55 protein-coding genes and 2 pseudogenes (1 of these 57 running past the window's edge) are annotated in these 56,720 nt (G+C 63.0%); 32 read left to right on the plus strand and 25 right to left on the minus strand.

The features are described from left to right. The 17 genes and pseudogenes from G3N58_RS01595 to G3N58_RS01675 form a co-directional block, all read left to right on the plus strand. A pseudogene (locus G3N58_RS01595) lies at positions 1-344 on the plus strand (MFS transporter); the annotation flags it as partial. Positions 345-437: 93 nt separating this feature from the next. Beyond that, the gene (locus G3N58_RS01600; RefSeq protein ID WP_167037119.1) at positions 438-1,313 is read left to right on the plus strand and encodes a glyoxalase/bleomycin resistance/dioxygenase family protein; all 876 of its coding nucleotides are present in this window, start codon (positions 438-440) and stop codon (positions 1,311-1,313) included. A gap of 466 nt (positions 1,314-1,779) precedes the next feature. Beyond that, the gene (locus tag G3N58_RS01605) at positions 1,780-2,898 is read left to right on the plus strand and encodes an iron-containing alcohol dehydrogenase (RefSeq protein WP_205998329.1); all 1,119 of its coding nucleotides are present in this window, start codon (positions 1,780-1,782) and stop codon (positions 2,896-2,898) included. Between the two features lie 109 nt (positions 2,899-3,007). Continuing rightward, positions 3,008-3,781 carry an aldolase/citrate lyase family protein gene (locus tag G3N58_RS01610; protein ID WP_167037124.1) on the plus strand — a complete coding sequence of 258 codons (774 nt, stop codon included), beginning with the start codon at positions 3,008-3,010 and terminating at the stop codon, positions 3,779-3,781. Then, the gene (gene leuC / locus G3N58_RS01615) at positions 3,778-5,229 is read left to right on the plus strand and encodes a 3-isopropylmalate dehydratase large subunit (RefSeq protein WP_167037127.1); all 1,452 of its coding nucleotides are present in this window, start codon (positions 3,778-3,780) and stop codon (positions 5,227-5,229) included. Before G3N58_RS01610 ends, leuC begins: the two co-directional genes overlap by 4 nt. After that, positions 5,226-5,849, plus strand: coding sequence for a 3-isopropylmalate dehydratase small subunit (gene leuD, locus G3N58_RS01620; RefSeq protein ID WP_167037130.1), 624 nt, complete (start codon positions 5,226-5,228; stop codon positions 5,847-5,849). Before leuC ends, leuD begins: the two co-directional genes overlap by 4 nt. A gap of 137 nt (positions 5,850-5,986) precedes the next feature. Continuing rightward, positions 5,987-6,778, plus strand: a complete 792-nt coding sequence (locus tag G3N58_RS01625) for an ABC transporter ATP-binding protein (protein ID WP_345889813.1) — start codon at positions 5,987-5,989, stop codon at positions 6,776-6,778. Further along, a complete protein-coding gene (locus tag G3N58_RS01630; RefSeq protein WP_205192499.1) occupies positions 6,775-7,524 on the plus strand; it encodes an ABC transporter permease in 750 nt (249 codons plus the stop codon). The genes G3N58_RS01625 and G3N58_RS01630 overlap by 4 nt, the downstream gene beginning before the upstream one ends. After that, entirely contained in the window at positions 7,521-8,318 is a 798-nt protein-coding gene (locus G3N58_RS01635) for an ABC transporter permease subunit (RefSeq protein WP_167037133.1), read from the plus strand. The genes G3N58_RS01630 and G3N58_RS01635 overlap by 4 nt, the downstream gene beginning before the upstream one ends. Before the next feature lie 32 nt (positions 8,319-8,350). Then, positions 8,351-9,361, plus strand: coding sequence for an ABC transporter substrate-binding protein (locus G3N58_RS01640; RefSeq protein ID WP_167037136.1), 1,011 nt, complete (start codon positions 8,351-8,353; stop codon positions 9,359-9,361). A gap of 102 nt (positions 9,362-9,463) precedes the next feature. After that, on the plus strand, positions 9,464-10,468 hold the full coding sequence (locus G3N58_RS01645; RefSeq protein ID WP_205998330.1) for a LysR family transcriptional regulator: 1,005 nt from the start codon (positions 9,464-9,466) through the stop codon (positions 10,466-10,468). 536 nt (positions 10,469-11,004) lie between these two features. Next, positions 11,005-13,341 carry a 4-hydroxythreonine-4-phosphate dehydrogenase PdxA gene (gene pdxA / locus G3N58_RS01650; protein ID WP_205998331.1) on the plus strand — a complete coding sequence of 779 codons (2,337 nt, stop codon included), beginning with the start codon at positions 11,005-11,007 and terminating at the stop codon, positions 13,339-13,341. Positions 13,342-13,621: 280 nt separating this feature from the next. After that, entirely contained in the window at positions 13,622-14,848 is a 1,227-nt protein-coding gene (locus tag G3N58_RS01655) for a porin (protein ID WP_205998332.1), read from the plus strand. Positions 14,849-15,050: 202 nt separating this feature from the next. Then, positions 15,051-15,839 carry a DeoR/GlpR family DNA-binding transcription regulator gene (locus G3N58_RS01660; protein ID WP_167037148.1) on the plus strand — a complete coding sequence of 263 codons (789 nt, stop codon included), beginning with the start codon at positions 15,051-15,053 and terminating at the stop codon, positions 15,837-15,839. Next, the gene (locus tag G3N58_RS01665) at positions 15,835-16,290 is read left to right on the plus strand and encodes an IS4 family transposase (protein ID WP_346778232.1); all 456 of its coding nucleotides are present in this window, start codon (positions 15,835-15,837) and stop codon (positions 16,288-16,290) included. Before G3N58_RS01660 ends, G3N58_RS01665 begins: the two co-directional genes overlap by 5 nt. 181 nt (positions 16,291-16,471) lie before the next feature. Then, a pseudogene (locus G3N58_RS01670) lies at positions 16,472-16,932 on the plus strand (DUF2778 domain-containing protein). Beyond that, positions 16,913-17,170 carry a hypothetical protein gene (locus G3N58_RS01675; RefSeq protein ID WP_205998333.1) on the plus strand — a complete coding sequence of 86 codons (258 nt, stop codon included), beginning with the start codon at positions 16,913-16,915 and terminating at the stop codon, positions 17,168-17,170. The pseudogene G3N58_RS01670 and the gene G3N58_RS01675 overlap by 20 nt, the downstream one beginning before the upstream one ends. Positions 17,171-17,246: 76 nt before the next feature. Here G3N58_RS01675 and G3N58_RS01680 read toward each other — a convergent pair whose 3' ends face one another. After that, positions 17,247-17,570: a hypothetical protein gene (locus tag G3N58_RS01680; RefSeq protein WP_167281265.1), complete on the minus strand. Its 324-nt coding sequence runs from the start codon at positions 17,568-17,570 to the stop codon at positions 17,247-17,249. 227 nt (positions 17,571-17,797) lie between these two features. On the opposite strand from G3N58_RS01680, the gene G3N58_RS01685 reads away from it, so the two are divergent. Next, positions 17,798-18,595 carry a hypothetical protein gene (locus tag G3N58_RS01685; RefSeq protein WP_205998334.1) on the plus strand — a complete coding sequence of 266 codons (798 nt, stop codon included), beginning with the start codon at positions 17,798-17,800 and terminating at the stop codon, positions 18,593-18,595. On the opposite strand, the gene G3N58_RS01690 is transcribed toward G3N58_RS01685, so the two are convergent. Beyond that, entirely contained in the window at positions 18,507-19,547 is a 1,041-nt protein-coding gene (locus G3N58_RS01690; protein WP_205998335.1) for an AraC family transcriptional regulator, read from the minus strand. The genes G3N58_RS01685 and G3N58_RS01690 overlap by 89 nt on opposite strands. Positions 19,548-19,942: 395 nt before the next feature. On the opposite strand from G3N58_RS01690, the gene G3N58_RS01695 reads away from it, so the two are divergent. Both G3N58_RS01695 and G3N58_RS34575 read left to right on the plus strand, forming a co-directional pair. After that, positions 19,943-20,209, plus strand: a complete 267-nt coding sequence (locus G3N58_RS01695; RefSeq protein WP_205998336.1) for a hypothetical protein — start codon at positions 19,943-19,945, stop codon at positions 20,207-20,209. A gap of 111 nt (positions 20,210-20,320) precedes the next feature. Next, on the plus strand, positions 20,321-20,470 hold the full coding sequence (locus tag G3N58_RS34575) for a hypothetical protein (protein WP_346778228.1): 150 nt from the start codon (positions 20,321-20,323) through the stop codon (positions 20,468-20,470). A 135-nt stretch (positions 20,471-20,605) separates the two neighbouring features. Here the strand turns inward: G3N58_RS34575 and G3N58_RS01705 are convergent, their stop codons facing one another. The 7 genes from G3N58_RS01705 to G3N58_RS01735 form a co-directional block, all read right to left on the minus strand. Then, complete coding sequence (locus tag G3N58_RS01705) at positions 20,606-21,403, minus strand: 3-ketoacyl-ACP reductase (RefSeq protein WP_205998338.1); 798 nt, start codon at positions 21,401-21,403, stop codon at positions 20,606-20,608. A 36-nt stretch (positions 21,404-21,439) separates the two neighbouring features. Continuing rightward, positions 21,440-22,411, minus strand: coding sequence for a D-erythronate dehydrogenase (gene denD / locus G3N58_RS01710; RefSeq protein WP_205988133.1), 972 nt, complete (start codon positions 22,409-22,411; stop codon positions 21,440-21,442). A gap of 135 nt (positions 22,412-22,546) precedes the next feature. Further along, positions 22,547-23,827, minus strand: coding sequence for a 3-oxo-tetronate kinase (gene otnK / locus G3N58_RS01715; RefSeq protein WP_205998339.1), 1,281 nt, complete (start codon positions 23,825-23,827; stop codon positions 22,547-22,549). Between the two features lie 184 nt (positions 23,828-24,011). Next, complete coding sequence (locus tag G3N58_RS01720; RefSeq protein ID WP_205998340.1) at positions 24,012-24,863, minus strand: fumarylacetoacetate hydrolase family protein; 852 nt, start codon at positions 24,861-24,863, stop codon at positions 24,012-24,014. Between the two features lie 33 nt (positions 24,864-24,896). Beyond that, positions 24,897-25,577 carry a DUF4286 family protein gene (locus G3N58_RS01725; protein ID WP_167037180.1) on the minus strand — a complete coding sequence of 227 codons (681 nt, stop codon included), beginning with the start codon at positions 25,575-25,577 and terminating at the stop codon, positions 24,897-24,899. A gap of 30 nt (positions 25,578-25,607) precedes the next feature. Next, positions 25,608-26,417 (minus strand): ThiF family adenylyltransferase, encoded by an 810-nt coding sequence (locus G3N58_RS01730; RefSeq protein ID WP_205998341.1) that lies wholly within the window; start codon positions 26,415-26,417, stop codon positions 25,608-25,610. Next, entirely contained in the window at positions 26,414-28,021 is a 1,608-nt protein-coding gene (locus tag G3N58_RS01735; protein WP_167037186.1) for a CoA-transferase, read from the minus strand. The genes G3N58_RS01730 and G3N58_RS01735 overlap by 4 nt, the downstream gene beginning before the upstream one ends. A gap of 284 nt (positions 28,022-28,305) precedes the next feature. Here G3N58_RS01735 and G3N58_RS01740 point away from each other — a divergent pair, with 284 nt between their 5' ends. Both G3N58_RS01740 and G3N58_RS01745 read left to right on the plus strand, forming a co-directional pair. Then, a complete protein-coding gene (locus tag G3N58_RS01740) occupies positions 28,306-28,761 on the plus strand; it encodes a MaoC/PaaZ C-terminal domain-containing protein (RefSeq protein WP_167037189.1) in 456 nt (151 codons plus the stop codon). Positions 28,762-28,851: 90 nt separating this feature from the next. Beyond that, positions 28,852-29,910: a LacI family DNA-binding transcriptional regulator gene (locus G3N58_RS01745; RefSeq protein ID WP_240158669.1), complete on the plus strand. Its 1,059-nt coding sequence runs from the start codon at positions 28,852-28,854 to the stop codon at positions 29,908-29,910. Between the two features lie 4 nt (positions 29,911-29,914). Here the strand turns inward: G3N58_RS01745 and G3N58_RS01750 are convergent, their stop codons facing one another. After that, on the minus strand, positions 29,915-30,871 hold the full coding sequence (locus G3N58_RS01750) for an aldo/keto reductase (RefSeq protein ID WP_346778229.1): 957 nt from the start codon (positions 30,869-30,871) through the stop codon (positions 29,915-29,917). Between the two features lie 163 nt (positions 30,872-31,034). Here G3N58_RS01750 and G3N58_RS01755 point away from each other — a divergent pair, with 163 nt between their 5' ends. Both G3N58_RS01755 and G3N58_RS01760 read left to right on the plus strand, forming a co-directional pair. Continuing rightward, a complete protein-coding gene (locus G3N58_RS01755; protein ID WP_167037198.1) occupies positions 31,035-32,309 on the plus strand; it encodes an MFS transporter in 1,275 nt (424 codons plus the stop codon). Between the two features lie 74 nt (positions 32,310-32,383). After that, positions 32,384-33,304 (plus strand): DMT family transporter, encoded by a 921-nt coding sequence (locus G3N58_RS01760; protein ID WP_205998343.1) that lies wholly within the window; start codon positions 32,384-32,386, stop codon positions 33,302-33,304. A 68-nt stretch (positions 33,305-33,372) separates the two neighbouring features. On the opposite strand, the gene G3N58_RS01765 is transcribed toward G3N58_RS01760, so the two are convergent. From G3N58_RS01765 to G3N58_RS01800, 8 genes are all read right to left on the minus strand, one after another. After that, positions 33,373-34,188: an IclR family transcriptional regulator gene (locus G3N58_RS01765; protein ID WP_205998344.1), complete on the minus strand. Its 816-nt coding sequence runs from the start codon at positions 34,186-34,188 to the stop codon at positions 33,373-33,375. Between the two features lie 167 nt (positions 34,189-34,355). Then, positions 34,356-35,096, minus strand: a complete 741-nt coding sequence (locus G3N58_RS01770; RefSeq protein ID WP_205988127.1) for a hypothetical protein — start codon at positions 35,094-35,096, stop codon at positions 34,356-34,358. Between the two features lie 38 nt (positions 35,097-35,134). After that, the gene (locus G3N58_RS01775; RefSeq protein WP_205988126.1) at positions 35,135-35,929 is read right to left on the minus strand and encodes an enoyl-CoA hydratase-related protein; all 795 of its coding nucleotides are present in this window, start codon (positions 35,927-35,929) and stop codon (positions 35,135-35,137) included. 51 nt (positions 35,930-35,980) lie between these two features. Next, positions 35,981-36,832 (minus strand): ABC transporter ATP-binding protein, encoded by an 852-nt coding sequence (locus G3N58_RS01780; RefSeq protein WP_205192501.1) that lies wholly within the window; start codon positions 36,830-36,832, stop codon positions 35,981-35,983. Continuing rightward, positions 36,832-37,353: a MaoC/PaaZ C-terminal domain-containing protein gene (locus tag G3N58_RS01785; RefSeq protein WP_240158674.1), complete on the minus strand. Its 522-nt coding sequence runs from the start codon at positions 37,351-37,353 to the stop codon at positions 36,832-36,834. The genes G3N58_RS01780 and G3N58_RS01785 overlap by 1 nt, the downstream gene beginning before the upstream one ends. Positions 37,354-37,366: 13 nt before the next feature. Beyond that, positions 37,367-38,374 (minus strand): ABC transporter substrate-binding protein, encoded by a 1,008-nt coding sequence (locus tag G3N58_RS01790; RefSeq protein ID WP_167037214.1) that lies wholly within the window; start codon positions 38,372-38,374, stop codon positions 37,367-37,369. A 95-nt stretch (positions 38,375-38,469) separates the two neighbouring features. Further along, positions 38,470-39,336: an ABC transporter permease gene (locus G3N58_RS01795; RefSeq protein ID WP_205988125.1), complete on the minus strand. Its 867-nt coding sequence runs from the start codon at positions 39,334-39,336 to the stop codon at positions 38,470-38,472. Positions 39,337-40,061: 725 nt separating this feature from the next. Beyond that, entirely contained in the window at positions 40,062-40,841 is a 780-nt protein-coding gene (locus G3N58_RS01800; protein WP_205998345.1) for a YkgJ family cysteine cluster protein, read from the minus strand. A 537-nt stretch (positions 40,842-41,378) separates the two neighbouring features. On the opposite strand from G3N58_RS01800, the gene G3N58_RS01805 reads away from it, so the two are divergent. The 4 genes from G3N58_RS01805 (at position 41,379) to G3N58_RS01825 (ending at position 43,048) form a co-directional block, all read left to right on the plus strand. Further along, the gene (locus G3N58_RS01805) at positions 41,379-41,903 is read left to right on the plus strand and encodes a DUF2778 domain-containing protein (RefSeq protein WP_205998346.1); all 525 of its coding nucleotides are present in this window, start codon (positions 41,379-41,381) and stop codon (positions 41,901-41,903) included. Next, positions 41,884-42,144: a hypothetical protein gene (locus G3N58_RS01810; protein WP_205998347.1), complete on the plus strand. Its 261-nt coding sequence runs from the start codon at positions 41,884-41,886 to the stop codon at positions 42,142-42,144. The genes G3N58_RS01805 and G3N58_RS01810 overlap by 20 nt, the downstream gene beginning before the upstream one ends. Positions 42,145-42,235: 91 nt before the next feature. Further along, a complete protein-coding gene (locus G3N58_RS01815) occupies positions 42,236-42,496 on the plus strand; it encodes a hypothetical protein (RefSeq protein ID WP_205998348.1) in 261 nt (86 codons plus the stop codon). Between the two features lie 243 nt (positions 42,497-42,739). After that, complete coding sequence (locus G3N58_RS01825; RefSeq protein WP_241016957.1) at positions 42,740-43,048, plus strand: hypothetical protein; 309 nt, start codon at positions 42,740-42,742, stop codon at positions 43,046-43,048. Here G3N58_RS01825 and G3N58_RS01830 read toward each other — a convergent pair. Further along, positions 43,038-45,044 (minus strand): gamma-glutamyltransferase family protein, encoded by a 2,007-nt coding sequence (locus tag G3N58_RS01830; RefSeq protein WP_205998349.1) that lies wholly within the window; start codon positions 45,042-45,044, stop codon positions 43,038-43,040. The two genes, G3N58_RS01825 and G3N58_RS01830, sit on opposite strands and share 11 nt — an antisense overlap. 413 nt (positions 45,045-45,457) lie before the next feature. On the opposite strand from G3N58_RS01830, the gene G3N58_RS01835 reads away from it, so the two are divergent. After that, on the plus strand, positions 45,458-46,519 hold the full coding sequence (locus G3N58_RS01835) for a porin (protein WP_205998350.1): 1,062 nt from the start codon (positions 45,458-45,460) through the stop codon (positions 46,517-46,519). A gap of 46 nt (positions 46,520-46,565) precedes the next feature. Then, positions 46,566-46,940, plus strand: coding sequence for a BON domain-containing protein (locus G3N58_RS01840; protein WP_240158677.1), 375 nt, complete (start codon positions 46,566-46,568; stop codon positions 46,938-46,940). 40 nt (positions 46,941-46,980) lie between these two features. Here the strand turns inward: G3N58_RS01840 and G3N58_RS01845 are convergent, their stop codons facing one another. The 4 genes from G3N58_RS01845 to G3N58_RS01860 all read right to left on the minus strand — a co-directional run bounded on the left by G3N58_RS01845 (position 46,981) and on the right by G3N58_RS01860 (position 53,117). Then, complete coding sequence (locus tag G3N58_RS01845; protein WP_241016958.1) at positions 46,981-48,912, minus strand: alkyl sulfatase dimerization domain-containing protein; 1,932 nt, start codon at positions 48,910-48,912, stop codon at positions 46,981-46,983. 73 nt (positions 48,913-48,985) lie between these two features. Then, a complete protein-coding gene (locus tag G3N58_RS01850; RefSeq protein WP_205998351.1) occupies positions 48,986-50,287 on the minus strand; it encodes an MFS transporter in 1,302 nt (433 codons plus the stop codon). Positions 50,288-50,369: 82 nt separating this feature from the next. Beyond that, positions 50,370-51,554 (minus strand): acyl-CoA dehydrogenase family protein, encoded by a 1,185-nt coding sequence (locus tag G3N58_RS01855; RefSeq protein ID WP_205998379.1) that lies wholly within the window; start codon positions 51,552-51,554, stop codon positions 50,370-50,372. A gap of 12 nt (positions 51,555-51,566) precedes the next feature. Beyond that, complete coding sequence (locus tag G3N58_RS01860) at positions 51,567-53,117, minus strand: AMP-binding protein (protein WP_205998352.1); 1,551 nt, start codon at positions 53,115-53,117, stop codon at positions 51,567-51,569. A gap of 93 nt (positions 53,118-53,210) precedes the next feature. On the opposite strand from G3N58_RS01860, the gene G3N58_RS01865 reads away from it, so the two are divergent. Beyond that, complete coding sequence (locus G3N58_RS01865; RefSeq protein WP_167037246.1) at positions 53,211-54,128, plus strand: LysR family transcriptional regulator; 918 nt, start codon at positions 53,211-53,213, stop codon at positions 54,126-54,128. 125 nt (positions 54,129-54,253) lie between these two features. Here the strand turns inward: G3N58_RS01865 and G3N58_RS01870 are convergent, their stop codons facing one another. Continuing rightward, the gene (locus G3N58_RS01870; RefSeq protein WP_205998353.1) at positions 54,254-55,660 is read right to left on the minus strand and encodes a sensor histidine kinase; all 1,407 of its coding nucleotides are present in this window, start codon (positions 55,658-55,660) and stop codon (positions 54,254-54,256) included. Further along, a complete protein-coding gene (locus G3N58_RS01875) occupies positions 55,647-56,312 on the minus strand; it encodes a response regulator transcription factor (protein ID WP_205998354.1) in 666 nt (221 codons plus the stop codon). Before G3N58_RS01875 ends, G3N58_RS01870 begins: the two co-directional genes overlap by 14 nt. A 242-nt stretch (positions 56,313-56,554) precedes the next feature. Between G3N58_RS01875 and G3N58_RS01880 the strand changes: the two genes are divergently transcribed. After that, a protein-coding gene (locus G3N58_RS01880; RefSeq protein WP_167281296.1) for an ABC transporter substrate-binding protein crosses the window boundary here: on the plus strand, positions 56,555-56,720 show its 5' end (the start). The gene runs 848 nt beyond the window's last position; 166 of the gene's 1,014 nt are visible here — the first part of the coding sequence; its start codon is at positions 56,555-56,557; its stop codon lies off the right edge, out of view.

A 56,720-nucleotide genomic window follows, 5' to 3' on the forward strand; every position in this document is an offset into this window, starting at 1 on the left:
TCGCGCTCTATGTGCAGAGCGATACCGCCGTGATCGCGGTGCTGTCGCTCGCGTTTTTCGGTCAGGGCATGGGCGGGCTCGGCTGGTCGATCATTCCCGATATCGCACCGAAGCGCCTGATGGGACTTACCGGCGGCATTTTCAATTTCACTGCGAACATCGCCGGCATCGTTACGCCGATCGTGATTGGCGCGATCGTCTCACTGACCGGTTCGTTCTACTGGGGGCTGATGTTTATCGGCGCGGTGGCGATACTGGGCGCGGCGTCGTACATCTTCATTCTCGGCGATATCAAGCGGATCGAATTGCCGGACGACCATAACGTAGCAAGAAAGGCAGCATGAGTCATGGATGCGTCGAACGTCGAGACGCATCCTGATTGAATGCATTCGTATTCCGCTTGTTACTTATCGTTCCCATCTTCCGAGGGCCATGCAATGAATCGCTTTGATTACGCGCGTGAGGACACCGGCAATCTCGTGCTGCTGGAGCATCTCAACCTCACGATACCGGACCAGCGCGCCGCGACCGCGTTCTATGTCAGCGGACTTGGACTGACGCGCGATCCCTATCTGATGACCGGCGTCACCAATATGTGGATCAACGTCGGCCGCTCGCAGATTCATCTGCCGCACGGCGACGCGCAGCGTCTGCGCGGGCATGTCGGACTGATCGTGGGCGAACGCCAATCGCTCGTCGAACGCCTGAGAGCCGTGCAACCCCTGCTCGACGGCACGGCGTTCGGATGGACCGAGCGGGACGACCGCGTAGAGGTGAATTGTCCGTGGGGAAACCGCTATGACTGCCTCGACCCGGAGACGTATCGGCAGAACGCCGCCGGGCCGGCCATCGATCTCGGCATGGCCTATGTGCAACTCGATGTACCGGCGGGTTGCGCGCGCCCGATTGCAGCTTTTTATCGCGAGATGTTCAACACCCCTGTCGAGCTTCTCGATGGCGGCGGGTTGCAGCAGGCGGTCATCGCGATCGGCACGCATCAGCAACTCATCTATGCCGAAACGCTCGAGGCCAACCCCGAATACGACGGTCATCATATCCAGGTCTATGTGAGCAACTTCTCCGGGCCGTACGCACGACTTGCCGAACGCGGGCTGGTCTATGGCGAGGAACCGCATCAGTATCGCTTCGCGACGCTGATCGATCCCGAGAGCGGTGCGGACTGCTTCAAGCTCGAACATGAAGTGCGTAGCCTGCATCATCCGCTTTATGCAAGACCGCTTGTGAACCGCAATCCGGATCAAGGCAACCGGAATTATCGAAAAGGCGGCGACCGGCGCAACGGCGTGTTTTAGTAAGCGCCGCTGCCGCAGTGACCAACTGCTCTTCGCAACCGTGACCGTATCCGGCACGATCGACGCAAGTTCATCCAATACCACCGGCTCGGCTCAAACAGGCTCATCCTGCACGACATGCCGTGGCTGTCGTGCAAACCCACGGCGCCGCAAGAACGCCCTCATCGGCGCCGGCGTGTCGCCATCCTCCCCACCCTCTCGACTCCTCCCTCACCCAGCTTGGCGCCGATTCGCCGGCGCTTCAGGCGCAGACCGCCGCCACTCGCCGAAATCACGAATTCCTCTTACAAAACATCAGCTTAAATTCGCCCCGACGAAATTTCACGGATCCCCGACACCCGTCAAAAAGTCTTCTTGCGCGAAAACTTATATTTAGTATAATCGTTTTCAAGGGATGAGAAGCGCGCCGCTGGCGCGACGAAGTGCGGGTCTGCCTATCCCTATCTACATGAGGGAATGAGCGTCCATGCCGATATCGTCGTCATCCATCACCCTGGTTCGTCCGCCGGTCATCGAGTTCGGGCCGGGCTCCGTCTCGAAGGTCGGGACATGGAACGGTAGCCGTTTCAAGCGCATCCTCGTCGTCGCCGACGCCTTCAATGCCCAGCGCGTCGACGTGCTCGGTCTGAGCGGCGCGGTCACGGTTTTTGCGGATGTCCGCCCCGAGCCCGATGTCGTCAATCTGGAAGCGCTGCTGGCCGTCGCGGAAGAGGTGCGGCCGGACCTGGTGGTCGGCTTCGGCGGCGGCAGCGCCATGGACCTCGCCAAGCTCGCCGCGGTTTTGCCGGGCAGCGGTCAAGGCATCGCCGACGTAGTGGGTGTCGAGCGGGTTCCGGGCAAGCGCGCCGCGCTCGTTCAGGTGCCGACCACCGCCGGGACCGGTAGCGAGACGGGAACGCGTTCGCTGGTGACGGACCCGCTCACGCAGAACAAGCTGGCCGTGCAAAGCAACCACATGCTGGCCGACCTCGCGGTCATCGATCCCGCCTTGACCCTGACCCTTCCCCCGCAAGTGACGGCAGTGACCGGCGTCGACGCCATGGCGCATTGCGTCGAGGCATTCACGAGCCGGCGCGCGCACGTCACCATCGACATGTGTGCGCTCGAAGGCGTGCGGCTCGTCGGGCGCTATCTCAAGCGGGCGGTGGCAGACGGCGCCGACATGGAGGCACGTTGCGGCCTGTCGCTGGCGTCGCTTTACGGCGGCTACTGTCTCGGTCCGGTCAATACGACTGCCGGGCACGCTGTCGCCTATCCGCTGGGGACGCGTTATCACGTCGCTCACGGCGCGGCGAACGCGCTGATCTTCCCGCACACGCTGGCCTTCAATGCCGACGCGGCGCCCGAAAAAACGGCCGCGGTCCTTGCCGCGCTAAACGCGCCGGAACGCGCCTCGGTCTTCGAGGCCGCCTATGAATTCTGCGTGGAACTCGGCTGCGAGATGAAGCTTTCGGGCTTCGCCGTGCCGCGCGACGATCTGCCCGCCATGGCGGAAGAAGCACACGCCATCCGGCGTCTGCTCGACAACAATCCACGCGACATCTCGCGTGACGACATCCTCGCCATCTACGAGGCGGCTTACTGACCAGGCTTGCTGAGCATTGCGCCACTGCGGCAAAACGCGGGGGCATATCGGCCATTTTTTAATACTTATACTAAATATAAGTAAAATATCCGTTGGAGGCGACGAAGCCGTGACGAGAACGACAGAAAAGAAACCATCCTTTATTGGCGAAATGCGCGCCGGCCGCCAGCAGATCGGCCTGCGCTCGCAGCTGTGCAGCCCGATCGCCGCCGAGGCGCTCGGCTTCAGCGGTTGCGACTACGTCTATATCGACATGGAGCATTCCCCCAACGATCTGATGTCGGTGCTGCAGCAGGCACAGGCCCTTGCGGGCACGCCAGCGCATGTCCTCGTGCGGCTTCCCAAGCTGGATTCGCTGCTGATCCAGCAGCTGCTCGATTTCGGCATCGAAAACATCGTCGTGCCGATGGTGGAGACCGTCGAGGAAGCGCAAATGGCCGTCGCGGCAACGCGCTATCCGCCGCATGGCGTGCGTAGCGTCGCCAAGGTCCATCGCGGCAACCACTACGCGGGCGGCAGCGATTATTTCGATGAAATCGATGCGCGCGTCTGCCTGATCGTCATGATCGAGACGCGGGCGGCCTTGGGCCGTATCGAAGAGATCGCAGCCGTGGACGGCGTGCACGGCGTGCTGATCGGCCCGGCCGATCTCGCCGCCGATCTCGGCCATGCGCGCGCATCCGGCCATGCCGATGTCATCGCGGCTATCACCGGCGCAATTCCGAAGATTCGCGCCGCCGGTGCGTTCGCTGGCATGTCCGCGGGCGACGGCGCCACCGGCCGGAAATGGCTGGCGGCCGGCTGCCAGTTCGTCTCGGTCGCGGGCGATATCCAGATGCTCGCCAGCCAGGCGCGGGCGATGGTCGAAGAGGCGTCGGCATGAAAGGCGCCCCCTCGCATCCGGCCGCGCCCCTGACCCTGTTCGAGAAGCTCTGGAACAGTCATGTGGTGGTCGTCTCGCCGCACGGCGAGGACCTGCTCTACGTCGATTTCAACATGATCAACGAGGGCGGCGCGTTCCTCGCGTTCGACCAGCTCCGGCTGGAAGGACGCAAGGCACGCCGGCCGACGCAGCAGATGGCCGTCACCGACCACTATCTGCCGACCATCAACCGGGCGGCCGGAACGGCCGGCATCGCCAATCCGGAAATCCGCCGCGTCGTCGAAATGCAGGCGGAAAACGCCCGAGACTTCGCCTTGCCGCATATCGACATGCATCACCGCATGCAGGGCATCATCCACGTGATCGCGCCGGAACTCGGCATCGCCCAGCCCGGCATGATGATTACCTGCAACGATTCCCACACGGCGACCAACGGCGCCTTCGGCCTGCTGGCATCGCCGATCGGCGCGTCGAACCAGTTGCGGCACGTCATCGCCACCCAGACGGTGTGGATGAGCCGCCCGAAGCCGATGCGCATCGTGATCGACGGCGAACTGCCGGACGGCGTGACGCCGAAGGACATCATTCTCAGCATCATTGCGCGCATCGGTGTGGGCGGCGCGGTCGGCCATGCCATCGAATATGCCGGCTCGACGATCCGCGCGATGTCGATGGAAGGCCGCATGACGATCTGCAACATGTCGGTCGAGGCTGGCGCCAAGATCGGACTGATCGCGCCCGACGACACCACCTTCGCCTATCTCGCAGGCCGCCCCAAGAGCCCGCAGGGTGACGCCTGGGACAAGGCGCTGGCGCACTGGCGCACGCTGCACAGCGACGAAGGCGCCGTCTTCGCCCGCGAACTGCACATCGACGTCTCGACGCTCGCACCGATGGTCAGCTGGGGAACGAGCCCGGAAGACTGTGCGCCGATCGACGGGACCGTGCCCGATCCGGCGGCCATCGCCGATGCCGACCGCCGCCGCCATGTCGAGCGCGCGCTCGAATATCTCGGTCTCGCGCCGCTGACGCCGCTACAGCAGATCCGCATCGATCGCGTTTTCATCGGCTCCTGCACCAACAGCCGCATCGAGGACCTGCGCAGCGCCGCCGCGGTTCTGAAGGGCCGCCGCTGCGTCGTTCCCGGCATGGTTTCGCCCGGCTCGTCGTCGGTCAAGCGCCAGGCCGAAGCCGAGGGGCTCGACCTCATTTTCAAGGCCGCCGGCCTGGAGTGGCGCGATTCCGGCTGCTCCATGTGCAACGGCTCCAACGGCGAACTGGTCGCGCCCGGCGAACGCTCGGCCTCGACCACCAACCGCAATTTCGAAGGCCGCCAGGGCCGCGATTCCCGAACCCATATCATGAGCCCCGCGATGGTTGCCGCCGCCGCCGTCGCCGGGCACCTGGCCGATGTCCGCAGCATGGCCGTCAAGGAGATAGCGTCATGAAGCCGTTCGTGACATTGACCGCAATCGCGGCGCCCGTGGAGATCGCCAAGATCGACACCGGCATGATCCTGCCGGGACGCTACATGCGCCGGCATCGCCGCCCCGGTCACGACTACAGTGAAGCCTTCCTGCACGATCTTCGCTTCGACGAAAAAGAGCAGCCGCGGGCCGACTTTTCGCTCAACCAGCCCGCCTATCAGCACTGCGAGATTCTCGTCACGGACGCCGATTTCGGCTGCGGCTCGTCGCGCGAGGGCGCCGCTTACGCGGTGCTCGATTTCGGCCTGCGCGCGCTCATCGGACCGAGCTTCGGCGATATCTTCTACGCAAACTGTCTGCAGAACGGCGTGCTGCCGATCGTGCTGCCCTACCCGGCGATCCATGCCCTGTGGCGGCAACTGCGCGCGACGCCGGGCGCGACGATCACCATCGACCTGCCCGCGCAATCGGTCATCGCGCCGGACGGATCGACGTTCGATTTCGAGATCAACGCCCTGCGCAAGCAGCGGCTGATCGACGGCGTCGACGATATCGACGTCACCCTCGGCCATATCGAGGCCATCAGAGCCTTCGAGGAGGCACGCCAGGCCGATATGCCATGGCTGCCGACATCCGGGTGACACCGGGCGTATCGCTCATATTCAATATCAGTCCCGCGACGACGTAACACGGTCGTCTCCGGGACGAAGAGAAGGAGGAGATTCCTTTGCTTACCAATCTTGACAATTCCGCTTCCGCGTCGACGCATCCCGCCATCGTGCGGCTGAACGACGTCAGCCAGGTTTTTCCGTCGCGCGGCGGTGCCCCTGCCGTCCACGCGATGGGTCCGATCACGCTCGATCTGCGCCAGGGCGAATTCTTCTCGATCGTCGGCCCGTCCGGCTGCGGCAAGTCCACGTTTCTGGAAGTGCTGGCTGGCCTCGCGACACCGACGGGCGGCGAAGTGCTGATGGACGGCAAGCGGGTCCAGGGCAGCATTCCCGACGGCGTGGGCGTGGTCTTCCAGGAAGACGCGAGCTTCCCCTGGCTGACGGTCTGGAAGAACATCACCTTCGGCCTGAAGCGCAACGGCGTCGATCCGAAGATCGCAGCGGAACGCGCCGAGCGGGCGCTGGCGCTGACCGGTCTCACCGCATTCCGCGATTCCTATCCGGCGCAGCTGTCCGGCGGCATGCGCCAGCGCGTCTGCATCGCGCGCACGCTGGTGATGGAGCCGCGCCTCATTCTCCTCGACGAACCCTTCGCCGCCCTCGACCAGCAGACGCGATTGCTGATGGGCGACGAGGTCCTCAACCTGTGGCGGGCGACCGGGGCGACCGTCGTCCTCATCACCCATGCGCTCGACGAGGCGGCCATGCTGTCCGACCGCGTCGGCGTGATGTCGGCGCGGCCCGGCCGGTTTATCGAAATCATCGAAACGGGCTGGAGCCGCGAGCGCGACAGCCGGATCGCCTCGTCGGACAAGTTCGGCACCTTGACGGCACATCTCTGGTCGTTGCTGCGCGAGGAATCGATCCGCGCCAGCCAGTATGCGAAGGCGAAATCATGACACTCGGACGCATCAGACTACTTGTCGTCGTGCTGTGCGTCATCGCGCTCGAGATCGTCTGCCGTACGGGCCTGATCGACAGCTATACGCTCATTCCACCGAGCAAGATGGCGGTGGCGCTGTTTCACCTGCTGCGCGACGGCAGCCTGACCGCGGAGATCGTCGCGACCTTGGGCGCCGTTCTCATCGCCATCGTCGGCGCGGTGATCTTCGGCATTCTCGGGGCGGTGATCCTGCATGCCCTGCCCCGCCTGCGGCGCGCGATCGACCCGGTTCTGTCGATCTACTATTCGATCCCGATGTTCGTGTTCTATCCGTTGTTCATCGCCCTCTTCGGCCTGACGGATACGCCGAAAGTGCTGCTGGGCTTCCTGCTTGCCGTCGTTACCATGATCGCCAGCACGCTCAACGGGCTCGACCGCGTTCCCAAGGTGATGCGCAAGACGGCCAGGGTGTTTCGCCTGAGCAAATGGAGCACGGTGCGCGAGGTCATTCTTCCCTCGGCCGCCCCGCACATATTCAACGGCGTCAAGCTGGCGATCGCGCAGGCGTTCGTCGGCGTGCTCGGCGCCGAATTCATCCTGTCGACTGGCGGCCTCGGCTACCAGATCTTTTACGCGTTCCACGACTTCGACAACAACAAGATGTACGCGATCGTTCTGCTGGTGCTGATCATCGTGTCGATCGTCAATACGATCCTTCTTGGCTGGGAACGTCGCTTGCGCCAACGCAGAGGGCTCGCATGAACATCATCGGCAACTTCAATACGATCGACGGCACGGCCAGGCCCTCGATGTGGAAACAGCATCAACGTTCCTTCGACCTGCTGATGATCGCCGTGGCGTTCGTCGTGCTCTGGCAGGTTTTCTTCCAGATCGGCGGATCGGTCGCGCTTGCCTCGCCGTGGCAGGCGACGCGCACCGCCATCGCCATGCTCGGCTCGGCGGATTTCTGGGGCGACATCCGTACGACGTTCTCCGCCTTCGGCTTCTCGGTCGTCATCGAGGCGGTGCTCGGAATACTGCTCGGCGCGATCCTCGGTCTGCGGCGGCTGACCGGCGATGTGGTGGAGCCGATGATCGCCGGCCTCTATTCGATTCCGAAGCTGATGTTCTTCCCGATGATTACGCTGTTCTTCGGCATCGGCATCAGCTCGGAAGTCGCCTTCGGGGTCCTGCACGGCATCATCCCGATCATTCTTTTCACGATGAGCGCCGTGCGCAACATCAAGCCCGTCTATCTGAAAAGCGCCCGCACGATGGGCCTGTCGACGACGCAGACCCTGTTTTCCATCGCCTTGCCGGCAGCCATCCCGGAAATCTTCACGGGTTTGCGCATCGGCATTTCGGGCGCCCTGATCGGCGTGATCCTTTGCGAGATGTTCGGCTCCAGCAAGGGCGTCGGTTTTCGCCTGATGAACGCCGTGGCGAACAATGTCGTGACCGACATTTCCGCGATCACGCTGATCCTGATCGTGTTCGCCGCGGTTCTCAGCGGCGTGTTGATGAAGCTGGACGAGCGTTTGCATCACCGGATCTGAGCTAACCCAAACAGCAGAATGGAGAAGTGACAATGAAAGCAAATACAAGGAGACGCGGACTGTGGTCCGTCGTGGTCGCCGCAGCACTGACGTGCGGCGTGATGAGCACACCGGCGTCGAGCGTCGAGATCGCCGCCACGAATTACGGCAGCTCCGTCATCGGCATGCCGTGGGCGATCGCGCTGGCAAAGGGTTATTTCAAGGACGCCGGCGTCGACGTTTCGGCCGTGATCGGCTCGCCCGGTGGCAGCACCGAGGTGCGTAACCTGATCGCCGGCGATCTGCCCTACGCCGACAGCGCGCTGATTCCGACGCTGAAGGCGATCAAGAACGGCTCCGATCTCCGGATCATCAGCGACAACACCCAGACCTCGGCGCAGTTCGTCTGGCTGGTCAAGCCCAATTCCCCGATCAAGACCCTGGCCGATCTGAAGGGCAAGCGCATCTCCTTCACGACCCCGCTGAGCACGAGCCAGTCGCTGGACTTCCTGCTGGTCGAGAAAGCCGGTCTGAAGCCCTCGGATGTCAAGCTGATTTCGACGGGCGCATACGGCGCGGCGCTGACCGCGCTGCAAAACGGCGGCATCGACCTCGCGCTCGTGTCGGAGCCGACGTACACGATGAACAAAAACACGTTCAAGCCGCTCTTCTGGTCGCGCGATCTTTTTTCGGCGGTCAACACCTCGGTCGGCGTGACCTCCGTCAAGACGATCAAGGAGCATCCGGACATGCTCAGGGGCATCATCGCGGCGCGCCGGCGGGCGGTGAATTTCATCAAGACCAATCGCGATGAATCGGTAGCCATCATCGCCAAGGTCTACAAGATGGACCCCAACGTCGTGAGAGCGATGCTCGCCGAACTGGTCGACCGTCCGTCTGCCGACGGCTCGGTCTTCTTCGGCCAGGGCGACATCAACCCGAAGGGTCTCGACGCGCTTGTCGACCTCTCGCAGAAGACCGGCGACCTGAAGGAGAAAGTCGACTGGCGCGACTACGTCGACCAGAGTTTTCTGCCCGCCGACCTGCAGCGCAAGCTGAAGTAGGCCACGGTTCGACGCATCCTGAGCAGTTGAAAACATGAGAAAATCCCGGCGCGGCGGGCGAGCCCGGCGCGCGGGTCCAACTGGAAGTGGAGAGCCTCGACATTGAACACCCCGAAAGTGCCGCGTTCTTCATCGACGGACGGATTGTTTGGCGACAAGATCAATTTGCATCGGCTTGCGATCTTCGTTTCGGTTGCCGAAACGGGCAGCATGAGCGCGGCGGCCGAGAAATTCGGCCTTTCGCAGCCGGCCGTTTCGCAAGCCATCGTCAAGCTCGAGGAAGCAAGCGGCATCGATCTGTTCGATCGCTCGATCCGGCCTCCGGTCCTGACACTGCGAGGGGCCGCCTTCCTCAAGCAGGCTTCCGCGGTCGTGGAAAGCATCCGGCGGCTGCAAAGCAGTTTGCGCCTCGACAACGCGGCGCAACTGCCTATCCTGCGCGTCGGCATGCTCAACAGCTTCGCCACGACCCTCGGCCCGTTCATGCTCAAGAGCCTGCAGGAAACGGCGGTGCAGTGGTTCGTGGACACCGGCTACGAAGCTTCGCGAATCATCGCGCTCCTCGATCGCCGCTGCGATTTCGTGATTACGGCCGACGATGCGCCGCCTCCGCAAGGGTTGATCGCGTTGCCGGTCTTCTCCGAGTCCTACCGCATCATCCTGCCCGACGAACCTGAGAAGGCGCACATACCGGTTCTCGAACGCATCGCCGGCATGAGCATGATCCGCTTCGGCCGCGATCCCCATATGCTGTCCAGCATCGATCGCTGGCTGGCCGCAGCCGGTATCGAGACCTCGACCCGCTATCACCTGGATACGGTCGAAGGGGCGGCGCAGATGGTCGTCTCGGGGCTCGGCTGGAGCCTGCTGCCGCCGCTCGCGTTCTTCCGTCTGATCGAGCGCGGCGACCGCATAACCTCCGTGCGCTTTCCGGGCGTTCCGATCCGCCGTACGATCGTGGTCGTCGCGCGCGAAGACGAAGGCGCAAGCATTGCCAAGCGGATACAGCAGACTGCGCTCGGTCTGATCAACGACATCTTCCTGCCGAGCCTGCGGCAAAATCAGCCTGACGCGCTCGAGGATATCGAGGTCTACGACGGCAAATGAGCGAGTCGCGCGCCGTGGTGTACGGCCCCGGCGAGGCATTGGATCGCGCGCCCGCCGCCATTGTCATTCCGTCGGCCGGCCAGCGTCGCGCGAACTTCCGCGATTGAGCCGCGACCACGCTGCCCGGCAACCTGCCCCGCTCCGGTAACTGGACCGCACGCTGTTTGTCTCTCCACAGCAAACGTGCAAACGCCCGTCAAAACCCCCTCAAATTGATCGATTCAATCATTTCAAGGGTTTTCCCTCGGTTGATTTGAGCATTTCGATCAAATAAGATGACTTAAACGGTCAATATTCGACCAGACAGGGGCCGCAACGCAACCCGAACTGACCGAATCAATCAGGCAATCTCGCTGGAAGCGATCAGGACAGGCAGGAGCATCGCGATGCCTCGTCCGTTGCACACCGCGATCGGCGCGCATGCCTGACGCAGCGTCGCCCTGCACGGTTTGCCCCACACCTCGCCCGTGTCCGCGAACAGCCGGAAGGGCTCGGCACCGAACGCACTCCGCAAGACCGCAATCGAAACTCACGACATGAACACCGCCGCCCCCCGCAACGAGCGCCTGCTGATACTCGGAGACGACCTCTCCGGCACGGCCGACTGCGCCGTGAAGTGCACGCATCATGGCCTCGCGAGCGTGGTCTGTCTGAACGCCGCGGCGACGCCCGGCATCGCGGCCACAACCGACGTACTCGCGATCGACACCGACACCCGCCGCGCCGCGCCCGCCGAGGCGGCGAGTGCGAATGCGCAGGCGTGGCGCGCACACGGCGCCGGGCGACGGCTCTACAAGAAAATCGATTCGACGCTGCGCGGCAACGTTGCCGCGGAAGTGGCCGCGCTCGCGGCCCACGCGGGCATGGCGATCGTCGCGCCCGCGCTGCCCGAGGCTGGGCGCACCACGCGCAACGGCTGTCTCCTCGTGCACGGCGTGCCCGTCGAAGCAACGGAAGTCTGGCGCAACGAAGGCATCGGCGGCACCGGCCATCTGCCGTCGATGCTCACGGACGCCGGCCTGAAAGTCGCGCACATCGATCTGCAAGCCGTGCGCGAAGGAGCGGCGCCGTTGCGCGCGCGTCTCGAAGCCTTGCGCGCCGCGCAGTGTCAAGCCGTGGTCTGCGACAGCGAAACCGATGCGGACCTCGCCGTGCTCGCGCAGGCCTCGGCCGCGCTCGATGGCGTGTTCTGGGTCGGCTCGGCCGGACTCGCACAAACTTTGATCGCCACGTTGGCCGACGGGAACGGGCAGCGCAGCGTCATGCCCACCACGCCCGCTGTGCCCGTCACGACCGCGCAACACCCGCGTGGTGTGCTGGTGGTCGTCGGCAGCATGTCGGGCGTCTCGCACAAACAGGTCGCCACACTGCGTGCAAACACGGGCGACACCTTCGATGTCTTCGATGTCTTCGATGTCGACGTCGTTGCGCTGCTCGATCCGCTGCACGCCGAATCGCTGACGCTGGGCACGCGCGTGGCGCACACGCTCACGCACGGCCGCCACGCGGTGATCGCATTGAGCCAGGCCGAGCGCGTGCCGGTTGCCGATGGCGAACTGCTCGCGCGCCGGCTCGCGGCGCACCTCGCCCCCGCCGCTGCACATGCCGCGGCGCTGATCGCCACGGGCGGCGAAACGGCACGCGCGCTGCTCGCCGCCATGGGCATCGCGAAGCTGCGCGTGATCGAAGAAATCGAAAACGGCGTGCCGCTCATGGCCGCCGCCGAAGCGGCTCACACGCTGCCCGTCGTCACCAAAGCGGGCGGCTTCGGGGGCCCCGATACCCTTTATCGCGCATGGCAGCGGCTCGCCGCCATGACGCAAGCGGACGCGCAAGCGCCGCGCCAACCCTGCGAAGAGGAAACCATGGACTATCGTCCCGTAATCGGCATCACGATGGGCGATGCCGCCGGCGTGGGCCCGGAAATCATCATGAAGAGCCTCGCGCACCAGTCGGTGTACGACGGCTGCCGCCCGCTCGTGATCGGCGACGCAAAGCGGCTCGTCGACGCCGGACGGCGCACGAACGTCACGCTCGAAGTGCGCCCGATCAAGGCCCCCGCCGAAGCGCGCTTCCAGCCCGGCGTGGTCGATTGCATCGACCTCGGCCTGATTCCCGAATCGATGCCCTATGGCCAGCTTTCCGCCGTCGCCGGCGACGCCGCCTATCAGTACATCGCGCGCGCGGCCGAGCTGACCTCGGCGGGCGAGCTCGACGCGATCTGCACCGCGCCGCTCAACAAGGAAGCGCTCCATGCGGGCGGCCACATCTTCCCCGGTCACACGGAAATGCTCGCGCACCTCACGGGCATCCCCGAAGTCTCGATGATGCTCGTCGCCCCCAAGCTGCGCGTGATTCACGTAACGACGCATATCGGCCTGCTCGACGCGATCCGCAAGATCGAGCCGGGCCTCGTGCAACGCACGATCGAGCGCGCGCACGAAACGCTGCTGCGCGCGGGCATCGAACAGCCGCGCATCGGCGTATGTGGCATCAACCCGCATGCCGGCGAAAACGGCCTGTTCGGCTATGGCGAGGAAGAGGAAAAGATCATGCCGGCGGTGGCCGTGCTGCGCGAGCGCGGCTGGGACGTGGAAGGCCCGCTGCCCGCCGACACGCTGTTCTTCCGCGCGGGCCGCGGCGACTTCGACGTGGTCGTGGCGATGTATCACGACCAGGGCCACGGCCCCGTGAAGGTGATGGGCCTCGAAGCCGGCGTGAACGTGACCGTGGGGCTGCCGGTGATCCGCACCTCGGTCGATCACGGCACGGCATTCGATATCGCCGGCAAGGGCATCGCCGACGAACGCAGCATGCTCGAAGCGCTGAAGCAGGCACAAGACCTCGCCACGCGCCGCGCGGACCGCCAGTAACGGCCAGTAACGAACGGTTCGCGAACGCCGGCTTCCGGGTGTCCGGTCGATGACCGGAGTCGGCGCAACGGCAATCGGTAGAGCCGGTTTCGTGAGATCGGGCAAGGCATCAAACGGATGATCTGCCTGGGAGCGGCGCGAATTTTCGCCGCTCTCAGGGTATTTCAATTTGCATCCCTAACCGTATGGGAGGAAGCCGAAGCAATCCCCTGATGGTGTTGGCGTTTCAATTCTGGCGATACATGGCATCGCACTAATTAGAAATACTGGAGGAATGGAGATGAAGCAATACAACCCGCTCAAGCTCGCTGTCGCCGCCGTGGCGGTGATGATCGCAGTGCCGGCATTCGCGCAAAGCAGCGTGACGCTGTACGGTGTCGTCGATACAGGGATCGGCTATTTGAGCAACTCGAGCAGTCTGGGCGCAGTAAGCGGCGGCCGCTCGAAGGTCTACATGAATCAGGGCGTCTGGTCAGGCAGTCTGTTCGGCTTGACGGGCTCCGAAGATCTGGGCGATGGCACGAAGACCATCTTCAAGCTGGAAGGCGGCTACAACAGCGCAACGGGCGCCCAGCAGTTTGCGAACACGCTCTTCGGCCGCCAGGCCTATGTGGGACTGACGAACAATCGCTACGGTACGTTGACCGCCGGCCGTCAGTACACGTCGTATTTCCAGCTGCTTCAGCCGTACAGCTCACCCAACTGGCTGAGCGGCGGATTCGGCGCACACCCCGGGGATATCGACGGGCTCGATAAAAGCTTCCGCATCAACAACAATTTTGTCTATACGTCGCCGAGCTTCGCGGGCCTGAAGGTGAGCGGCTCGTACGGGCTCGGCGGTGTCGCGGGTGCCACGGGCAGCGGGCAGACCTGGAGCGTCGCGGCTCAGTACGCACAGGGGCCGTTCGGCATTGCGACCGGATTCATGCGCGTCAACAATTCGACCGTGAACGGCGGTGCATGGGGCGCCAACTCCACTGCGCTCAGCGGTGGCGCGCAACCGGCGGTGTCGGCGATCAACTATGGCTATGCGACCGCGGCCAATCAGCAGCGCTTCGCCGTGACGAGCGGCTACACCTTCAGCCCGGTGTTCGATATCTCGGCTTCGTACTCCAACGTGCAGTACCTGCCCGGTATCGCGTCCGCCTTCCACGACAAGGCCATCTTCAATACGGGTGGCATCGTGCTGCACTGGAAGGCACTTCCGGCCCTCGATCTCGCAGCGGGCTATAGCTATACGGCGGCGACCAAGGCGAACGGCATCAGCGACGCGGCCAGTTATCAGCAGTTCAATCTGACGCAGTTCTATTCGTTGTCCAAGCGAACCGGTCTCTATGCGCTCGAGGCTTATCAGCGTGCAGGTGGCAAGACATTGACGCCGAATGCAGCCGGCACGAAAACCAGCATCATCGACGCGACGGCCTCGATTGGGGACGGTCAGAACAACACGCCGTCGTCGTCGCGCAATCAGATAGCGATCATCCTCGGTATCGATATGAAATTCTGACGCACGATTCAGGCAGGCAGCAGGCATCCGGTCATACGCATCGCGGGATGCCTGCCTCGCAAGCCACCGGCATTCCATGCGTTAGCGACACGAGCAGCGCCGGAATGGGGATAAAGGACAAGGTAAACTACGTGCGCATCGTATTGCCCACGCCGTCTGCCTCGCCGCGCGGCGACGTCCCGAACCCAACGCCGAACATCTCATGAAAGTAGCCCGTCGCCGCGAAGCCATGCTCAAGGCCGTTCTCTCCGGCATGACCGAAGTGTCCGAGCTCTGCGAACACTTCGACATGTCGGAGGCCACCGTGCGCCGCGACCTGCGTGCGCTCGCCGACGAACGGCTCATTCTGCGCACCTATGGCGGCGCGGCTTCGGTCGGCAAGCATGCCCCCGAGGAGTCGCTCGAACAGCGCCGCCAGAGCTTTCAGGCGGAGAAGGATGCGATCGGCCACGCGGCAATGGCCCACGTGCGCCCCGGCGACACCATCTTCCTCGACAGCGGCACCACCACTGCCGCGCTCGCGCGCGCGCTCGCGCAGGCGGGCCAGCACGACATCCGCGTGGTGACGAACAACCTGCTCGCGGTTCAGGCGCTGGCGGGCAGCAGCGTGCCGCTCACGCTGATCGGCGGCGAGGTGCGCGAGCCGAGCATGAGCACCCTCGGGCCGATCGCGCAGCTCGCGCTCACGCGCGTGACGGTCGACAAGGCGTTCCTTGGCGCCGATGGCGTGGTGCCGGGTCGCGGCCTGTGCGAAGCGACGGCCGACCAGGCCTACCTCAAGGAATGCCTGATGCGCCAGGCAGCCAGCCTCTTCGTGCTCGTCACCGCCGACAAGCTCAACCGCGACAGCCAGCAACACTGGGCGCCCATCGACAAGCCGTGGACGCTCATCACCAACGCGAGCGCCTCGCACGCCGGGCTGCAAGCGTTCCGCAGTCTCGCAGGGCTCACGATCGAGACGATCTCGGTGCCCGGGGAAAGCGCGCATTGAAAGACGGAGCGTTCGGCAAACTCCCGAACTGATCAACTGGTATCGGACGCGATGGGAAATCGAAATCTGTTTCCACGTGCTCAAGAATAGCTGCGAAGTCGAGACGCTGCAATTGGCCGCCGTCGACCGGATTGAGCGTGCGCTGGCCTTGTTCATGGTAGTGGCGTGGCGTGCGACCTACCCGATGCGTAAAGGTCGCACCTGTCCGGATCTGGACGCCACTTTGCTCTTCGATCCAGATAAAATTCGCGGCGCCCATCTGCTGGCAAAAAAGAAGATGCCGGCGACGACGCCCACCGTGAACGAGGTCGTGCGGCTGATCGCGCAAATCGGCGAGCGCCCTGGCCGAAAGAGCGACGGCGAGCCCGGCGCCAAAACCATCTGGCGCGGCCTCGACAAAGTTCTCACTGCCGTTGACACGTTACGTGCGCTACGCGAAGGACTCGACTGACTTATGTATAACGCTATGCCTCTAATCCCACACAGATCGACAGCACGGATTAAGAATCGTCTGATTGCCCGCCGCCCGTCCTTGCCGCTACCGTGGGCGTTTCACCAACGGGAGTAGTTGAGTAGTGGCTTTTACTGGCAAGTTTGTAGTAGATAACCCGGATATATGTAAGCTTGCTATTGTGGGACTCGGCACGTTTAAAGCTTACTCCGGGAACGATCAATACAAGAATCGCGGCGGCTGTACGGATGTTCCAGACAATGGACCGATTCCGGCCGGAAAGTATTGGATCGTTGACCGACCTACAGGCGGATTCAGGTCGCAAGCATGGGCCACAGCAAAGGATATAGGAAACTCCATAATCGGGTCGCCGGTAGACCATCGGGAATGGTTCGCGCTCTATCGCGATGATGGTGTGATTGATGACGTGACCTGGATAAACGTGTAGAGCGGGGTAATTTCAGGTTGCATCCGTTTGGAGGTCGCGGTATTTCGCCAGGATGCATTACTCTGCTAAACCATGCCGATTTTATGTTTATCCGGCGCGCCCTTCTGGGAACCACTACCGTCTCCGTCCGTAATTCTGGGCTTCGTGCATATGGAACAATTGAGGTAGTGACCTATGGCAACACTTGCCCGTAAGCTTTTCAAGGTTGCACTATTCTGCGTGCTGTTCCGCATCTCATTGGCCTACGTCCACACATACCCGATGCCTATGCCAGAAAGCCAGGGTATTGCTTGGTTGCATGCGGCAAATCGGCTCGGGATTCGCGACCCCGACGATTTATACATACCCGTTATCCTGGTAGTCAATCTGTTCGTTGCCGCATTGTTCTATATGGCGATCATGAAGCTATGGCGGCGGTATCGCTCAAAGTAGAGCCACGTCATGCAAAAGCCCGGACGCTACGCACCGTCCAGGCTGGTGCGGCCCTCCGTAGCGGGTGCGGTTGGCGTTACGCGGTAACTTCAAAAATGTTTTCGTTGATGTAGCGGCTAATTGCAGGTTTCAGGGTTCCGAATCCGGTACGCTTGCAAAGCGCCTCAAATTCCGTAATGTTCGCAGTCGCTATATATCGGGTGTCCAGATAGGCGCGCGCGATGATGACGGCGCAATCCTCGCCTACCTTGTCGCCGTTCGACATTTCATAACCCTTGATGATGCGCAATCCGCAGCAGGCGCAAATTTTCCAGGTGTTGCGCGGGGGCGAAACCTTTTTACCCGAAAGAAAATCAACAGCGCGATCATCAAACATCCTGAGTTGGCGAATCAATTGCATGTCGTTCCCCTTGCCCGCGTACCAGTGGGCAGAATTGGAGGCGCTGGGTGGTCTGAAGCATGTCGTTATACGCAACGTGCCCGTCGTTCGGCGACGGCGGAGATAACGGCAATGACGACAACCCAAAGTCCGGCGGCACCCAGCCCTATTCGGTCGCCTACACGGATCTCAATGCAGGCGCGGGCATTAGCGGAACGCCGTGGGCCTGCGCCTCGTTCGTCGACAACATGCCGACCAAAACCAATGCGCAGACGCTGACGCAAAGCGGCTGGACAGGCCAGATCACCTACGGCGTTTCCGGTAGCCCCAAAACCTTGCAGGTCAACAATACGGCCAGCGCCAACCTGAGCCCGATCGGCATCGTCGGCAATACGTCGGTCCGCCTCTTCGATCCTGACGACGCGACCGGCACGCCGCTCGGCACGACCACCGAGCCGAATCTCGACGGCGCGTTCGAAATCTGCGCTCCGGCTCCCGCAGGCAGCATCAGCGACAACGGCTATGCGGCCACGGACATCCTGATTACCGGCAGTGCAAGCCAGGTCACGAACGTCGCCGAGCTGGCGGGCAAGAGCTTCGTGTTCAACCAGTACTGCGACCCGATCAATCAGGCCGCGCCGCAAACGCTGACGTTCGACTCCGCCGGCAATGCCAGTTTCGAGCTGTACGGGCTCGACCAATTCCGGTCCGCTGACTGCCGTGCCGGTTCCCGCCGCAGCGTTCCAGAGCGCCATGACCGGCACACCCTATGGCGACGCGCAACAGGGACAGACGCTCTGGACGGTCTACCGCTTCGTGACCGCGACACAGACCGTGAAATACGTCGTCGTGGAGCGGGGCTCGGCGGACGGCAACTACATCGGCATGTGGTACTGAGCCCGGGCGGCATCGGCGTGCCGTGCAGCCCCAGCCGGCACGACACGCCGATGCGAGCCGCTACCGCTCTGGCGCTACGCGCAGGCTGTCGTGATACTCCCGCATGTCCTGCGGCGCGAGGCCGTAAGCGCGCCGGAATGCCCGCGTGAAATCCGAGGCGCTTCTGAAGCCGTGCGCATAGGCGACGTCCCGCACCTGTACACCAGGCCACGCGACGAGTTCCGCGGCGGCGGCACGCAGGCGCACATGGCGGATATAGGCGCCCAGTCCCCCGTCGTGCTCAAACAGGCGATAGACCGTGGGCCGCGAAAGGCCCAGCGACTCCACGACCCGCTCGGGCGAAAGATCGTCGTCGTGCAGGTTCGTCTGCACGTAGCGGCGCGCCTGGTCGAACGCCATGGCCCGCGCGAGCGCAACCTTGCTGCCCTTCAGCCCCGCCTGTTCGCCGAACGTATCCGCGATCTGCAGCACGATCTCGCGCAGAACGCGGTAGGCGTCCCAAGGCGCCATGCGGCGTATCTGCGCGGCAAACGACAACACGCGGCCCGTCAGATAACGCACCGCGGGCAGGTGCGGCGAGAGCGCGCGTCCATGCAGGGCCGAGGGGTCGGGAAACACGTCTTGCAGCAGTTCGCCCGGCAGAAAAATCGTGACGTGCCGGCAAGGCGCGCGCCGGCACTGCACCGGCTGGTCGAGATCGATGGCGAAGATGCCGCCTTCGAGCGCCGCGTCCTTGCGCTTGCCCAGATAAACGAGCTCGCTGCCGTGCGTGTCGCCCAGGAACACATGGAAGACGATGCTGCGCGCGTTGTCCCGCGAGATTCGCGCGATCGTGCGGTCTTGCGTGATGCGGTCCGTGTAGCAATCGGCAAACAGGAATTCGCCCACGACGTAGCGGTCGATCCAGCCTCGAAACGGCTGCCTGTGCTCATCGCGCGTCGTCAGGAGATCGACCACGCCGATCATGCGCTCGCACCACGCCAGAAGCTGCTGCGAGGCGGGCAGCGCGGCAACGTCGAAATGCTGGTGCACGATTTCGAGCTGCCGGGCCGGGTCGAGGGTGACGGGTAGATCCTGAAAGTGTGTCTTGACGGCGGACATGGCGAAAATTCAGTGGATCAGCCGGACAAGCGGAAAAACCGCTTTGCCTGCTCATGCGTGGCAAAGCAGTCATGATAGACGCATCTGCTTTTTCAAGCGGCGGCAATCATCGCGGCGCTCGAACCCGATTACTCGCCCACCTTGAAGATCGACACCGCCGCCCGTGGCGTTTCGGCCTGATTGGCCGTCGCCGGCGCCGCGAACGCGATTTCTCCCATGATGTCTGTGCCCCCTTGAAGCGTGCCTTGTGCGGGCTTTTTGGGATGACGTTAATTCTCGTCAATTCATATTCTTCTTGGCCCCGGATCACGGCCTCATCTTCCATCATTATGCAACGCCTATCCCTGCCCGCAATTCAGGGCTTAACGCCGACGGAATAATTGAGGTTATGACGCATGACAACACTTGCCCATAGGGTATTCAAGATCGCCCTGTTCATCGGGCTCTTTCTTATTTCAGTTCGTTATATCCCGTTATCGAACGAGTGGTCGACAAGCGAAACGCGTGCATGGTTTGCCGCTTCGGATTTGCTCGGTGTCCGCGATCCCGATGACCTGTATTTCGCGGTGTGGCTAACCATCGAACTGATCGCGGCAGTGCTTGCCTATGTGGCGATCGTGAAGTTATGGCGGTGGTATCGCACGAAGTCATTGAGGTTATGACGTATGACAACACTTGCCCGTAGGGTGTTTAAGGTTCTGCTGTTTATAGGTCTGTACCTTCTGTCATTCCGCTTTGTCCGCCCGTACGACGATGGGTGGACAGAGTCCGAGATGCACGCATGGATACGCGCTTCGGAGCGGCTAGGCATCGACGATCCGGAAAACCTGTATATCGGCCTATGGATGACCATCGAACTGATCGCGGCGGTGCTTGCCTATGCGGCGATCATGAAGCTATGGCGGTGGTATCGCACGAAGTAGAAAAAGCCCCGGCAACGGGGCTTTCTTTTTGTTTTGGATAGTGCCTACGCGAGCCCCACCGCGTAGCGCGCGGGTCCACTGCCGAAGTGCACGCTCAACACCTGCCCTGTCCACTCGTACCCGGGGCCGCGATCTTCAGACCCGATGAATATGAAGACCGCCGTCGATATGAAAAGAATCGCCCGTGCTGAACGGGAAACAGCCCGACGCCAATGACGCAACGGCCTTGCCGATCTCGTCCACGGTTCCCCAGCGCGGGATCGGCGAAAAACCTTGCCGCAGCTTCTCGTCGTAATCGGCCTGCGCCACTTCCGTCATTCTGGTCTGAAAGATGCCCGGCCGCACCTCGTACACCGGTACGCCAAGCTCGCCGAGCCGCGCGGCGAACAGCTTCGTTACCGTGGTCAATGCCGACTTCGAGATGCAGTACTCCGCTCTGTTCGGCGCGATCAAAAATGCGTTCGCCGAGGAGATATTGATGATCGAACGGGTGCGCCCTTCGGCATCGGCGTCCGCCGCAAAACGGCGAGCGAGGCGTTGCGTCAGAAAGAACGTGCCACGCAGGTTGATGTTCAGCAGCCGGTCAAAGCTCTCGGGCGTGACATCGAGCAGGTCGCCGCGTTTCTCCACGCTCACGCCCGCATTGTTCACGAGGCAATCCACGCTCCCCAACGACGCCTGCACTTCGTCGAGCAGCGCGTCATGTCTGCCGAGGTCGGCGATGTTCGCCTCGAAGAAAGCCGCGCGCCGCCCCGCTGCCCGTATCGCGTTCAGCGTTTCGTCGGCGTCGCCATCGTGCTCCAGATCCGCGATGGCGATATCGAATCCGCTTGCGCAAAGCGCTCTCGCGATTGCGGCGCCGAGCCCGCGCCGGCCACCCGTAACCAGCGCAACCGGAGTCGATGAAACTTTCTTTTCGAGGGTAGGGTTCATATGCACATTGCCGGGGAAAGGATGTCTGTTCGGTACTTACGCGCTCAAGCCTTCATCGGCCAGGTACGCGCGAATGACGTCGGCGAAGTTCTCGTCACCGGCGAGACCGAGCGCATGCGCACGCGCGACGTCCCACTGGCCCGGCCAGCTCCCCACGATCTTTTCGACGCGCTCGTCGCGTTGCCAGTCGATGCGCGCCACGGCTTCGTCGCCCGCCACTTCGCGCAGCGCCGCGATCATCTCGTTCACGCTCACGGACAGGCCCGGCAGATTGATGACCGGCCGGTTGCCGAACTTCGCGCGATCGATCTCGCAGCCGGCGATCAGCGCCTTGACCGCGCTCTTCGGCGACAACAGCCACAGGCGCGTTGCGCCGTCGACGGGGCACACCGAGCGCTCGCCGTTCAGCGGCTCGCGGATGATGCCGCTCGCGAACGAAGAGGCCGCCGCGTTGGGCTTGCCCGGCCGCACGCTGATGGTCGGCAGGCGCAGCACGCGGCCGTCGACGAACCCGCGACGCGAGTAATCGCACAGCAGCAACTCGGCAATCGCTTTCTGCGCGCCATACGACGACTGGGGATTGAGCGCGGTGTCGTCCTGCACTACATCGGGCAACGCGCCGCCGTACACCGCAACCGAACTCGTGAACACGACGCGCGGTGCATGACCCGCGGCACGACACACTTCGAGCAATGCGCGCGAGGCGTCGAGGTTGATCCTCATGCCGAGATCGAAGTCCGCCTCTGCCTGGCCGCTCACGATCGCGGCGAGGTGGAAGACGGCTTCCGTGCCCGTGTCGATGTAGCGCTCCAGCACCGCGCGATCGGAGATGTCGCCGGTCACGGCTCGCACGCGCGCATCGCCGAGCAAACGGTCGTTGGTCGGGCGGGCCACGTCGAGCAGCACGACTTCCGTGATGGTCTTGCCGTTCAGCGTGTTGCCCGCGAGCAGCTGGCTCGCGAGACGCTGGCCGAGAAAGCCGGCGCCACCGGTGATAAGGATCTTCATGGGGTTCGTTCCAGGTGTGTTCGGAGGTAGGGTTGGCCGGCCAGGGCCTTCGGATACGCGGGCTTTCGTGACCGGGCGAATCAATCGAAATCAGGCGAATTCAAAAGCAGATGCAAGCATGGCGCAGAGGCGCAATCACAACGCGCTCAACGCTTTCGCGAAGAAATCGATCGCGCCGAAATTGCCGGACTTGAGTGCAAGCGCGAGCGGCGCATCGCCGGTATTCGCATCGATGGACTGCGTCGCCGGTACGCCGGGATCGATCTGCGGCCCGATGCGCAATGAACGCACGCCGAGCGCCTGCACGACCGCGCCCGACGTCTCGCCGCCCGCGACGACGAACTTTCGCACGCCTTCGTCGCGCAATGTGCGCGCGATGGACGCGAGTGCGTCTTCGACGAGATGCCCCGCCTTCTCGACGCCGAGTTCCTTCTGTACCGCCTTCACTTCGTCCGGCGACGACGTCGCGTAGATCAGGACGGTTTCATCGTTTTTCATATGAGCACGCGCGAATTCGACGGCCTGTTCGACCACCGCCTCACCGCGCGACAACGCCAGCGGATCGATGCGAAAGCCCGGCTTCGACGCACGCCACTGCGCAACCTGTGCGTTCGTCGCTTTCGACGCACTGCCTGCCAGCACCACCGACTTGCCTTCGATCTTCGGCAGATCGGCCGCATGCTCCGCGTGCTCCAGCAGATTCGCCGCGCGGAAGTTGGCCGGCAAGCCAAGCGCGATGCCCGAACCGCCCGTAATGAGCGAAAGATCGCGGCATGCTTCTCCGAGCACGAACAGATCTTCGTCGCAAATGGCATCCGCAATCGCAACACGTACGCCGTCTTTTTTCAGCGCTTCGATACGAGCGCGAATCGCCTCGGCACCCTGCGCGATCGTGTCGTAGCGGATCAGCCCGACCTTCGAGCGGGTCTGCCGCTGCAAGACGCGCACGAGGTTCGCATCGCCCATCGGCGTGAGCGGATGATTTTCCATTCCCGACTCGTTCAGCAGCACGTCGCCGACGAACAGATTGCCGCGAAAGATCGTGCGACCATTTTCTGGAAACGCGGGGCAAGCGATCGTGAAATCGTCTTTCAACGCATCGAGCAACGCGTCCGCGACCGGACCGATGTTGCCTTTGTCCGTCGAATCGAAGGTTGAGCAATACTTGAAGAAGAACTGCCGGCAGCCTTGAGCGCGCAGCCATTCGAGCGCTTCGAGCGACTGGCTGACCGCGGCGTCGGCCGCGATCGTACGGGACTTGAGGGCGACCACGAGCGCATCGGCCTCAAGCGGCGCGCCGCTCGCCGGCACGCCGATGGTCTGAACGGTGCGCATGCCGCCGCGCACGAGCATATTGGCGAGATCGGTCGCGCCGGTGAAATCATCGGCGATACAGCCGAGCAGTGCCTGCGCCATTATTTCGCTCCCTTCGGGACTTCCATGTCCGCAAAAATCCTGATAACCGCAAGAACCATCCTGGCCTCCAAGGCTGGCGGCAACCGCCGCGCCTCGCTGCAAGCCTGTCTGCACCAAGCGAACCGACCCGGCCGGTCGTGTCGTTCGACTCATGCCGCCGGGTCGATGATGCCACTACTGATGATTACTGCTCGCCCCAACGGCCGACGACCTGCTCCTGCACGCCGAGACCCTCGACGCTCAGACGCATCACATCGCCGGGCTTGAGATACTTTTCCGGCTTCATGCCGAGCCCGACGCCCGGCGGCGTGCCCGTGGTGATGACGTCGCCCGGCTCCAGCATCACGAACTCGCTGATGTACGACACGAGCTTGCGGATCGGGAAGATCATGTCGGACGTCGACGAGTTCTGGATACGCTCGCCGTTCAATTCCAGCCACAGCGACAGGCTCTGCACGTCGCCGGCTTCGTCGCCGGTCACGAGCCACGGGCCGAGCGGGCCGAACGTCGGCGCCATCTTGCCCTTGACCCACTGCCCGCCCTGTTCGAGCTGGAACGCGCGCTCCGAGACGTCGTTGCACACACAATACCCTGCGACGTAATCGAGCGCATCCTGCTCGCTGACGTTGTGCGCGCGCTTGCCGATCACCAGTGCGATTTCCACTTCCCAGTCGGCCTTCGTCGACTTCAGCGGCAGCAGCACGCGGTCATTCGGGCCGCAGATGCAGGACGGCGCCTTGTTGAAGAGGATCGGCTCCGCGGGAATCGGCGCATTCGTTTCGATGGCGTGCTGTACGTAGTTCAGACCCACGGCAATGAAGTTGCCCGGACGCGAAATGCACGCGCCAATGCGAGGATTGCCCTCGACGACGGGCAGCGTCGCGAGATCCAGCGCGCGGATTGTCTCGACGCCGTTGTCGGCGAAGAACGCCGGATTGAAGTCGCTCACATGCGCCGACAGGTCGCGAATCTTGCCTTCCTGATCGACCAGACCGGGCTTTTCCTGCCCCGCGTTACCAAAACGTACCAGTTTCATGATGGATTTCCGTTATGCAAGGATGAACACCGATCAGCGCGACTGCCCCAGTCTGCTGATCTCGAGGGTATAGATCTGACAGGGGTCGCCTGCCGCCGAGTACTGCTGCCAGTCGACGTCGCCCAGCGCGCGCGCCGTTTCGCTCGCACCGTGTTCCGTCGTGCATTCGATCAGAAGCACACGCGATGGCACCGCGAACGCGCCGCCGCGATGTTGCGCCTCCGTCGTTTTGACGTTGCTCGCATCCGTGTCGGCGGCGAACAGGTGGGCGGCCACCACATCCGGCCGCTTCAGGATGCGCGGAAACAGCTCCTGCGCGACGAATTCGATCAGCCGCTTCGCCGCGCCCTCTTCCACGCGTAGTTGCAGCGTGATCGCATAGGCGCCGGTGCTATCGCCAGTGGAATGCTCGATCTGGCAGATCGAGCGCGCGGTATTGCGGAAATGCTTGACGTTGGCCTGCGTCGACGGCGCCGGATTGTTCAGGCGTTCGAGATAGGCGGGCCCCGTCAGCGTATCCAGATCGACGGCCTCGTAGACCGTCAGCCATTCGGGCGACGCACTCGCGCCGCGATAACGGCGGCCGCGCAGGAACCCGTCGATCGACAGGCGTTCAGGAATATGGTCCTTGTTGTGCCATTCGTAGAAGTCCGCTCGCGCCTCTTCAACGATATCGTTCCAGATGAGAACGAAGGCGGAACCCAGCAACGACATGATGGATGTCTCCGGTTGTGATGACGGCGGTTAGCGGATATGGAAGAACTCGAGGATCGCGTCGATCTGGCCGGTATGCATGTCGACACCCGTCGCGGTCGGACAGCCGTACCGGCGCGCATGAGCGATCAGCGCGCTCGGGCGATCGGCCGGGCGCAGCACCACGTCGCCGACAATCACCTGACTGTCGAGCGGCCCGAGGTCGACCGGCATGCCGTCGTCATCGCGCATCCCGACGATCGACGCATTGACGATCAGATCGTGGCCGGCCGCGCTCGCGGCCGCGCTGCGCACGTCGCATCCATCCGCGTCCCGCGCAAGCAGGTTCGCGAGATTCGCCGCACGCGCCGTGTCCTTGTCATAGACGGTGAGCGCCTTCACGCCCGCGTCCAGCAGTGCGCCCGCTATCGCGCTGCCCGCCCCGCCGCAGCCGATCACGAGCGCGCGCTTGCCGGCCAGCTCGTGTCCATGCGCGATCAGCCCGCGCACAAAACCCTCGCCATCGAACATGTCGCCGAACCAGCCGCCGTCCGCTTCGCGGCGCAATGCATTGACCGCGCCCACGCGCTGCGCACGCGGATGCACACGATCGGCGATCGCGAGCGCGTCGGCCTTGAACGGCGCCGTCACGAGCACGCCGTCGAGATTGCGCAGCTTCAGCAGCGCCGGCAGCACCTCGTGAATCTCGGAAGCGGCGATGTGCACCGGCACGAGCACGGCGTCGATGCCCGCCTTCGCCAGTTCCCCGCAATAGACTTCCGGCGAGCGCACCTGCACGACCGGATCGCCGACGATGGCATAGAGGCGCGTCTTTCCTGTGATCGAAGGTAGCGTGCTCATGCGTGGCTCCCGTACCATTCGGCGACGCGCTGCGAGCGATAGCGGCGCGCCTTGCCCGACGTTTCCGCGGCGAGGCCCATGAGACCCGGCGCGAAGATGCGTGCGTCCATTTCGCGCAGATCCGTTGCCACGGGCGTGCGGAAATCCATCTGCGAGAAGATGTCGCGTTCGAGATCGACGCCCGGCGCGACTTCGATCAGCTCCAGGCCCGCTGCGCCGACCCGGAACACCGCGCGCTCGGTCACGAAGAGCGCGGTATTGCCGCGTTGATGTGCGAGCGCCGCGTTGTAGCAGATCTGTTCGAGAGAACCGACGAATTTGCGGTGCCGCCCTTCCTGCACGATCGTCGTGCGGCCGCCGTTCCACTGCACGTCGAGACCGCCCGCGGTCAGCGTGCCGCTGAAAATCACCCGCTTCGCGTTCTGGCTGATATTGATGAACCCGCCGACGCCGACGATCTTGTCGCCGAAGCGGCTGATATTGACGTTGCCATGCGCGTCGACTTCGGCGAAAGACAGGAACGCCAGATCGAGGCCGCCGCCGTCATAGAAGTCGAACTGCGAGGGCTGCTCGATCATCGCCGCGAAGTTCTGCGCGCCGCCGGAGTCGCGCCCCGTGATCGGCGCGCCGCCGATCAGCCCCTGCTCGTTCGTCAGGATGACCGAATCGAGCAGACCTTCCTCGGCCGCGACGGTCGAGAGTCCGGTCGAAATGCCCGCGCCGAGATTGCAGACCGCCGCCGGATACAGCTCCATGGCCGCGCGCCTCACAATCACCTTACGCGGCCCGAACGGCAGCGGCTTGATTTCGCTCAGCGGCACGCGCAGCTCGCCCGCGTAGCTCGGGTCGTAGTCGGTCGCGTAGGTTTGCCGCTGTTCGGATTCGACCACCACGAAGTCGACGAGAATGCCGGGAATCTTGACCTGCTTCGGCGGCAGCGTGCCGCTACGCGCCATGCGCTTCACCTGCACGATCGTGATGCCGCCCGCGCGGCGCGTGGCCTGCGCCATCGCGATCATTTCGCCGAGCACCGCTTCCTGCTCCATCGTGATGTTGCCGTCCTCGTCGGCCGTCGTGCCGCGCAGGAAAGCGACGTCGATCGGGAACGGCTTGAAGCGCAGCCACTCTTCGTTGTCGAGCGTAATCAGTTCGACGAGCTGCTCCTCGGTGCGCGGACTTTGCCGGGCGCCCTGCTGGCGCGGATCGACGAACGTGTTCAGGCCGGTCTTCGTGATCAGGCCGGGGCGGCCGCCCGCCATTTCCCGCATCAACTGGGACAGCACGCCCTGCGGCAGCGTATAGGCCTCGATGCGGTCCTGAGCGGCCATCTCCAGCAGCCCCGGCGAGTCGATCAGCGCGCTGGTGATCGCCCGCTTGAGCAGACCGTCGTGAGCGAGGTGGCTCGCGCCGAGCGCGGCGCGGTCGCCGATGCCGACGACGCTGATCGACGTGAGATCGCGCGGCTGCTGCTCGGCGAGAAAACGCCGCTCGACGGCCGCGAGCAGCGCCTCGGGGACCGCATGCCCGCCGCCCGATCCGCTGATCAGGACCGAGTCGCCTGTACGCACCAGGCTTGCCGCTTCGTCAGAAGTAATTCGTTGCATGAGAGTGTCTGCGTCCGGTTGAATTTGGAAGGCCGCCCGCGCGGCCCGGCAATCTCAATGTAACCGGTCTCATAAATATCCGCAAGAACGACCGCATTATTCCAGGGAAGACCCCTATGTTTTGCGTATTAGACGCATATTTCACTGGATAGACGTTGCGAAAAACAAAATGTAACCGGTATTATTTCTGCACCACGGTGGGTTTCCCTACCGTGCCGGCAACCCGACCGGGTGCCGCCGGCGCGCGGCACCGCCGCCCCCAGCCACGTCACAGGAGAGATCAGATGGCAATCAAAGGTGTAGAAATTGGCGACGAATACCGTTTCGCGAAGACCGTCGGCGAGACCGACGTCACATTGTTCGCGGGCCTGACGGGCGATTTCAGCGATACCCACATCAACGAGCAGTACATGCAGGAGAAATCCGCCATCGGCCGGCGCATCGCGCACGGCGCCCTGCTGGTGGGCTATATGTCGACCGCGTCCACGATCAGCATCGCGCACATCATCCACCGCACCGATCTCGACGAATTCCCCGTGTCGGCCGGCTACGACCGCATCCGCTTCATCAAGCCGGTGCTGCTCGGCGACACCGTGACCGTCATCTACCGCGTCGCGGAAATCGACGAAGTGAAGCGCCGCAGCACCGCGGACATGGAAGTCGTCAACCAGCACGGCGAGGTCGTCGCGGCGGGCCGCCACCTGATGAAGTGGGCCAGCAAGCTGTCCAACAAGAGCTAGCCCGGGGGCGCGCTGCCGCACCGCTATAATTCGGACAGACAGCGCAAACGGACCGGGAACCGGCCACGCATGGTGAAGACGAAAACGACAATGGAAGATACGGCCACCGCCCGCAAGACCCGCGTGACGAGTGTCACCCTGCGTGACGTAGCGAAATTCGCCGGCGTGTCCTCGGCTACCGTCTCGCGGATGATGAACGCGCCGGAGCTCGTCTCGGACGAACTCCGGGCCCGCATCACCGCCGCGATCAATCACTTGGGGTGGGTGCCCCACGCCGCCGCGCGCGCGCTCGCCACCCAGCGCACGGCGACGATCGGCGCGGTGTTCCCGACCGTCTCCAACGAGCACTTCGCCACCGCGATCCAGGAGTTGCAGGAAGCGCTGGAATCCGCGGGCTATACGCTGCTGCTCGGCTGCTCCCAGTACGATGTCAAGCGCGAACTCAACCAGGTTCGCAACATGCTCGAGCGCGGCGTCGATGCGGTCGTGCTGGTCGGCGAATCGCATCACCCCGATCTCTACTCGCTGCTTGCGCAGCGCAAGGTCCCGTTCGTCAATACGTTTACCTTTCACAGGAACAGCGAGCACCTGTGCGTCGGCGTGGACAATCACCGGGCGTTTTTCGAATTCACCACGTATCTGCTCGGCCTCGGCCATCGGCGCTTCGCGATGCTGTCCCAAACGGCGGATTCGAACGATCGTGCGCTCGCGCGCCGGGAAGGCGTGCGCGATGCGCTCGCGGAACACGGCCTCGGCATTTCGGCGGCGCATATGGTCGAAGGATTCTGGGGCGTGCGCGTCGGCCGCGAACTGTTCTCGCGCGTGATGAGCACGCCGCAGCCGCCGACCGCCGTCATCTGCGGAAACGGCTCGTTCGCGATCGGCGCAATGCTCGAAGCAATGCAGGCCGGCTACGAGATACCGAAGCAACTGAGCCTCGCGGGCTTCGACGACTTCGAGGTCATGTCCGAGCTCCCCATTCCGATCACCACCGTGAGCGTGCCCAGCGCGCAGATCGGCCGCAGCGCCGCGCAGATGATCCTCGCGGAGCTGTCGGGCGGCGAACGCGCGCAGAGCATCGAATGCGAGGCGGAGATCATCATCCGCACCTCGTCGGGGCCGCCGCCGCGCAGCCGAAGCCCGAAGTAAGGCTTCAGGGAACGGGCCGGCCGCGGGCGGCCTCGAGAATCGCGTACCAGTCCTGCCGGTCCAGTGCGATCCGCAGCCCGTCGACGGCGGCCTGCACCGAGTCGAGCCGGCGGCTGCCGACGATCACGTACGGCGCGCCGGGCACGCGGAAAATCCACGCGTAGGCGATCGCCAGCCAGCTCGCGGCGCCATATTTCTGCTGCAAGCCGGCCATGACGCCGCGCACGCGCCGGGCCGCCTCGTCCGTCGCCGAGAACAGGCGTCCACCGCCGAGCGGCGACCAGATCATCGGCGACACCTTCGCCTGCGCGAGGACGGCGAGCATATCGCTATCCAGCGCACCGGTGGCGAACGGGGAGAATTCGATCTGGTTGGTGGCGAGCGCCGTCCTCGCGTGCAGCAGCTCGAATTGCCGCACCGAAAAATTCGACACGCCGAATGCGCGAATCTTCCCCTGCTCGACGAGCGACTGGGCGGCGAGCGCGATGTCATCCATGTTCATCAACGAATCGGGCCGATGGATCAGGAACAGGTCCAGATGGTCGGTCCCGAGCCGCCGCAACGATTGTTCGACGGCTTCGCGCAGATAGGCGGGGCTGGAATCGTAGTACTTGAGCGGGCCTTCGCCGGCCGGCGATGCGGCCGATGACGCGCCCAGCCGGATTCCCGCCTTGCTGACGATCTGCATCCGGCCGCGCAGCGACGGGTCCAGCGCCAAGGCCTCCCCAAAAAGGGACTCGACCGCCCCGCGGCCGTAGATGTCCGCATGATCGAAAGCCGTGACGCCGAGCTCGATGCAGCGGTGCATGAAATCGACGAGTTCGCCGGCGGACATGCGCCAATCGCAAACACGCCACATCCCCGCCACCACGCGTGGCATGCCGAGTTTCGCGAGTGCGTCAGTCGATTCGCCGGACAACCGGTCTTCACTGGATTTTTCCATTTCTGTAAACGGTCTCATAAATCGGATTCAGAGTATCGGTGCGCCTTATTGTCACGTATATACCCCATGAATTCCAATGCTTTAGGTGTATTCCCTGGATTCGTTGAATCGTCGTTGCCTCCTTCAATGAGACCGGTTACATTACCGACTCGATCATAGAATCCGGTTGGGTGGAGACAACATGCAATCTGAAGTTACCTTGCCCCGAAAGACCTCCAAGCGCTGGTACCGTGAAATCACGGCGTCCCAGTGGCGTGTGCTGATTGCCGCATGGGGCGTCTGGGTCAACGATGCGCTGGACTTTCTCGCCATCACCTTCGTGCTGCGCGACATCGCGCGCACCTTTGGCGTCTCTCTCGACACCGCCTCGCTGCTGCTTCTGGCAACGTACGGCGTGCGCTGGATCGGCGGCCTGCTCTTCGGCGGCCTGAGCGACCGGATCGGACGCAAAATCCCGCTTCTCATCACGCTGACATGGTTCACGGCCGGGGCCATCGCCACCGGCCTCTCGTGGAACTTCACCTCGCTGGTGGTGTTCCGGCTGCTGCTCGGCTTCGGCATGGCGCCCGGCTTCTCGCTGGGCGCAGCGATGGTCGCGGAATCGTGGCCGGAGCGCTACCGGGCAATCGGCATCGGCATTCTCGATACGGGCTGGGGTGTGGGCGCGATCGGCGCCGCGCTCGCCTACGAGTTCATCTACCCGGCCTTCGGCTGGCGCGGCATGTTCTTCGTCGGCTTGCCGCCGGCGCTGCTGCTCGCGCTCTTCATCATCTTTTTCGTCCCCGAATCCGCGGCGTGGAAGGAAGGCCGGACCAAGTCCAGCACGCAGGGCCAGAAGAATCCTGTTGCCCAGCTCTTCAAACGCTATCCGGGCCGCGTCGCCTATCTCGCGCTGCTGATGTTCGTGCTGTGCTTCGGGTCGTGGCCGTTCCAGGCGCTGCTGCCCACGTATCTGCGTTCGCTGGATTTCCCCGCCGGCTTCGTCAGTTCGGTGGCCATGGCCTCCGCCGTCGGTCAGATCTTCGGCTTCGTGGCATCGGGCTTCATCGCCGAACGAGTCGGCCGGCGCCTCGCGATTGCGCTGATGATCGGCCTCGGTTCGCTATGCGTGGCCGGCGTGGTCATGACCGCCTCCAACACGCTGCTTGCGCTGGCGTGCGCCTTCCTCAGCGGATTCTTCCTCATCGGCTCGTCGGGCATCTGGGGCACGATCCTGACGGAAAACCTGCCGCGCGACGTCCGTGCCTCGGGGGTGGGCTTTCTCTACAACTTCGGCGTGATCGGCGGCGGTCTCGCACCGTTCATCGTTCTCTCGACCATGCATCGCCTGTCCCTGTCCATGGCTAACGGCATCATCGCCTTCACCATCGGCGCCGCAATTCTGGGCATGATCCTGCTGCGTTTCGCACGAGAAACGAAGGGTATCGATCTCGCGCAAATCGATATGGAAAGCTGACGAGCGTCTGGCCGACATAAGTCCCGGCCGATCCGACAGGTATCGCCACACGACAGCACACCGGGGGGAACCCAATGGCAACCTTGGAGAGCAAGGCAGGAATCCGGATCAACACCGACAGCACCGGTGCCGGCATCGTTCTCATGATTGTCACGACGGCGGTATTCGCGGCCAGCGATACGACCGTGAAAGTCATCGGCTCCACGGTTCCCCTTCTGGCGCTGCTCTGCGTGCGCTATCTGTTTCAGGTGATCGCGTTAGGCATCTGGCAGGTGCGGCGCGATCTCCCGGGACTCTTCCGCACCGGAAGCCTGCCCCTGCAGATGGCGCGCTCGTTGCTGCTGCTCAGCAATACCGCCTGCACATTCGCGGGCCTGAGGCATCTGCCGCTGCCCGTCACCACCTCACTCGCCATGCTCGCACCGCTGATCTCCACGCTGCTGGCGGCGCTCGTCCTGAAAGACGACGTGCCGCTGCGCAAATGGGCGATGGTCGCGCTCGGCTTCATCGGCATGTTGCTGGTCGTGCGGCCGGGGAGCAGCCAGTTCACGTGGACCGTCCTGTTCCCGATCGGCGCGGCCACGAGCTTCGCCTGCTATCAGGTCGTATCGAGCCATCTGTCGCGCATCGACGATCTCAACACGACGAACTTCCTGACCGCGCTCGGCGCGACCGTGGTACTCGGCGTGTTCCTGTGGCTGGGCCGGCATGACATGCTCCCGGCGCTGGCTCGCGTGCAGCCGAAGAGCTGGCTGCTGGTCGCGCTCATGTCGAGCGTGGCGACGGCGGGTCATCTGCTCATGTTGCAGGCGCTCAAGCGCGCGCCGCTCTCGCTGCTGACGCCCTTCGCTTACGGGCAGCTGGCATTCGCGGCGGTTTTTAGCTGGCTGATATTCGGTCAGACACCGGACCTGTGGACGGCCATCGGCATGTGCGTGATCGCGGCGAGCGGCATGGGCACCGTGCTCATGCGCAAACAGAGCGCCGCGCGATGACTGCCGATCTGTTCGATGCTTCGTTTAATGCGTCGCTTAATGCTTCGTTTGACGGCAGGTTCGAGAGCCTATGCGGCAACCATCCGGCTGGTCGAGGCGACCTGACTGGAACGAATCCGCAACGGCCAGAAGGAAGCGAGTTCGGTAGCGGTTTGCAGCACCAGCGGCGCCATTTCGCCGACCCGCTCCTCCGTCATGCGCGCACTCGGCCCTGCGATGCTGACGACGCCGAGCGCCGCGCCACCGCCAGCGGGACGAATCGCCGCCGCGATCGCGCTGACCCCGGGCTCCCCTTCGTTGACCGCGAGGCCATAACCGCGGCGCTTGGTGGCCTCCAGTTCCTTCAACAAGGCATCCAGCGAGCGGATAACGTTCGGACCATATTTTTCGGCTTCCCCGAAGCCGACACGCAGCACGTTTTCCACGGCCTGCTCGAGAGGCAATGTGGCGAGCCACACCTTGCCGGTGGCCGTCGCATGCAATGGCACCGTGTTGCTGCCGAGGGTCGGCTGATAGAGAAGCCCGCCCGTTGCGCCTTGCGCGTGCGCGACCCAGGTCAACGAAGCGCCGTCGACCACGGCCAGCCGGACGAACTCGCGCGACTGGCCGGCGAGGCGATCCACCAGCGGCTGGCAAATATCGGGGATACCTGTCGCGACGAAAAACTGCTGCCCGAGGATCGCGAGGCGCATTGTCAGCCGATAGAAGCCGGTCTCCGCATCCTGCTCGGCCCATCCCAGGTCGACCAGCGTCGCGAGCAATCGATGCGCGCCGCTTTTGGCCAACTGCAACCGCGCTGCGATTTCGCCGAGCGGCATCGCAACGGCACCATCGGCGAGCAGTTCAATGATGTCCAGGCAGCGCTCTGCGGGTATGTGAGACATATGAGTACCGGTCAAAAAGATGAATGACGCGCGGCGTGCTGACTGATGTCGATGAAGCCGACGCCTCCAACGACGGGGCCATCGGAACGGCCGATATTAACATTGCCTCGCGCACGGCCCCCGGCGAACGGGAGCCTGCGAAGCCCTGTCGAATACGGCCGACGGGTTCAGCGTTCCGCCGCCGGCGAAGGTAGTCGGCAAATCTCCAGCGAATAAACCGCGCCATCCGGGCGCACCGTTGCGCCCAGGTCTGCGAGCTTGCGTACGTCGACGAGATCGCGGGCGCTTGCAGCGGCCTGCGGCGTGGTCGTCTCGATCAGCACGACCCACGCCGGCACGTCGAATTCACGCGTGTCGGACTCGGCCGTGTTCAGGTAGCTGCCCGGCTGGTCGGCCATATACAGATGACAGGCGACCACGCCGGTCAGCGTGGCGATGCGCGGAAACACGTCCGCGCAGAAGTACTCTTTCATTGCATCCGCTTGGGCCGCGGCGACGTCCACGCGCAGCGCAAGGGCATAGCCGCCGCTGCTCGAACCGAGCGAATGCACGATCCGGCACACGGCTCGCGACGTGTTGCGGAAATAGCGCAGCGTATCGACCGTGGCCGGCGTCGGATTGTTGAGCCGCTCCAGATAGGTCGGCGAGACGACCACATCGAGGTCCGCCGCTTCGTACAAGGTCAGCCATTCGGGCGAATGGCCGGGGCAAATGTAGCGCCGTCCGCGACGAAATCCCGGAATGGAGAGACGCTCCGGAATATGCTCCCGGTCATGCCACGCATAGAACGGGTCGAGTCCCGACGGGTCGACGTCGTTCCAGATAAAAACAGCGCCGTCGCCGAGCATTGCGCCGCTCGTGGTTTGAACGTCCCCAAGGGGCAAGGCTGCATGCTTCAGTTCGCTCATGATGTCAACCTGGTTCAGTGATTGTTTCAGTGGCCGCTTCAGTGCCCAATAAAGGACGGCGAACGCTTCGCAAAAAATGCCGCGACGCCCTCATGCAAATCGTTGCTGTCGAATATCTTCTGCTGGGCTACGGTCGACATCGACAGGCCCGCATCCAGCGGCAAATCCTGCGCGGCATCGGCCAGTTCCTTGCCGAGCCGGTTCGATACCGGGCCTCGGGCGACGATAGTCCGCGCCATGTCGTAGGCGAGGTCCAGCGCCGAACCGTCGCGCGCAACGCGGTTCACGACGCCCCAGGCCTGCGCCTGGTCGCAGTCGATGGTCTCGCCGGTGAACAGCATTTCTTTCGCGCGCGCCGGACCGATCAGGCGTGTCAGCCTCACCGACCCGCTGCCGGCCAGGCCGCCCAGTCGCGACTCGGTCAGCCCCATGGCGATCCCATGCCGCGCCACGCGCAGATCGCAGGCGAGAGCAAGCTCGAGCCCGCCGCCGAGCGCCGCGCCGTCGAGCGCCGCGATGGTCGGCATGGGCAGGCGTGCCAGCCGCCGCAGCACCATGTCCTCGAAAAGGATTTTGAATTCGCTGGCGTTCTCGCGAAGATGCGCGAATTCCTTGATGTCGCTGCCCGCGCAAAAAGCGCGTGCCTGACCGCCGTGCACGATCAGGCAGTGAACGTCGTCACGAACCGCGATTTCCGATAACGCGTGGTTCAGCGCACGCAACAGTTCGTGGGTGACCAGGTTGAGCGGTCCGTGGTGAATCCCGAGCGCGGCGATCGCTCCATCCACGTCGAGGGTGACCAAGCGACTCGCGTTTTCCGTTGCAGTGTTCATCTTGCTTCGCTCATGTTGTCCGGCTCATGTTGCCCATTGCAGCGCACAGGTTCAGGAAGCGTGCGTGCCGGCCTTCGGAACCCCAATGCCGTGCAGCACGCCCATGCGTTCGAAGTGCCCATAGATGCGGTCCACGTAGGCGGCGAATTCCGGCGCATCGCCAAGCACGATCGGTCGCGGACGCGGCAGATCCACCACGATCTCGTCCACCACTTCGCCCGGGCTCGGACTCATGACGAAGATGCGGTCCGACAGGCCGACCGCCTCTTCCACGCTATGCGTGATGAAAAGAACGGTAGGCCGGCGGCGCAGCCACAGCGCTTCCAGATCCATCCGCACCTGGAGTCTCGTCAATGCATCGAGTGCGCCGAACGGTTCATCCATGAAGATCACGGACGGGTCGTGAACCAGGGTTCTGACCAGCGAGACACGCTGACGCATGCCGCCCGACAACTGGCGCGGATACTTCTGCATCGCATGCGTCAGGCGCAACTGCTCGAAAAGCTCCTTCGCGCGCGCCTCGATCTTTTTCTTCGGCAGTCCGCGTATATCGGCCTGCAACATCACGTTCTCGAGGGCGGTGCGGAATTCGAGCAGCAGGTGATCCTGAAACGCAATGCCGACGTCGGTGATCGGTTTGGTCACGGCTTTCCCGTTGACCAGAATCTCTCCCCGGCTTTGCTTGAGCAGCCCCGCGACCATCAACATCAAGGTACTTTTTCCGCAACCCGACGGCCCCACGATCGAGATGAACTCTCCCGGGTTGACGTCGATGTTGACTTCTTTCAACGCATGAAACGGCTTGTCGCTTTCTTCGCCAAATGTTTTCGCTACTTGCCGAATGCTAATAGGCACGCCCGATTGGGCATCCGCCTCCTGCCTGTCCGCGACTTGCCTGTTCATCACGTTTGCTCCTGACTGGCCGAGGGCGACGCCGTACTGGCCGCAACGGCGGAGAGGGGGACCCTGGACACCAGCAAGGCCTTTTTGCCCTTCTGGACCACGCGGCCGTCCTGATCCACGATCTCGACGTCGAAGGTCGCGATCGCTTGCGTGGGCCGCGACTTGCTCTCGCGAAGTTCGCAGATCTGATAGTTCACGAAGATGGTGTCGCCGACGAAGATGGGATTGAGGAACTTCCATTCGCTAATGCCGAGGAAGGCAATCGCCGTTTCGCGCAGCTCGCCCGTGCGTGCCCACATCAAACCGTGCGCATAGGCGAGTCCGAGCATGCCGTGAGCGACACGGCGGCCGAACTGGCTGTTCTTTGCGTACACGTCGCTGGTGTGAAGCTCGGAGAAGTCGCCGGTGAGACCCGCGAATCCCACGAGGTCCGCATCCGTGATCGTTCGTCCGGGGCTGCGGAAATTCATGCCGACGTAGAGATCGGTGTAACGCAGTCCAATGTTCCGTTGTTCAGTCATAGTAGCCTCTGGTTTATTTGCAGGGACGCAGCGCCGAATCCGGCGGCAGGTAATCGTTCGTGTAATAGCTCTTCGGGTCGCGTCCCTGCGGCAACAGCCCCACCTGAGACAACTGATCCTGTGTCTTCACCCACAGCGCGTCTTCCGCCTTGCCCACGTACTTCGCGCCGCCGCTGCAGAACAGCGGAGCGACGGCGGCCATCTCGGCGGTTGCCGTCTTCTCGCTCATGTTGGGAAATACCTTCTTCAACGACTTGACTGCCTTCGCCGGATCGTTGAGCGCGGTGCTCCAGCCCTTCAGGCTGGCCGCAATGAACTTCTTGACGACGTCCGGGTTTTCTTTCAGATACGTGTTATTGGCGAATATCGACGTGCTCACGGTCGGAACGCCGTAGTCGGCAAAGCGGAAGTTGTTCAATTGCGCACCCTGCGCTTCCAGTTGAATCTGGTATGAGTCGACCGAGCCCAGAATGGCGTCGACCTGGCCCTGCAGCAGAGTCGGCACCAGCGACGTAAGCGGCATGTTGACGAGATTGACATCGGATTCCTTGAGTCCGTTGGCTTTCAGGAACAACGGGAGCATCGTCGTCTGCGACGAGCCGGACGGCACGCCGACCCGTTTGCCGACCAGATCCTTGATCGATTTGATGCCCGACTTTTTCAGTGCTGACACTTCATTCGGATTGGACTGATAGAGCGTGGCGACCACTTTCATCGGCGCCCCCTTGGCAATGAGCTGGCTGACGGCGACCGCGTCGGCATAGGCGATCTGCGCCCGATTGGCGGCGACCAGTTGAGCCGTGGTGGCCGAGCCGTTGCCCTCCACCAGCGTGACGTCGAGGCCGGCGTCCTTGTAATAGCCTTCCGTCAGCGCGACCGCGAAGCCGGCGTTCGGACCGCCCGCCACCCAGTTCAACTGAAAAGTAACGGGCGTAGCTGCGGCTGCGGTGCCAGTGCTACCCATGACCAGGGCCGAGGTTACGGCTCCGGCGGCGACCAGATTGCGAATAAATCGGTTCATCGTTGTGTCTCCTTATTTTTGGATCGAACTCGGACCGTGTCCGGTTGTTGAGTCGTACTGGCTTGTGCGCCTGCTTGTGTGCCGGCTTCTGCGCTTTATTGCTTGCTGCGTTGCCACGGCGTCATGGCCCACTCCGCAAACTCGACGATGTAGTTGATGGCAATACCGATCACTGTCAGCACGGCGATGACCGCGAACGTCAAACCGATGTCCATCGTGCTGGTACCGCGCAGCAGCACGTAACCCAGGCCCTTGTTCGCGCCGACGAACTCGGCGACGATGGCGGCCGTGGCGGCGATGGTCGCCGAGGTCTTGATGCCAGAGAAGATGACCGGCAGTGCGGCGGGAAGACGCAGATAGCGGAAGGTTTGCCACGAGCTGGCGCCCATCGACTTCGTCAGATACAGCAGACGGTTATCGAGAATCTGAAAACCGCTCATGCTCGCCAGCAGCAACGGGAAGAAAGTCATCAGCACGGTCAGCAGAATCTTCGATTCGATACCGAAACCGAGCCATACGAGGAACAACGGAGCAACGGCGATTTTCGGCACGAGTTGCAGGAACATCAGCGGCGGATAAACCACCTGCTTCGCGATCGGAGACAAGGCGATGACCAGCCCGAGCGGAATGGCGGTCAGAATCGTCAGTCCAAAACCCCACACGATTTCGGCAACCGTGACGAGGGAGTTGTCCCACAGCTGAGGCACTTCCTCGATCAGACGCGAGAACACCAGACCCGGCCCGGGCAAAACATAGGACGGAATATCGAAGAGCCGCACCACTGCGGCCCAGAACGCGACGATGGCGACAAACGTCAGCGGCGGCAGCAAATTCCAGCAGATGCGCTTCAGCTTGCGCATCCCTCGCGACGGCCCGGCAGTCGAATTGCCGGCGCGGGCGGATGGGTCTTCGCTGGTGCTGCTTACGCCATCGACCTGGCGCGACGATACCTTGAGTGACATGCCGTCTCCTCTCTGATGGATAGAGTGCGATGCAGGTTTAGCCGATCCCTAACCAGAGCAGCGCGACAGTTGGGATTCATGCCTGAAACGTTGCGGTGTTGCGGTGCCGTGTCAGCCCATGAACAAAGATGCTATGACGTTCTTTGATTGAACTCTATTCCATCTTGAGAAAAACACCTCTAGGGAATTCCACCTAAGGGAAGCCGCCGACTGTCCTGGCGGGGTGTTCAGGCGAATGTCCAGGCAGAGGTGCAGGCGGATAGACAGGCCGGTTGGGGTCTGATTTCAGGCAATTGGGGCGGGATCGTGATGGGGCGCGAGCGCGCTTTGGCTTTGGCGGGATATTGAGGACGGCCTCGCCCGCTATTGGATTTGTACGTAGCAGATAACGGAAATCTTCTAAAGCCGCATGCCGGATTTGGCGACATCGAACACAGGGGTTGCATTCGAACCCCGCACACACAGGCAATCGCAAGCTTGAATGCCAGGAGCATCGAATTTGCACCGAGCTCTTTCACGATGCCCAATGGGATAACCGATAAGGCGTAACTGATCAATACGATCGCCAATGAATTCCGTCCAACCCTCACGCGCACTGAAGACTAGGCTGCACACAAAATTGCGACCACACGCGCAACCTGGTGCCCTGTTTTTTTAAAGTGTGGAATAAATAAGAACGACCGCCGATGGTGCCGCGTCATCACGCAGAAAGTCCCGCATCACCATCAGTCAGCTGCATGAAACGCGAAATAGCGGAATCCGCTCGTGGCGCCGTCTTCCGATGGTGTGATCTTCGCGCCGATTTCATCGAGAACCTGACGCGTCGAAGAGCGGTTGCTCACGAACGACCATTGCATCGGGTCGACAGATTCGCTGCCGGTCGATTCGCGCGCAGCGGACAGTGCACGGAGCATCGAGTCGCGATCGGGTGAATGGATGGCGAAACCTTCATTCGCCAACGCCGCCGTCGAGATGCCGAGAGCGGCGCATGCTCTCGCTTTCGTGTCCACGTCCTGCGCGTCGACTCTTCTTGACTGTGCCGCAAGCTCCGCGATTTCCGCATCGACAATGACGCCGTGACGCGCGAGAACACGGTTGTCCTGACTCCATGCCTCGGGCGGACAGGCCTTGCTGCCGGGATCGAGCTCGATGAATGGATTGACTTCGGCGGGATAGATCCGGCAGACGCGTGGACGCTTCGTGTACGCACCGCATCGCATGTCCGTCTGCAGAAACGGACACGCCCCTTCGAACGAAGCCACCAGGTTGACGACAATCCGGACCGGAAGCTCGCCACTGGCTGTGGCAAACGATCGCTGCCGCTTATGACGGGCGAGCAGATTATCTTCGGGTGGCTCCTCCGGCCACGGAATCGCCTCGCAGAAGAACTCGACCTCGCCACCATCGCGAAGCCAGACGATCGCTTCATCGATACTCAGTGGCAATCGCAGGTCGTGGCAACACTTTCCGCACATCGTGCAGGCGAAATGAATGGTTTGGCTCATGGCAGGGACGTTGTCGAATTCGGGCTTGTGTGTGCCATGGTAACGTTAGTTCGTTTTTTTCGCGTTTTCTGGAAGACAGGGGTCTGCAGAGACGGCTTATGCAATGTGCGTAAACCGTCATGTTGTTTTGGATTGGGTAGCGAACAGATCGGCTCGGTGTCCAAATACGCAGTCACTTTCTGGTTTTGCGACCTGAGATGCGTGAAGCCATAAACGGCTCAACGACCGGACAAGCAACCTGACACGCAAAATAGTGCCTGGAATCAGGCGCACTGCAACGCCCGCCATCTCCCTGGCAGGTTTTTTTGCGACGGCGTTAATTCTCGTCAATTCACGTTTTTCTTTGCCCTGGACCACTTCCCGATCCTCCATTGTTGAGGCAGTGTAGCGAAGGCGTCGCTCCAGCAAGACTCACCTTTACCGAAATCGCTTCTCTCAACATTAGGATGTCTTAATTAAAATTATTGGGTCACGTGGCATTACCTTGATAGCAATATCGAATACACAGATTCGTGCAATGAGCGCGGATAAGGGAGTGTGAAAACGGCTTATACGGGAAAGTTTGTGGTAAACAATGAGCCTCTATCACCGCTCACTATTGTCGGCCTCGGCACATTTAAAGCGTATTCGGGCGACCATCAATATAAAAATCGCGGCGGATGTACGGCGGTACCTAACGACGGCCCCATACCAGCGGGCAAATACTGGATCGTTGATCGCCCTACGGGTGGCATGCGCTCACAGACTTACGCATGGGCGAAAGATACCTGGAATGCCGCATTGGGCAGTGCGGCCAATCACAATGACTGGTTCGCACTATATCGAGATGATGGCGTCATTGATGATGTAACCTGGGTTAATGGTGTCAAGCGCGGGCAATTCCGGCTGCACCCAGCAGGCAGGCAAGGTATTTCATTGGGCTGTATTACTCTCCCAAGTCATACCGATTTTATGTTTATCCGGCGCGCACTTCTGGGCACCACTACCGTCCCCGTCCGTCATTCGGGGCTTTACGCGTATGGAACGATTGAGGTAGTCGCACATGGCAACACTTGCCCGTAGGGTGTTCAAGATTGCATTGTTTTTTTGCCTATTCGTTCTTTCGGTTCGCTATGTCCGACCGTATCCCTATCCAATGACGGAAAGCCAGCTAGACGTCTGGTGGCGTGCTTCGGATTGGCTCGGCATCCGGGACCCCGAAGATCTTATTTTCGTGGTGTGGGTGACGACAGAACTGATCGTGGCAGTGCTTGCCTATGTGGCGATCATTAGGTTATGGCGGCACTATCGGGCAAAGCAGTAATCACAGCGCATGGTTCGCCCTGTATCTGCATCACTCTGCCCCGTCCGTAATTCGGGCCTTCATGCGTATGGAACGATCAAGGTAGTGACATATGGCAACACTTGTCCGTAGGTTGTTCAAGGTCGTATTGTTTGTCGGCTTGTTCTGTCTCGCCATGCCCTATGTCCACACGTACCCTTGGCCGATGCCTGAAAACCAGTCGGTGATATGGTGGGGTGCGTCGCACTGGCTTGGTGTCCGCGATCCCGAAGATTTGTATTTCGTGGTGTGGGTCACTATTGATCTGCTTGTAGCTGCGCTCGCGTATCTCGCGCTCATGAGGTTATGGCGGCACTATCGGGAAAAGCAGTAATCACAGCGCATGGTTCGCCCTGTATCGGAATAATGTGGCAATCGATGATGTGACATGGATCAATAGTGTCAAGCGCGGGCAGTTCCGGTTGCATCCGGCTGACGGTCAAGGTGTCTTACTTGGCTGTGTCACTCTGCACGCCATACCAATTTTCTGCGTGTCCAGCGCGCACTTCTGCATACCGTTACTATCCCGTCCGCAATGTTGGGTTTCATGCGTATGGAGCAATCGAGGTAATGACACATGGCAACACTTGCCCGTAGGATATTCAAGGTCGCACTGTTTTTCGGCCTGTTTTTTCTATCGATTCTTTATGTCGGCCCATACCACTACGAGTGGACGGAAAGCGAGGCACATGCATGGTGGCGTGCCTCGAATTGGCTTGGCATCCGCGATCCCGAGGATTTGTATTTCGTGGCGTGGGTAACGATTGAACTGATCGTAGCAATGCTTGCCTATGCGGCAATCATCAGGTTATGGCAACAATTTCCTCACATCCTGACCGCGCGGCGCACTACCCGCCGCCGCGCGGCCCCCATCATCAAGGCTTGAACGTATCGCCAAGCGCAACGCCTTCGCGGCGCGGATCAGTGCCGCCTTGCAGCACGGTGGACTGCCCGAGCGTGACACGCATCACCGTGTTGATGCCGCTTGCCTGCGCGGCCGTCGACACCTTATGTCCGAGCGCGGTCAAGCCAGCGATCAGCGGATCGTGCACACCGTTATCCGACAGATCGAGATCCGGGTGTTCGCCGCCGATCGTCGTAGTCGGACTGTTGCTCGCGCCGAAGTCCATCAGGCCGGACGACTGCTGCGCGTCGAGCCCCCAGTCGAGCGTACCGACGAGCGTCTTCACCACGTATTGCGGAATCGTGCCGCCGCCCGGCGAACCGGTCGCCATCACGAAGTCGCCCCTGGAGCCGTCCGGCGCGATCTTGAACACCAGCGTCGGCGCCATCGAACTGCGCGGACGCTTGCCCGGCTGCACGCGGTTCGCGATCAGATTGCCGGCACTGTCCGTCGGGGCCGCGGAGAAGTCGGTCAACTGGTTGTTCAGCAGGAAGCCGTGCGTCATGTGGAACGAACCCATGCTCGACTCGACCGTCGTCGTCGCGGTAAGCACGCTGCCGTCGCCGTCGACGATCGTGAACTGGTTCGTGCCGTGCTCGATCTGATTGGCCGCGACACCGACCGGCACCGCGCCGAGATCGCCCGGCTGTGCGGTGCCCATACTCTTCGACATGCTGATCAATGCCGAGCGGCTCTTCAGATAGGGCTTGTTGAGCAGCGTATCCCAGGTGCCGCCCGGTAGCGGGACGAAATCGGTATCGGCAACGTACTTGTCGCGGTCGGCATACGCGAGCCGCTCGGCTTCTGTGATCAGATGCACGGCGGCAACGGTCGGCTTGCCGCCTTCGAGATCGAGCGCGGTCGGCGGCATCGATTTCAGATCGAAGTTCTCGAGAATCCCGAGCGCCGACGCAACCGCGATCCCGCCCGACGACGGCGGCGGCATCCCGCAGACCCAGTAGGCGCGATACGTCGTGCAGACAGGTTCGCGGACTTTCGCCTGATATCCGGCGAGGTCGGAGAGCGTCGTCTTGCCGGGCGTCAGCGTCGAACCGTCGGCGCCCTTCGCGACCGCGATCTTCGCGACGATATCCTGCGCGATCGGACCGGTATAGAGCGCGTTCGCGCCTGATTGCGACATCTGCGTCAGTGCGTCCGCATACGCCGGGTTCTTCAGGATCGTGCCGAGCGCCTTCGGCGAGCCGTCCGCATTCATGAAATACGCGGTCGCTTCGGCATCACGCTTCAGGCTCGATGCATTCGACGCGATTGCCGCGGCAAGGCGCCCGCCGATCGGAAAACCGTTCGTGGCAAGCGAAATCGCGTCGTCGAACAGGCCTTTCCACGGCAGCTTGCCATGATCGCGTTGCAGCGCTTCGATCAGGCGCGGCACGCCGATTGTGCCGATCGAGCGACCGCTCGCGCGCGCGTTGGGCTGCGGCGTCGAGTGATCGCTCGTGTCGTCGACATATTGCAGATAGTTTTCCGTCGCGGCAGCGGGCGCCGTTTCGCGGCCGTCGTAGGCCTGCAGTGTCTTGTTGCGGCCGTCGTAGTACAGCAGCACGCCGCCGGAACCGAGGCCCGTCGCCTCGGGTACCGTGAGGCCGAGCACCGCCTGCACGGCGACGGCCGCATCGGCTGCCGTGCCGCCCCGTTTCAGCACGGCGCAACCGGCCGCGCTGGCGTAAGCGTTCGAGGTCACGACCATATAGGTTTTTGCGTAGCTCGGTTTGAGTCCTGTCCGGTATCCGGACGCGGCTTCGGGAAGCGACGGATCGCCGGGCTGGTTCGAGCCGACCACGACGGTCGAGCCGTTGTTGTCGACCGCGAGGCAGCTTGTGTCGGCGGTAGGCGGCGACGTCGGAGACGGAGAGGTCGATGGCTGGGACTTCAGGTTATCGGAATCGCCGTTGCAGGCGCTCATCAAGGCAGCGGCGAACAGCACGGAAGCGTAAGGCCGGATCGTGTTGATTTTCATTGTCGAGGTTCGGCGTTGTCGTTCAGGAGATCGGAATCGAGGTGGGGTCTGCCGCTGAATGGTTTCTTAAAATATTAAGAAAGGCAATTGGAATAAATACCACTTACGGGGGAATTACAGCAATCGCCTGCGGTGCCGGCCACAACCCGCCGATATCTCGTCGCCGTCCGCATCGCGGCCCTTGCCGATACCCAACGCGACCACACGCTCTGCCGGAAACAGAGGCCCGGCTACCCCGGCTTCGCGTTAACACGGACATTTCCACAAGGAATGGTTCTATTCCCGACGCTTGATGGCCGAGGGCGTTCTCCTGCTCCACACTATCCGAAGGCGGCGACGAATCTGTCGGGACGAATCTGTCATCGCCCATCACTTCGCATGCCTTATCGAATAACAACGAACGAAGGAGACACATGAAAAAGATCGTTTTATCCGCGCTGATTGCCGGTCTGTCACCCTGTCTGTCCCATGCGCAATCCAGCGTCACGCTGTATGGCGACATCGGCGCAGGCGTGCGCTGGGTCAATAATCAGAAGGGCGGTAGCACAGTCATGTTCAACAACAACATCCTCGCCGTGAATCGTTTCGGCCTTTACGGCAAGGAAGACCTCGGTAATGGCCTCTCTGCGATCTTCAAGCTCGAAAACGCCTTCAACAGCGGAACCGGCGCCTTGAAGAACGCCGGCGTGCTCTTCTCGCAGGCAGCGTTCGTCGGTCTTTCAAACGACTTCGGGCGGCTGACCTTCGGCCGCCAGGTCAGCGCGAGCGAGTACTTCGCCACGCTCGTCGATCCCACCGGCGGTCAGGCACAGTCGCTCGCCATCCAGCCCAACGCGCTCTACTTCTTCAACTACTTCACCGACGACACGCGCTTTAACAACACGATCAGCTATATCGGCCACGCGGGCGGCTTCCACTTTGGCGGCAGCTATTCGCCGGGCGGCGTCGCCGGCAATCTGCGCTCGGGCACCAATGTCTCCGGAACCGCCATGTACCAATGGGGGCCGGCACTCGCCGGCTTCGGCTATCAGAAGACCTGGAGCGCGACCGCGACGCAATGGGCTCAGACCTTCCACACCGGCGGCTCGCTGCAACTCGGTCCTGCGCGCCTCTACATGAGCTACGCCGATTTCAGCGTAAGCGCCGCCACCGAAGGCCAGCCCACCCGGCGCGATCATATTCCGAGCATCGGCGTCATGGTCGTGGCCACCCCCGAGCTGCAATTTACGGCGGCCGCGTACTACGACAGCGCCCGTCATCTCGCCAACGCCCAGGACGGCAGCGGGCACAAGGTCACGACCTTTGCCATCGCCGAGTACTACCTCTCGAAGCGCACCGAGCTTTACGCCGAAGCCGACTACAACGGCTTCTCCGGCGCCTATCGAACCGATGCCCTGAACATCGCGGGGCTCGGCATGCGCAGCGGCGCAAGCTCGACGACCGGCGTCACGCTCGGCCTCATGACACGGTTCTAGGTAGTTTTGCCGCGCCTTTCCTTACTCTGCACTCACACGTCACAACATGAAGATATCCACTCGCATCCCATGCATCGCCGTCGCGGTGATGCTCGCCGTGCTCAGCGACTGCGCGAGCGCCCAACCGGCTGCCGCTGAGGCCGCGCCCTCGTCCGCGACCGGCACGAAGGCCGCCGCAAGCGACGCCAAAGCCGCCAGGGCCGCGAACCGCAAGCTCGCGCACCGCGTGGAAAACGCGCTGGCGCGCACGCGCGGCCTGAACTCCGCGCGCATCATCGTGACAGTACGCGACGGACACGTCACGCTCTCCGGCGCCGTGAACTACAACGAGCAGATTACGTTCGCGGTCGAGGCCGCGCGCAAGGTTGAAGGCGTCATCGACGTCGATAACCGCATTCGCGTATCGGGCGCCTCGCTCTGACGGTCGCATCCGGCTGCGCGCCGGATGCGCCTGCACGACATCACGGCTCGACGACGTTAAAACGTCCGTCGGGCTTTTCCAGCGTCTTGAGGAACGCGCCGAACAGCGCCTTGGTGCCTTCGAGCACGATCTCGCCTTCCGCCAGAGCGGCACCGAACTGCGTCTGGCCGAGCAGAATGCGGTCGAGCGTGGCACGCGTCATGGCGATATCCAGGTCGTGGCCTTCGCGATGCGGCGTAGCCGACCAGGTCAGCGCGCCATGCTTCAGATACAGCGCATAGCACGCATCGCGGTCGGTGAAACGCCACGTCATGCGAATGTCGAGCGTCTGCGCCTTGAGGCCGTCGACCATCACGGCCAGGTAGTCGAAAAAAGCGCCATCGCTCAGCACGCGCACGAGGTCCTGGCTGCGCATGATCTGCCCAGCCCCGGCTCCCACGCCTTCGCGCAACTCGCGCGCGCCAAGCAGGTAGGCATTGCGCCACGTCGCGGATTCCGCCTGAAAGCCCATCTGTTCGAGCGCCGCCGCGCCCAGTTCGCGCGCCTCGCGCAGCGTCGGCTGCGCGAACACGAGGCGGTTCATCACCTCGGCGACCCAGCGATACTCGCCGCGCTCGAAATCGCGGCGCGCGCGTTCGAGCATCGCCTCGGCACCCCCCATGTACTCCACGTAGCGCGGCGCGGAAAGCTCGTCCGGCAAGGCGTGCAGATGCGCCGGATTGCCGTCGTACCAGCTCAGGTAGCGCTGATAGATCGCCTTCACATTGTGCGACACCGTGCCGTAATAGCCGCGCGTATGCCATTGCGCGGCAAGCGTATCGGGCAGCGTCATCCGTTCGGCGATTTCGGCGGCGGTTCCGCCGCGATTCATCATGCGCAGCGTCTGGTCGTGCAGATACTTGTAGAGATCTCGCTGCTGTTCGAGAAAGCGCGTGAGGCGCGCGGTGCCCCACGTGGGCCAGTGATGCTGCGCGAACACGACGTCCGCGCCGCCCGCGTAGCGTTCGAGCGCCTGATGCAGATAGCGCGACCAGGCCTTCGCGTTGCGCACCTGCGCGCCGCGCAGCGGACACAGGTTGTGCAGCGTGCGCGTGCCGTTCTCCGCCACGTTCAGCGCCCGCAATTGCGGAAAGAAGAAGTGCATTTCGGCAGGCGCCTCGCTATCGGGCGTCAACTGAAACACGATCTCGATGCCGTCGATCGTATGTGTTTCGCTTTCCTGATGAATCAGCTGGGTCGGCTCGATGAGTGTGACCGTGCCGTTCGGCATCGTCTTGCCGAGCCCCGCGTCGATCTGGCAGCAGGCATTACGCGCCAGCGTCTGCCCAAACTGGAATTGCGAGCGCCGCTCCATGACCGTGCCCACCATCACGTTTTCCGCGACGGCCTCTTCCATGAAACCCGCCGGTGCGATCACGGCGACCTCGCCCGCGCGCACGCGTGCCTCGTCGACCACCCCTTTCACGCCGCCAAAGTGATCGGTATGGCTATGGCTGTAGATCACGGCCAGAACAGGCCGGCGCGGCCGGTGCGCGTAGAAGAGTTCGAGTGCCGCCTGCGCCGTTTCGCGGCACGTGAGCGGATCGATGATGATGAGCCCCGTATCGCCTTCGATCAGCGTCATGTTCGCGAGATCGAAGCCACGCACCTGATAAATGCGCGGCGTGACCTCGAACAGCCCATGCAGGCGATTGAGCCGCGCCTGGCGCCATAGCGCGGGATGCGCCGTGGGCGGCGCGGTTGCTTCGTCGAGAAACGCATAGTCGGCCATGCTCCAGACGAGCCGGCCATAGGCATCGCGAATCTCGGCGTCGGCAAGCGTGCCGATAAAGCCGCGTTGCGCTTCTTCCATGTCGAGATCGTCGTTCGCGGGCAGAGCCTGCAACGCGTTGCGATGAGCTTGCCGGGTCGCCTCGGTCGCGCGCTGCACGGGCAGATCGGCAAGCGCCGATGAAGTCGGAGTGTTTTGCATGGCGTGATGAAATGAGAGACGCGCAGGACCAGCGGCCGTGCGCCGGGGAATAACCGCGAAAGCGCCGCCGCGCTCAGGACAAAACGGCTTCGGCTTCGCGCACGGTTTGCATGGCGGCGCGCGAGCGCTGCGGGTCGAGCCAGCGCGCGCACAGCACGCCGCAGCCGATCAGCACGAAGCCGCACAGTACGCACGATTGCTCGAAACCTTGCGCCGTGGCCGTCACGCCGTGCGCGTGCTGGATCAGCACGCCCGTGAGCACGGGCGCGGCGAGTCCGGCCAGCGAGCCAATCGCGTTGCTCAACGCGAGGACCGCGCCGCGCTGACCATCCGGTGCGACTTCGCTGAGCATGGCAGGACCGACCGAATACATCGCGAGCGTGAGCCCGCTGCTCAGCGTGAGCATCAGTACCTTCACGAGCGGCCCGAGCGCGGGCAGATACACCGCGAAGCGCAGAACACCGGCCGCCACCAGCGCAATGGCGATAAAGACGCCGCGCGACTTGCGCGACGGCACCCCCGCGCCCAGCAGATGCTGCGAGAACCACGCGAGCCCAAGGCCCATCGGCGTAGTGATCGCGACGAACAGCGCGAAAAGCCGCCCCGAATTCGCCGCGCTGAAGCCCAGTCCGGCCTGGAGATAGTGCGGCATCCACGTGAGGCTCGTAGCGAGCACCCAGTTGGCTGCGAAATGCCCGCAGAAATTGCCGGCCACGGTGCGATCGGCCAGCAGCGTGCGCCAGGGCACGCGCCGCTCGTCGCGCAGGGCGCGCGGCCGTTCGAGCGGACCCTCGGCGCCGAAGAAAAACCAGCACACGCACCACACGAAGCCGAGCGCGGCCAGCACGGCGAAGTTGGCACGCCAGCCCCAGCGCGCGGTGATGACCGGTATCGCGAGGCCGGCAACGAACAGGCCCAGCGCGCTGCCCTGATAGAGCACGGCAGCGGGCAGCCCACGCTTCTGGTCCGGAAACCACTTGTAGAGCGCGTGCAGCGAAACGGGCGACGCCGGACCTTCACCGGCACCGAGCAGCACGCGCGTGACGAGCGCGACCGTCATCGAACCCGCGAAGAGCATCGGCAATTGCAGCAGCGACCACGAAAGCGCCATCAGCAGCAGGATGGCGCGCGTGGCAACGCGGTCCGCCAGCACGCCGCCCACCACGGCGGCAATCGCGAAGAGCCAGTTGAGGCTGCCGCCGATCAGCCCGAACTGCGTGGGCGTGAGGTCGAGGTCGCGCATCATCGGCACGGAGATCATGCCGAACACCACCTTGTCGAGGAAGTTCACCGTCATCAGCAACGCGAACATGATGGCGATCGACCACGCGCGTGCGGGCCGATAGTTGTGGTTGTCTCTGCCGTATGCGGACATCCTTGTCTCCAGTCTTTTTCTCTTGCTCGCCGCCAGGCGGCAGCGCGAACCCCACGGGTTCATCCAGCCTGCTCTTTACCGCTTACGAGCCCTGCGCGCCGCCGGTATCGAGAATCGCGCGCGCAATCGTGTTGCGCTGAATCTCGCTCGTCCCTGTGAAAATGCGGAACATCCTCAGCTTGCGGAACGCCTGCTCCACCGGGTGATGACGCGTCACGCCCACGTTGCCGTGAATCTGCACTGCCTTGTCGGCAATCTCGAAGCAGCGTTCGGAAACGAACACCTTGCACGCGGCCGCCTTCATACGCAGGTCGCCGCCGGCATCCGCGAGCATGGCCGTCTGCGCAATCATGCTTTCGCAGGCCCACAGCGCGGCCGCCATGTCGGCCAGCATGTGCTGGATCGCCTGAAACCTCGCAATCGGACCACCGAACTGCCGCCGGCTGCGCGCGTAATCGAGCGACGCTTCGTACACCGAGGTTGCGAGCCCGAGCATGGTCGGGCAATGTAGCAGACGGTTCACGTTGATGCGCGACATGCCGAGCTTGAAGCCGTTACCCGCGCCGCCGAACAGGTTGGCGCGCGGCACGCGCACATTCTCGAAGCGGATGTCCGCGTCGATATGCTGGCCCGACATCGGCACGTACGCCTGCTCGACCGTCACGCCCGGCAGATCGAGATCGACGAGCACCGCGCTGATGGCGGGCGGCGTGGCCGTGGCATCGGTCACGCACATCACGATTGCGAAGTCCGCGAACGGCGCCCCGCTGATGTAGTGCTTGTGGCCGTTCACGATCAGATCGTCGCCGTCCGCCACGGCGCTCGTCGCGATGCTCTGCGCGTCCGAGCCCGAATGCGGCTCGGTCAACGCGAAGCAGGTCGACTTCTCGCCGCGGATCACCGGCATGAAGTAACGCTGCAACTGGTCCGGCGTCGCGTACTTGAGCATGTTGCCCACACGCGGCGGCCCGCCCAGATCGCCGAGCACGTGCATCGCGAGCGAGCAGCCGCTCGCCGCGAGATCGGCTTTCAGCGCGCACTGCTGCAGAATCGAAAAGCCCTTGCCGCCCAGTTGCACCGGCAGGCACGCCGAGTAATAGCCGAGTTCGGCGGAACGCCGCCACACGCGCCGCAACACGTCCTTCGGCCAGACGCTCTCCGAATCGAGACCGAGTTCGCGCTCCATCGGCGTGAGTTCATCGGTCACGAAATGGCGAATGCCCTCGCGCGTGGCGTCGAATACCGCGTCGCCTACCTGTTCGAACATCATGGGGAATCCTCAGTTGATGCGCCGCTCCGCGCCTTGCCAATACTGTTCGCGCACGATCTTGCGCGCGATCTTGCCGCTCGCGTTGCGCGGCAGTTCCGCGACGAAACTGATCGAGCGCGGCAGCTTGTAGTCGGCGAGCAGGCTGCGACAATGCGCGACCAGCGCGTCCTGATTCGCCATACACTGCGGCTTGAGCACCACCGCCGCTTTCACGCCCTCGCCCCAACGCTCATCGGGCACGCTGAACACACAGGCTTCGAGCACGTCGGGATGCTGATAGAGCACGGCCTCGACCTCGGTCGGATAAACGTTGAAGCCGCCCGAAACGATCATGTCTTTCTTGCGGTCGACCAGATACAGGTAACCGTCTTCATCGGTGCGCGCGAGATCGCCCGTCATCAGCCAGCCGTTCACGAGCACTTCGGCCGTGAGGTCGGGTGCGCCCCAGTAGCCCTTGAAAACGTCCTCGCCGCGCACCGCAATCTCGCCGACTTCGCCCGCCGCCAGCGGCCGCCCGTCTTCGCCTAGCACGCACACTTCGGTCTCGCCCATCGGCCGCCCGCACGAGGCGAGACGTTCCGGCCGCTGCGCAATCGCATACGCGTGGTCCGCAATCGTGAGACGCGTGACGCCCGAGGTCGATTCGCTCGCGCCATAGCCTTGCGAGAGAATCGGCCCGAAGCGCGCCCACGCTTCCTGAATGCGCGCGGGAGCCATCGGCGCGGCGCCATACGAGAGCGACTTCAGCGCGCTCAGGTCGGTGTGCGCGAGCGCGGGCTCGTTGAGCAGCATGTTGATCATCGCCGGCACCATGAAGACGTGCGTGACGCGTAGCCGTTCGAGATCGGCGAGAAATTGCGCGGTCTCGAATGCGTCGAACAGCACGAGCGTGGCGCCGCAATAGAGAAACGGCTGCATGAGCATGCCCGACGCGTGCGTGATCGGCCCGACGAGCGCGAGCCGGTCACCGGGGCGCGGCTGCGTGTCCATGCCAATCAGCAGCTTGCGCAGCGACGCCATGCGGTTGCCGTAGCTTTGCATCGCGGCCTTGATCTTGCCGGTCGAACCCGACGAGAAATGCAGCACGGCGAGATCGTTCGCGTGACTGGCGAAATCGGGCGCGTGCGACGCGGCCCGGCCCAACAGCGCTTCGTAATCGACATAGCCTTCGGCGCCGCCGATGGCGATGAACGTCTCGACGCTCGCAAAGCCCAGTGTGGCGCGCGTATAGCCCGTATAACCGCGGCCCGCGATCAGCACGCGCGGCGTGCAGTTTTCCACCACGTCCGACGCTTCGGCCGTCGTAAAGCGCGGATTGAGCGCCGCTTTCACGAGACCCGTCTTGTACAGCGCGCTTTCGATCTCGACCAGTTCCGTGCAGTTGCGCGACTGCACCGCCACGCGGTCGCCGCGTCGCAGACCAAGGGCGATAAGCGCGTGCGCAAGCTGGTTCGAACGCGCCTCGAGTTGCCGGTAAGTGAGCGGGCGGTCGCGATGGATCACGGCGGGCACGTCACCCCAGAAGGCCGCCGCGCGCCGCAGAAAATACGGAAAGCTCATTCAGGTCTCCAATGAATGTCGAGCCAGTGTGTAAGATATCGCTCATTCCCGCAATGAAGCGGTGGCTATAAACCCATAACCAAGGGGAATGGCATGGAGACACGCGATCTGGACTATCTGCTGGAAGTCCGTCGCTGCGGCAGCATCGGCAAGGCCGCGGAAGCACTCGGCATGAGTCAGCCCGCGCTGACCAAAGCGATCAAGCGCATCGAGAATGAAGTGGGCCAGGCGGTGTTTCATCGCGGCCCGAACGGCGTCGCGCTCACGCCTGGCGGCGCGGTGTTCGTCGAGCGCGCGCAGCGTATCGCGCTCGAATACGAAGACGCGCTCAAGGAACTGCGCGCGATCCAGACCGGCGAGCAAGGCATTCTGCGCGTGGGCTATTCGCCCACGGTGCCCGACTCGATCGTGCTGCGCGCCTGCCGGCAGTTGATGAACGAGCGCCCGGCCGCGCGGCTGCGTCTGCGGCGGCGGCTCGCGAACGACCTGTTCACGCTGATGAAGGCCGGCGAACTGGACATGGCCGTCGCGCCCGAGCCGCCGGACATGAGCAAGGAGTTCGACACGCTGCCGCTCTTTCGCGATCGTCTGCATGTGATGGCCGACGAATCGCACCCGCTGCACCGCAAGACGCGGCTCAGGCTGCACGATCTGGCGAATGAGGAATGGTTGCTGCCGGGCATGAACATCCCGCTGCGCCGCCAGGTGAACGACGCTTTTCGCCACCAGGGATTGCCTGAACCGGCGTTGCGGGTCGAAACGGACTTCGCGATTCCCGCGCTGCTCGAACTGGTGCGCGGCTCGCGCATGCTCTGCATCGCGGGCAATGCGACGGCCAACTCGCAGAGCGGAATCTTGCCTCTGAATGTCGACGAGACCGAGTTGAATCTCGCGCGCAACGTCGGCGCGGTGTTACGCACGGGCGGCTATGTCTCGCCGCTCGCGCAGCGGCTCGTGGAGTTGCTGCAACGCGCGCGGCCGCACGCGGGCCGGCTTGTGCCGATGGAGTGAGGTTGCGCGGTCGATTGCAAGCGGATATGCGATGGCAATGCGATCGGAAAACTAGCGGTGGTCTCGTGAACTGATTGAACGGGCTGAACTGACCGGGTTGGCTGAGTTGAGTTGCAATACCCCCGTTATTCGCTACCCGCCCCCGGTGGCCGTGGAAGTACCAGAACCACCGAGAATCCACCAGACGGGGGCAACGCGAAATGCACGCTTCCCCCGTGAGCCTTCATCACCTCGTCGACGATCGCCAGCCCAAGCCCGGAACCCGCGCGCGTTCCCTGCCCCGTTTCGCCGAGCCGCGAAAACGGGCGCAGCGCGGCATCCCAGTTCTCCGGCGCAATGCCCGGCCCGTTATCGGTAACGGTGACGTGGAGCGTGTCACCGTGGCCGGCTATCGATACGTCGATGGTATCGGCCTTCCCGTGGAGCAAGGCATTGTGCAGCGCGTTGGAGATCGCTTCCTGCAGACTGATCGCGTCCGCGGACAGCCAGATCTGCTTGCAGCCACTCTCGAACGACACTCTCACATCGCGCTCGCCGGCCAGAGGAATGGAGCGCCCCAGTACCTCCTTGACGAGACTCACGAGTTCCACGGGCTGAAAGGGAATGACTTCGTTGCGATGAATCACCATCGCGTGATTGAGCAATTGGCCCGTGAGCCGGCCGACATCCGAGCTGGTCTTGCGCAATGCCGCGAGGCGCGCGGCAACCTGCGCGGGATTCGTTTCGCTGTCGAGCAGTTCGATCTGCGCGTCGAGTCGAGCCAGCGGCGTACGCATCTGGTGCGCCGCGTCGGCGATAAACCGCTGCATGGCGGTAATCCGCTCCGCCAGGCGCGCGATCAGCCCGTTGATCGCGCCGATGATCGCCTGCATCTCGCTCGGCGTTTCGACCGCGACGGGACGCAGGTCGGCCGGGTCCCGCGCGGCGATGATGCTCTCGATCTGCGCGAGGGGCCGCAAACCGCGCCGTATAGCAAGCGCGCTCGCCACGATGGCGAGCGCGCTCATCAGCAGGATCAGTGTCCAGACCTTGAAGCTCATTTCGTTCGTCAGTTGCTGACGCGCGTTGGTTGTCTGCGCGACGGTGACCGATGCCCAGCCCGGCGTCCGTTCTTCCGGCATATAGCGGGCTATCGTCGCGATGCGAACAGGCTTGTTCTGGTATGAGCCGTTCGCGAATACCGGACCCTGCTTCGCCGCCGCGAGATTCGCCGCGCTGTCGAGGTCCGGGTAACCGGCGACCACCATGCCGCGCGAATCGATCACCTTGTAGTACACGCTGTCGTAGCGGGACAGCGTGGACAGTGCCGCGACCGGCGGGCTCAGCGCAAGGACGCCGCCCTGAACGTAAAGGTTCTCGGCAACCTGAATCGTCGCGCCGGCGAGCAGTTGATCGTAGGCGCGCTCGGCCGCGACGCCCGCATAAAACCGGGCGATGATGGCGAGGGCCGCCGCGCCCGTTGCCACGACCAGTGCGATGAAGAGCAACGTGCGGCCGAACAGGGTCCCGGCAAACCGGTCAAAGCGTCGCAATTTGATATCCCACGCCGCGTACGGTGCGAATCTCGACGCCCGCGCCCTGGAGCTTCTTGCGCACACGGGTCACGTACTGCTCCACGGCGTTCGCACTCGGCTCCTTATCGAAGTTGAACAGCAGCGTCAGCAACTCTTCCTTGGAAAACACGCGTTGAGGACGGCTCGCGAGAATCTCGAGCAGTGCGAATTCCTGGCGCGACAAAGGGAGCGGCTTTCTGTCGCACTCGGCCAGCCGGTTGGTGCGGTCGATCACGAGACTGCCGAGCCTGATGAGGTCATGCGCCTGGCCGCTGCCGCGACGCAGCAGTGCCTGGACACGTGCCTCGAATTCGCGGTAGTCGAATGGCTTGACGAGGTAGTCGTCGGCCCCGAGTGCCAAACCGCTCACGCGATCGTCGATTGCCGACCTCGCGGTCAGAAGCAGCAGCGGCGTTGTATTGCCGGCCGCGCGCAGGTTGCGCAGAATCGCGAAGCCGTCGAGCGTCGGCAGCATGACGTCCAGCACGACGAGGTCGAAGGTCTCGACAGCGAGCAGGTTATTTGCGACGCCCCCGTCCATCTCAAGGTCGACCGCGTGACCCAGCCGGCTTAGCCGGCCCCGGATTGCAGCACCGATCTCCGCATCGTCTTCGACGACAAGAATGCGCATGTTGTCTTTCCGGCGCTTAGGTTCAGATTCCGGTTTTCCCGTGATTCATGGCCATTTTTCGAGCGCGGCGCCGGTATTCGACGATGGCCGCACTGCCCCTTCCATGACGCGAAGGCTCATATTGACGCCTTCGGCCCCGTGTCGGATCACGGGTTTTCCCCAAGGCTCGATGTCAGCATTTTCTCAGATTCAGCCGATAACCTGTACTGACCAGATAAGAATCCGATGGAGGAGACAGTCCGATGAAGCCGTCGTTGCGACGCCGTGCGCTCATCGCCGGGGGGCTTGCCGCGTCGATTGCGCCAGCGCTCGCTTTTGCGCGTCCCCGCACGGTTCGCATCTCGAAGGGTTACGGCCTGCTTTATCTGCCGCTCCTGGTGATGGAGAAGCAACGCCTTTTCGAGCGGA

The organism is Paraburkholderia sp. Ac-20342 (assembly GCF_017104985.1).
Lineage (GTDB): Bacteria > Pseudomonadota > Gammaproteobacteria > Burkholderiales > Burkholderiaceae > Paraburkholderia.

Excerpts from the sequence above, each read along its gene's own strand:
- G3N58_RS01835 (WP_205998350.1), top strand. The coding sequence starts at position 45,458 with ATGAAAAAGATCGTTTTATCCGCGCTGATTGCCGGTCTGTCACCCTGT.
- G3N58_RS01745 (WP_240158669.1), top strand. The coding sequence starts at position 28,852 with ATGGAAGATACGGCCACCGCCCGCAAGACCCGCGTGACGAGTGTCACC.
- G3N58_RS01865 (WP_167037246.1), top strand. The coding sequence starts at position 53,211 with ATGGAGACACGCGATCTGGACTATCTGCTGGAAGTCCGTCGCTGCGGC.
- G3N58_RS01770 (WP_205988127.1), bottom strand. The coding sequence starts at position 35,096 with ATGAGCGAACTGAAGCATGCAGCCTTGCCCCTTGGGGACGTTCAAACC.
- pdxA (WP_205998331.1), top strand. The coding sequence starts at position 11,005 with ATGAACACCGCCGCCCCCCGCAACGAGCGCCTGCTGATACTCGGAGAC.
- G3N58_RS01600 (WP_167037119.1), top strand. The coding sequence starts at position 438 with ATGAATCGCTTTGATTACGCGCGTGAGGACACCGGCAATCTCGTGCTG.
- G3N58_RS01855 (WP_205998379.1), bottom strand. The coding sequence starts at position 51,554 with ATGTTCGAACAGGTAGGCGACGCGGTATTCGACGCCACGCGCGAGGGC.
- G3N58_RS01720 (WP_205998340.1), bottom strand. The coding sequence starts at position 24,863 with ATGAAACTGGTACGTTTTGGTAACGCGGGGCAGGAAAAGCCCGGTCTG.
- G3N58_RS01725 (WP_167037180.1), bottom strand. The coding sequence starts at position 25,577 with ATGTCGTTGCTGGGTTCCGCCTTCGTTCTCATCTGGAACGATATCGTT.
- G3N58_RS01685 (WP_205998334.1), top strand. The coding sequence starts at position 17,798 with ATGCCGACCAAAACCAATGCGCAGACGCTGACGCAAAGCGGCTGGACA.
- leuD (WP_167037130.1), top strand. The coding sequence starts at position 5,226 with ATGAAGCCGTTCGTGACATTGACCGCAATCGCGGCGCCCGTGGAGATC.
- G3N58_RS01790 (WP_167037214.1), bottom strand. The coding sequence starts at position 38,374 with ATGAACCGATTTATTCGCAATCTGGTCGCCGCCGGAGCCGTAACCTCG.
- G3N58_RS01775 (WP_205988126.1), bottom strand. The coding sequence starts at position 35,929 with ATGAACACTGCAACGGAAAACGCGAGTCGCTTGGTCACCCTCGACGTG.
- G3N58_RS01755 (WP_167037198.1), top strand. The coding sequence starts at position 31,035 with ATGCAATCTGAAGTTACCTTGCCCCGAAAGACCTCCAAGCGCTGGTAC.
- G3N58_RS01825 (WP_241016957.1), top strand. The coding sequence starts at position 42,740 with ATGGCAACACTTGCCCGTAGGATATTCAAGGTCGCACTGTTTTTCGGC.
- G3N58_RS01875 (WP_205998354.1), bottom strand. The coding sequence starts at position 56,312 with ATGCGCATTCTTGTCGTCGAAGACGATGCGGAGATCGGTGCTGCAATC.
- G3N58_RS01655 (WP_205998332.1), top strand. The coding sequence starts at position 13,622 with ATGAAGCAATACAACCCGCTCAAGCTCGCTGTCGCCGCCGTGGCGGTG.
- G3N58_RS01750 (WP_346778229.1), bottom strand. The coding sequence starts at position 30,871 with ATGAGACCGTTTACAGAAATGGAAAAATCCAGTGAAGACCGGTTGTCC.
- G3N58_RS01635 (WP_167037133.1), top strand. The coding sequence starts at position 7,521 with ATGAACATCATCGGCAACTTCAATACGATCGACGGCACGGCCAGGCCC.
- G3N58_RS01860 (WP_205998352.1), bottom strand. The coding sequence starts at position 53,117 with ATGAGCTTTCCGTATTTTCTGCGGCGCGCGGCGGCCTTCTGGGGTGAC.
- G3N58_RS01695 (WP_205998336.1), top strand. The coding sequence starts at position 19,943 with ATGACAACACTTGCCCATAGGGTATTCAAGATCGCCCTGTTCATCGGG.
- G3N58_RS01780 (WP_205192501.1), bottom strand. The coding sequence starts at position 36,832 with ATGAACAGGCAAGTCGCGGACAGGCAGGAGGCGGATGCCCAATCGGGC.
- G3N58_RS01800 (WP_205998345.1), bottom strand. The coding sequence starts at position 40,841 with ATGAGCCAAACCATTCATTTCGCCTGCACGATGTGCGGAAAGTGTTGC.
- G3N58_RS01765 (WP_205998344.1), bottom strand. The coding sequence starts at position 34,188 with ATGTCTCACATACCCGCAGAGCGCTGCCTGGACATCATTGAACTGCTC.
- G3N58_RS01815 (WP_205998348.1), top strand. The coding sequence starts at position 42,236 with ATGGCAACACTTGTCCGTAGGTTGTTCAAGGTCGTATTGTTTGTCGGC.
- G3N58_RS01705 (WP_205998338.1), bottom strand. The coding sequence starts at position 21,403 with ATGAACCCTACCCTCGAAAAGAAAGTTTCATCGACTCCGGTTGCGCTG.
- G3N58_RS01845 (WP_241016958.1), bottom strand. The coding sequence starts at position 48,912 with ATGCAAAACACTCCGACTTCATCGGCGCTTGCCGATCTGCCCGTGCAG.
- G3N58_RS01630 (WP_205192499.1), top strand. The coding sequence starts at position 6,775 with ATGACACTCGGACGCATCAGACTACTTGTCGTCGTGCTGTGCGTCATC.
- G3N58_RS01690 (WP_205998335.1), bottom strand. The coding sequence starts at position 19,547 with ATGTCCGCCGTCAAGACACACTTTCAGGATCTACCCGTCACCCTCGAC.
- G3N58_RS01760 (WP_205998343.1), top strand. The coding sequence starts at position 32,384 with ATGGCAACCTTGGAGAGCAAGGCAGGAATCCGGATCAACACCGACAGC.
- G3N58_RS01735 (WP_167037186.1), bottom strand. The coding sequence starts at position 28,021 with ATGCAACGAATTACTTCTGACGAAGCGGCAAGCCTGGTGCGTACAGGC.
- G3N58_RS01850 (WP_205998351.1), bottom strand. The coding sequence starts at position 50,287 with ATGTCCGCATACGGCAGAGACAACCACAACTATCGGCCCGCACGCGCG.
- G3N58_RS01795 (WP_205988125.1), bottom strand. The coding sequence starts at position 39,336 with ATGTCACTCAAGGTATCGTCGCGCCAGGTCGATGGCGTAAGCAGCACC.
- G3N58_RS01840 (WP_240158677.1), top strand. The coding sequence starts at position 46,566 with ATGAAGATATCCACTCGCATCCCATGCATCGCCGTCGCGGTGATGCTC.
- G3N58_RS01605 (WP_205998329.1), top strand. The coding sequence starts at position 1,780 with ATGCCGATATCGTCGTCATCCATCACCCTGGTTCGTCCGCCGGTCATC.
- G3N58_RS01740 (WP_167037189.1), top strand. The coding sequence starts at position 28,306 with ATGGCAATCAAAGGTGTAGAAATTGGCGACGAATACCGTTTCGCGAAG.
- G3N58_RS01830 (WP_205998349.1), bottom strand. The coding sequence starts at position 45,044 with ATGAAAATCAACACGATCCGGCCTTACGCTTCCGTGCTGTTCGCCGCT.
- leuC (WP_167037127.1), top strand. The coding sequence starts at position 3,778 with ATGAAAGGCGCCCCCTCGCATCCGGCCGCGCCCCTGACCCTGTTCGAG.
- G3N58_RS01660 (WP_167037148.1), top strand. The coding sequence starts at position 15,051 with ATGAAAGTAGCCCGTCGCCGCGAAGCCATGCTCAAGGCCGTTCTCTCC.
- otnK (WP_205998339.1), bottom strand. The coding sequence starts at position 23,827 with ATGGCGCAGGCACTGCTCGGCTGTATCGCCGATGATTTCACCGGCGCG.
- G3N58_RS01640 (WP_167037136.1), top strand. The coding sequence starts at position 8,351 with ATGAAAGCAAATACAAGGAGACGCGGACTGTGGTCCGTCGTGGTCGCC.
- G3N58_RS01675 (WP_205998333.1), top strand. The coding sequence starts at position 16,913 with ATGGCAACACTTGCCCGTAAGCTTTTCAAGGTTGCACTATTCTGCGTG.
- G3N58_RS01730 (WP_205998341.1), bottom strand. The coding sequence starts at position 26,417 with ATGAGCACGCTACCTTCGATCACAGGAAAGACGCGCCTCTATGCCATC.
- G3N58_RS01810 (WP_205998347.1), top strand. The coding sequence starts at position 41,884 with ATGGCAACACTTGCCCGTAGGGTGTTCAAGATTGCATTGTTTTTTTGC.
- G3N58_RS01680 (WP_167281265.1), bottom strand. The coding sequence starts at position 17,570 with ATGCAATTGATTCGCCAACTCAGGATGTTTGATGATCGCGCTGTTGAT.
- denD (WP_205988133.1), bottom strand. The coding sequence starts at position 22,411 with ATGAAGATCCTTATCACCGGTGGCGCCGGCTTTCTCGGCCAGCGTCTC.
- G3N58_RS01785 (WP_240158674.1), bottom strand. The coding sequence starts at position 37,353 with ATGACTGAACAACGGAACATTGGACTGCGTTACACCGATCTCTACGTC.
- G3N58_RS34575 (WP_346778228.1), top strand. The coding sequence starts at position 20,321 with ATGCACGCATGGATACGCGCTTCGGAGCGGCTAGGCATCGACGATCCG.